The sequence below is a fragment of the Cupriavidus sp. C3SS-1 genome, assembly GCF_057073755.1.
The window spans coordinates 2,376,321-2,430,852 of sequence record NZ_CP172699.1 but is presented as its reverse complement, the minus strand read 5'-3'; the positions used below and the strand labels follow the sequence as shown (position 1 = coordinate 2,430,852).

The 54,532-nt window shown below is 66.6% G+C and carries 54 protein-coding genes (2 of these 54 only partly in view); 17 read left to right on the top strand and 37 right to left on the bottom strand.

What is annotated here, in order from left to right:
- Window positions 1-2,286: the 3' portion of an EAL domain-containing protein gene (locus ACIGJC_RS11280; RefSeq protein ID WP_483708868.1), read on the top strand. The gene continues 549 nt to the left of window position 1, outside the view; 2,286 of the gene's 2,835 nt are visible here — the last part of the coding sequence; the start codon falls outside the window, past its left edge; it ends in the stop codon at window positions 2,284-2,286.
- Here the strand turns inward: ACIGJC_RS11280 and ACIGJC_RS11275 are convergent.
- From ACIGJC_RS11275 to ACIGJC_RS11265, 3 genes are all read right to left on the bottom strand, one after another.
- Window positions 2,283-2,768, bottom strand: a complete 486-nt coding sequence (locus ACIGJC_RS11275; RefSeq protein WP_483708866.1) for a DUF3318 domain-containing protein — start codon at window positions 2,766-2,768, stop codon at window positions 2,283-2,285. The genes ACIGJC_RS11280 and ACIGJC_RS11275 overlap by 4 nt on opposite strands.
- Complete coding sequence (locus ACIGJC_RS11270) at window positions 2,765-3,145, bottom strand: phage holin family protein (RefSeq protein WP_483708865.1); 381 nt, start codon at window positions 3,143-3,145, stop codon at window positions 2,765-2,767. The genes ACIGJC_RS11275 and ACIGJC_RS11270 overlap by 4 nt, the downstream gene beginning before the upstream one ends.
- A gap of 171 nt (window positions 3,146-3,316) precedes the next feature.
- Window positions 3,317-3,643: an ElaB/YgaM/YqjD family protein gene (locus tag ACIGJC_RS11265; RefSeq protein ID WP_483711525.1), complete on the bottom strand. Its 327-nt coding sequence runs from the start codon at window positions 3,641-3,643 to the stop codon at window positions 3,317-3,319.
- Window positions 3,644-3,876: 233 nt separating this feature from the next.
- Here ACIGJC_RS11265 and ACIGJC_RS11260 point away from each other — a divergent pair, with 233 nt between their 5' ends.
- Window positions 3,877-4,515: a peroxiredoxin gene (locus tag ACIGJC_RS11260; protein WP_483708863.1), complete on the top strand. Its 639-nt coding sequence runs from the start codon at window positions 3,877-3,879 to the stop codon at window positions 4,513-4,515.
- 147 nt (window positions 4,516-4,662) lie between these two features.
- Here ACIGJC_RS11260 and ACIGJC_RS11255 read toward each other — a convergent pair whose 3' ends face one another.
- On the bottom strand, window positions 4,663-5,856 hold the full coding sequence (locus ACIGJC_RS11255; RefSeq protein WP_483708862.1) for an acyl-CoA dehydrogenase: 1,194 nt from the start codon (window positions 5,854-5,856) through the stop codon (window positions 4,663-4,665).
- Between the two features lie 218 nt (window positions 5,857-6,074).
- Between ACIGJC_RS11255 and ACIGJC_RS11250 the strand changes: the two genes are divergently transcribed.
- Window positions 6,075-6,887 carry an IclR family transcriptional regulator gene (locus ACIGJC_RS11250; protein WP_483708860.1) on the top strand — a complete coding sequence of 271 codons (813 nt, stop codon included), beginning with the start codon at window positions 6,075-6,077 and terminating at the stop codon, window positions 6,885-6,887.
- A gap of 21 nt (window positions 6,888-6,908) precedes the next feature.
- Here ACIGJC_RS11250 and kynA read toward each other — a convergent pair whose 3' ends face one another.
- From kynA to kynB, 3 genes are read right to left on the bottom strand one after another with little or no spacing between them, the layout of a single operon-like run.
- Entirely contained in the window at window positions 6,909-7,793 is an 885-nt protein-coding gene (gene kynA, locus ACIGJC_RS11245; protein ID WP_483708859.1) for a tryptophan 2,3-dioxygenase, read from the bottom strand.
- Between the two features lie 14 nt (window positions 7,794-7,807).
- A complete protein-coding gene (gene kynU, locus ACIGJC_RS11240) occupies window positions 7,808-9,064 on the bottom strand; it encodes a kynureninase (protein WP_483708858.1) in 1,257 nt (418 codons plus the stop codon).
- Between the two features lie 33 nt (window positions 9,065-9,097).
- Entirely contained in the window at window positions 9,098-9,757 is a 660-nt protein-coding gene (gene kynB / locus ACIGJC_RS11235; protein WP_483708857.1) for an arylformamidase, read from the bottom strand.
- A gap of 154 nt (window positions 9,758-9,911) precedes the next feature.
- On the opposite strand from kynB, the gene ACIGJC_RS11230 reads away from it, so the two are divergent.
- Window positions 9,912-10,400, top strand: coding sequence for an Lrp/AsnC family transcriptional regulator (locus tag ACIGJC_RS11230; RefSeq protein ID WP_483708855.1), 489 nt, complete (start codon window positions 9,912-9,914; stop codon window positions 10,398-10,400).
- 30 nt (window positions 10,401-10,430) lie between these two features.
- Here ACIGJC_RS11230 and ACIGJC_RS11225 read toward each other — a convergent pair whose 3' ends face one another.
- Window positions 10,431-10,991, bottom strand: coding sequence for a flavin reductase family protein (locus ACIGJC_RS11225; protein ID WP_483711524.1), 561 nt, complete (start codon window positions 10,989-10,991; stop codon window positions 10,431-10,433).
- 329 nt (window positions 10,992-11,320) lie between these two features.
- On the opposite strand from ACIGJC_RS11225, the gene msrA reads away from it, so the two are divergent.
- Window positions 11,321-11,863, top strand: a complete 543-nt coding sequence (gene msrA / locus ACIGJC_RS11220) for a peptide-methionine (S)-S-oxide reductase MsrA (protein ID WP_483708854.1) — start codon at window positions 11,321-11,323, stop codon at window positions 11,861-11,863.
- 21 nt (window positions 11,864-11,884) lie between these two features.
- Here the strand turns inward: msrA and ACIGJC_RS11215 are convergent, their stop codons facing one another.
- The 5 genes from ACIGJC_RS11215 to ACIGJC_RS11195 form a co-directional block, all read right to left on the bottom strand.
- Complete coding sequence (locus ACIGJC_RS11215; protein ID WP_483708853.1) at window positions 11,885-12,943, bottom strand: DUF72 domain-containing protein; 1,059 nt, start codon at window positions 12,941-12,943, stop codon at window positions 11,885-11,887.
- Window positions 12,940-14,175, bottom strand: a complete 1,236-nt coding sequence (locus ACIGJC_RS11210; protein WP_483708852.1) for a class I SAM-dependent methyltransferase — start codon at window positions 14,173-14,175, stop codon at window positions 12,940-12,942. The genes ACIGJC_RS11215 and ACIGJC_RS11210 overlap by 4 nt, the downstream gene beginning before the upstream one ends.
- Window positions 14,176-14,386: 211 nt before the next feature.
- Window positions 14,387-15,025, bottom strand: a complete 639-nt coding sequence (gene pdxH / locus ACIGJC_RS11205; protein ID WP_483708851.1) for a pyridoxamine 5'-phosphate oxidase — start codon at window positions 15,023-15,025, stop codon at window positions 14,387-14,389.
- 84 nt (window positions 15,026-15,109) lie between these two features.
- Complete coding sequence (locus tag ACIGJC_RS11200) at window positions 15,110-16,315, bottom strand: MFS transporter (protein ID WP_483708850.1); 1,206 nt, start codon at window positions 16,313-16,315, stop codon at window positions 15,110-15,112.
- 247 nt (window positions 16,316-16,562) lie between these two features.
- Complete coding sequence (locus ACIGJC_RS11195) at window positions 16,563-18,917, bottom strand: AsmA family protein (protein WP_483708848.1); 2,355 nt, start codon at window positions 18,915-18,917, stop codon at window positions 16,563-16,565.
- A gap of 173 nt (window positions 18,918-19,090) precedes the next feature.
- Here ACIGJC_RS11195 and tcdA point away from each other — a divergent pair, with 173 nt between their 5' ends.
- Window positions 19,091-19,963 carry a tRNA cyclic N6-threonylcarbamoyladenosine(37) synthase TcdA gene (gene tcdA / locus ACIGJC_RS11190; RefSeq protein WP_483708847.1) on the top strand — a complete coding sequence of 291 codons (873 nt, stop codon included), beginning with the start codon at window positions 19,091-19,093 and terminating at the stop codon, window positions 19,961-19,963.
- On the opposite strand, the gene ACIGJC_RS11185 is transcribed toward tcdA, so the two are convergent.
- Window positions 19,960-20,538 (bottom strand): P-loop nucleotide/nucleoside kinase family protein, encoded by a 579-nt coding sequence (locus ACIGJC_RS11185; protein ID WP_483708846.1) that lies wholly within the window; start codon window positions 20,536-20,538, stop codon window positions 19,960-19,962. The genes tcdA and ACIGJC_RS11185 overlap by 4 nt on opposite strands.
- A 157-nt stretch (window positions 20,539-20,695) precedes the next feature.
- Here ACIGJC_RS11185 and ACIGJC_RS11180 point away from each other — a divergent pair, with 157 nt between their 5' ends.
- On the top strand, window positions 20,696-21,139 hold the full coding sequence (locus ACIGJC_RS11180) for a bacteriohemerythrin (protein WP_483708845.1): 444 nt from the start codon (window positions 20,696-20,698) through the stop codon (window positions 21,137-21,139).
- A 2-nt stretch (window positions 21,140-21,141) separates the two neighbouring features.
- On the opposite strand, the gene ACIGJC_RS11175 is transcribed toward ACIGJC_RS11180, so the two are convergent.
- A complete protein-coding gene (locus ACIGJC_RS11175) occupies window positions 21,142-21,525 on the bottom strand; it encodes a cupin domain-containing protein (protein ID WP_483708844.1) in 384 nt (127 codons plus the stop codon).
- A 70-nt stretch (window positions 21,526-21,595) separates the two neighbouring features.
- Window positions 21,596-22,441, bottom strand: a complete 846-nt coding sequence (gene trxA / locus ACIGJC_RS11170; protein ID WP_483708842.1) for a thioredoxin — start codon at window positions 22,439-22,441, stop codon at window positions 21,596-21,598.
- Window positions 22,442-22,640: 199 nt separating this feature from the next.
- On the opposite strand from trxA, the gene ACIGJC_RS11165 reads away from it, so the two are divergent.
- Window positions 22,641-24,353: a long-chain fatty acid--CoA ligase gene (locus tag ACIGJC_RS11165; protein ID WP_483708841.1), complete on the top strand. Its 1,713-nt coding sequence runs from the start codon at window positions 22,641-22,643 to the stop codon at window positions 24,351-24,353.
- A gap of 25 nt (window positions 24,354-24,378) precedes the next feature.
- Here the strand turns inward: ACIGJC_RS11165 and ACIGJC_RS11160 are convergent, their stop codons facing one another.
- Both ACIGJC_RS11160 and ACIGJC_RS11155 read right to left on the bottom strand, forming a co-directional pair.
- Window positions 24,379-25,179, bottom strand: coding sequence for an ankyrin repeat domain-containing protein (locus ACIGJC_RS11160; protein WP_483708839.1), 801 nt, complete (start codon window positions 25,177-25,179; stop codon window positions 24,379-24,381).
- Window positions 25,180-25,195: 16 nt separating this feature from the next.
- The gene (locus tag ACIGJC_RS11155; RefSeq protein WP_483708838.1) at window positions 25,196-25,984 is read right to left on the bottom strand and encodes a gamma-glutamylcyclotransferase; all 789 of its coding nucleotides are present in this window, start codon (window positions 25,982-25,984) and stop codon (window positions 25,196-25,198) included.
- Window positions 25,985-26,209: 225 nt separating this feature from the next.
- On the opposite strand from ACIGJC_RS11155, the gene ACIGJC_RS11150 reads away from it, so the two are divergent.
- Entirely contained in the window at window positions 26,210-26,530 is a 321-nt protein-coding gene (locus ACIGJC_RS11150; RefSeq protein WP_483708836.1) for a hypothetical protein, read from the top strand.
- Between the two features lie 45 nt (window positions 26,531-26,575).
- Here the strand turns inward: ACIGJC_RS11150 and ACIGJC_RS11145 are convergent, their stop codons facing one another.
- The 7 genes from ACIGJC_RS11145 to ACIGJC_RS11115 form a co-directional block, all read right to left on the bottom strand.
- On the bottom strand, window positions 26,576-26,923 hold the full coding sequence (locus ACIGJC_RS11145; protein WP_011297011.1) for an FKBP-type peptidyl-prolyl cis-trans isomerase: 348 nt from the start codon (window positions 26,921-26,923) through the stop codon (window positions 26,576-26,578).
- A gap of 86 nt (window positions 26,924-27,009) precedes the next feature.
- The gene (locus ACIGJC_RS11140; protein WP_483708835.1) at window positions 27,010-27,558 is read right to left on the bottom strand and encodes a YaeQ family protein; all 549 of its coding nucleotides are present in this window, start codon (window positions 27,556-27,558) and stop codon (window positions 27,010-27,012) included.
- A 126-nt stretch (window positions 27,559-27,684) separates the two neighbouring features.
- On the bottom strand, window positions 27,685-27,993 hold the full coding sequence (locus ACIGJC_RS11135) for a hypothetical protein (protein WP_211948713.1): 309 nt from the start codon (window positions 27,991-27,993) through the stop codon (window positions 27,685-27,687).
- Window positions 27,994-28,103: 110 nt separating this feature from the next.
- Complete coding sequence (locus tag ACIGJC_RS11130) at window positions 28,104-28,691, bottom strand: YceI family protein (RefSeq protein ID WP_483708834.1); 588 nt, start codon at window positions 28,689-28,691, stop codon at window positions 28,104-28,106.
- A 13-nt stretch (window positions 28,692-28,704) separates the two neighbouring features.
- Window positions 28,705-29,091 (bottom strand): MAPEG family protein, encoded by a 387-nt coding sequence (locus tag ACIGJC_RS11125; protein WP_483708832.1) that lies wholly within the window; start codon window positions 29,089-29,091, stop codon window positions 28,705-28,707.
- A 63-nt stretch (window positions 29,092-29,154) separates the two neighbouring features.
- Entirely contained in the window at window positions 29,155-29,397 is a 243-nt protein-coding gene (locus ACIGJC_RS11120) for an RNA-binding S4 domain-containing protein (protein WP_483708830.1), read from the bottom strand.
- On the bottom strand, window positions 29,397-31,157 hold the full coding sequence (locus ACIGJC_RS11115) for a glutamine--tRNA ligase/YqeY domain fusion protein (RefSeq protein WP_483708829.1): 1,761 nt from the start codon (window positions 31,155-31,157) through the stop codon (window positions 29,397-29,399). Before ACIGJC_RS11115 ends, ACIGJC_RS11120 begins: the two co-directional genes overlap by 1 nt.
- Before the next feature lie 256 nt (window positions 31,158-31,413).
- Here ACIGJC_RS11115 and ACIGJC_RS11110 point away from each other — a divergent pair, with 256 nt between their 5' ends.
- Window positions 31,414-32,853 (top strand): CoA transferase, encoded by a 1,440-nt coding sequence (locus tag ACIGJC_RS11110; RefSeq protein ID WP_483708828.1) that lies wholly within the window; start codon window positions 31,414-31,416, stop codon window positions 32,851-32,853.
- Between the two features lie 25 nt (window positions 32,854-32,878).
- Here ACIGJC_RS11110 and ACIGJC_RS11105 read toward each other — a convergent pair whose 3' ends face one another.
- The 4 genes from ACIGJC_RS11105 to ACIGJC_RS11090 form a co-directional block, all read right to left on the bottom strand.
- Window positions 32,879-33,496: a pyridoxamine 5'-phosphate oxidase family protein gene (locus ACIGJC_RS11105; RefSeq protein WP_483711523.1), complete on the bottom strand. Its 618-nt coding sequence runs from the start codon at window positions 33,494-33,496 to the stop codon at window positions 32,879-32,881.
- 29 nt (window positions 33,497-33,525) lie between these two features.
- Window positions 33,526-34,386, bottom strand: coding sequence for a PhzF family phenazine biosynthesis protein (locus tag ACIGJC_RS11100; protein WP_483708827.1), 861 nt, complete (start codon window positions 34,384-34,386; stop codon window positions 33,526-33,528).
- 168 nt (window positions 34,387-34,554) lie between these two features.
- Window positions 34,555-36,180, bottom strand: a complete 1,626-nt coding sequence (gene ggt / locus ACIGJC_RS11095; RefSeq protein WP_483708826.1) for a gamma-glutamyltransferase — start codon at window positions 36,178-36,180, stop codon at window positions 34,555-34,557.
- Window positions 36,181-36,236: 56 nt separating this feature from the next.
- Window positions 36,237-37,214, bottom strand: a complete 978-nt coding sequence (locus ACIGJC_RS11090; RefSeq protein WP_483708824.1) for a Bug family tripartite tricarboxylate transporter substrate binding protein — start codon at window positions 37,212-37,214, stop codon at window positions 36,237-36,239.
- A 194-nt stretch (window positions 37,215-37,408) separates the two neighbouring features.
- Between ACIGJC_RS11090 and ACIGJC_RS11085 the strand changes: the two genes are divergently transcribed.
- Window positions 37,409-38,293, top strand: coding sequence for a LysR substrate-binding domain-containing protein (locus tag ACIGJC_RS11085; RefSeq protein WP_483708823.1), 885 nt, complete (start codon window positions 37,409-37,411; stop codon window positions 38,291-38,293).
- A 107-nt stretch (window positions 38,294-38,400) separates the two neighbouring features.
- On the opposite strand, the gene ACIGJC_RS11080 is transcribed toward ACIGJC_RS11085, so the two are convergent.
- Together ACIGJC_RS11080 and ACIGJC_RS11075 are read right to left on the bottom strand one after the other, a co-directional pair.
- Window positions 38,401-39,903 (bottom strand): tripartite tricarboxylate transporter permease, encoded by a 1,503-nt coding sequence (locus tag ACIGJC_RS11080; RefSeq protein ID WP_483708822.1) that lies wholly within the window; start codon window positions 39,901-39,903, stop codon window positions 38,401-38,403.
- A gap of 13 nt (window positions 39,904-39,916) precedes the next feature.
- A complete protein-coding gene (locus ACIGJC_RS11075) occupies window positions 39,917-40,378 on the bottom strand; it encodes a tripartite tricarboxylate transporter TctB family protein (protein ID WP_483708821.1) in 462 nt (153 codons plus the stop codon).
- A 348-nt stretch (window positions 40,379-40,726) separates the two neighbouring features.
- On the opposite strand from ACIGJC_RS11075, the gene ACIGJC_RS11070 reads away from it, so the two are divergent.
- Entirely contained in the window at window positions 40,727-42,493 is a 1,767-nt protein-coding gene (locus tag ACIGJC_RS11070) for a potassium/proton antiporter (protein WP_483708820.1), read from the top strand.
- 4 nt (window positions 42,494-42,497) lie between these two features.
- Here the strand turns inward: ACIGJC_RS11070 and ACIGJC_RS11065 are convergent, their stop codons facing one another.
- From ACIGJC_RS11065 to ACIGJC_RS11055, 3 genes are all read right to left on the bottom strand, one after another.
- Window positions 42,498-43,499, bottom strand: coding sequence for a tripartite tricarboxylate transporter substrate binding protein (locus ACIGJC_RS11065; protein ID WP_483708819.1), 1,002 nt, complete (start codon window positions 43,497-43,499; stop codon window positions 42,498-42,500).
- 38 nt (window positions 43,500-43,537) lie between these two features.
- Complete coding sequence (locus ACIGJC_RS11060) at window positions 43,538-43,993, bottom strand: DUF2214 family protein (RefSeq protein WP_483708818.1); 456 nt, start codon at window positions 43,991-43,993, stop codon at window positions 43,538-43,540.
- 146 nt (window positions 43,994-44,139) lie between these two features.
- Window positions 44,140-45,360 (bottom strand): CaiB/BaiF CoA transferase family protein, encoded by a 1,221-nt coding sequence (locus tag ACIGJC_RS11055; protein ID WP_483708817.1) that lies wholly within the window; start codon window positions 45,358-45,360, stop codon window positions 44,140-44,142.
- Between the two features lie 291 nt (window positions 45,361-45,651).
- On the opposite strand from ACIGJC_RS11055, the gene alaS reads away from it, so the two are divergent.
- Window positions 45,652-48,276, top strand: a complete 2,625-nt coding sequence (gene alaS / locus ACIGJC_RS11050) for an alanine--tRNA ligase (RefSeq protein ID WP_483708815.1) — start codon at window positions 45,652-45,654, stop codon at window positions 48,274-48,276.
- A 98-nt stretch (window positions 48,277-48,374) separates the two neighbouring features.
- Here alaS and ACIGJC_RS11045 read toward each other — a convergent pair whose 3' ends face one another.
- The 3 genes from ACIGJC_RS11045 to ACIGJC_RS11035 form a co-directional block, all read right to left on the bottom strand.
- Window positions 48,375-49,148, bottom strand: coding sequence for a slipin family protein (locus tag ACIGJC_RS11045; protein ID WP_483708814.1), 774 nt, complete (start codon window positions 49,146-49,148; stop codon window positions 48,375-48,377).
- A 2-nt stretch (window positions 49,149-49,150) separates the two neighbouring features.
- Entirely contained in the window at window positions 49,151-50,608 is a 1,458-nt protein-coding gene (locus ACIGJC_RS11040; RefSeq protein WP_483708812.1) for an NfeD family protein, read from the bottom strand.
- 93 nt (window positions 50,609-50,701) lie between these two features.
- On the bottom strand, window positions 50,702-51,595 hold the full coding sequence (locus ACIGJC_RS11035; RefSeq protein ID WP_483708811.1) for a LysR family transcriptional regulator: 894 nt from the start codon (window positions 51,593-51,595) through the stop codon (window positions 50,702-50,704).
- A gap of 144 nt (window positions 51,596-51,739) precedes the next feature.
- On the opposite strand from ACIGJC_RS11035, the gene ACIGJC_RS11030 reads away from it, so the two are divergent.
- From ACIGJC_RS11030 to ACIGJC_RS11015, 4 genes are all read left to right on the top strand, one after another.
- Window positions 51,740-52,999: a YbfB/YjiJ family MFS transporter gene (locus ACIGJC_RS11030; RefSeq protein WP_483708810.1), complete on the top strand. Its 1,260-nt coding sequence runs from the start codon at window positions 51,740-51,742 to the stop codon at window positions 52,997-52,999.
- A 91-nt stretch (window positions 53,000-53,090) separates the two neighbouring features.
- The gene (locus ACIGJC_RS11025) at window positions 53,091-53,864 is read left to right on the top strand and encodes a class II aldolase/adducin family protein (protein WP_483708809.1); all 774 of its coding nucleotides are present in this window, start codon (window positions 53,091-53,093) and stop codon (window positions 53,862-53,864) included.
- A 54-nt stretch (window positions 53,865-53,918) separates the two neighbouring features.
- Window positions 53,919-54,107 carry a 4-oxalocrotonate tautomerase gene (locus ACIGJC_RS11020; protein WP_483708808.1) on the top strand — a complete coding sequence of 63 codons (189 nt, stop codon included), beginning with the start codon at window positions 53,919-53,921 and terminating at the stop codon, window positions 54,105-54,107.
- Between the two features lie 28 nt (window positions 54,108-54,135).
- Window positions 54,136-54,532, top strand: partial view of a threonine aldolase family protein gene (locus tag ACIGJC_RS11015; protein WP_483708807.1) — the start only. 638 nt of this gene lie beyond the right edge of the window; 397 of the gene's 1,035 nt are visible here — the first part of the coding sequence; its start codon is at window positions 54,136-54,138; its stop codon lies off the right edge, out of view.

The following is a 54,532-nucleotide window of genomic DNA, read 5'->3' as shown; positions in this document are numbered from 1 at the left end:
GATGCGCGGCTGACGCCGCTGGAGTCCGCGTTCTCGCACGAGTTGGGCAAGGCATCGCGGCGCGTCACGCAAGCACTCATCGTGGGGGCCATGGTGGTGGCGGTCGCGTTGCTGCTCTGCGCCATCCTGCTGTCACACCGGCGGCTGCGCCGCGAGCGCCGCCTGCGCGAGGCGCTGGCCGGGAGCGAGGAGCGCCTGCAACTAGCCGTGGGCGGCAGCAACGACGGCCTGTGGGACTGGGATGTGCACAGCGGCCGGCTGTATTTCTCGCCGCGCTGCGCGCAGATGCTCGGCTTCGCGCCGGACGCGTTGCCGCAGGCGCGCGAGACGCTGCTGGGCCTGCTCCATCCGGCTGACGTGAATGTGCTCGACGACAAGCTCTCGGCCCATCTACGCCGTAGCGAACCTTACGATGTCGAGTTCCGCCTGCGTACGCGCGGCGATGGCTACCTGTGGGTGCGCGCGCGCGGGCGGCTGGTCCGTGGCGATAACGGGCGGGTCAGGCGCATGGCCGGTTCGCTCACCGACATCTCGGAGCAAAAGCGCTACGAGGCCCAGCTGTTCGCCGAAAAGGAGCGTGCCCAGGTTACGCTGCAGGCGATCGGCGATGCCGTGGTCACCACCGACGTCTGGGGCCGCATCGAGTCGCTGAATCCCGCGGCCGAAGCCCTGACCGGCTGGAGCGAGGCCGAGGCCTGCGGACGCCCGCTGGAACAGGTATGCGCCTTGTGCGAGGAGGGAAGCCAGGCACCGCTGCGCAAGCTGGTCGCGCTGGCGCTGCAGCAGCGCTGGCCCGGCGTGACGGCGTTGCTGACGGGCCGTGGCGGCCGCACGGTGGCCGTCAAGCCTTCGGTGGCGCTGATCCGCGACCGCGCGGCGCAGGCGAGCGGTGTCGTGGTGGTTCTGCATGACGTCAGCCAGGAGCGCGAGCATGCGGCCCGGCTGGCCCATGAGGCCAGCCATGACGCGCTGACCGGGCTGGTCAACCGGACCGAGTTCGAGCGCCGCCTGACCGCCGCCATCGCGCGATTGCGGGATGCCGGTGGCACGCACGTGCTGATGTACCTTGACCTGGACCAGTTCAAAGTCGTCAACGACACCTGCGGACATGCAGCGGGCGACGAACTGATCCGGCAGATCGCCACGATCATGCGCGGCCAGTTGCGCCAGGGCGATACACTCGCGCGCCTGGGTGGCGACGAGTTCGGCATCCTGCTGGAACGTTGCGCGGCGCCCGATGGCGAGCAGCAGGCCGAGGGCTTGCGGCGCGCGGTGGCGGGGTTTCGCTTCACGTATCGCCAGCGCACGTTTGCCGTCGGGGCCAGCATCGGGCTGGTGGCGCTGGACGCCGGCACTGCGGGCGTGGCGGAAGCGCTCAGCGCCGCCGATGCCGCCTGCTATGTGGCCAAGGAAAATGGCCGCAACCGCGTCCAGGTCTACCATCCGAGCGACAGCGTGGTACAGGCGCGGCATGGCGAGATGGAATGGGTCAGCCGGGTGCATGCGGCGCTGGCGACGGGCCGGTTCTGCCTCTACGCGCAGGACATCATCCCGCTGCGGGGCGAGTTGCGTGGCGGGCGCCATATCGAGTTGCTGCTGCGCATGGTGGACGAGCGCAACCAGCTGGTGCCGCCGATGGCATTCGTGCCAGCTTGCGAGCGCTACAACCTCATGCCGATGATCGACCGCTGGGTGGTGGAAACCGCGTTTGCCGCGCTGGCGCGCCGGCGGGCGGAACATGGCGAGTCCATTGCGCAGTGCGCGATCAACCTGTCCGCGTCGTCACTGGCCGATGTCCGGTTCCCGGCCTTTGTCCGCGAACAGGCGCAACGTGCCGGTATTGCATTGAGTGGGATCTGCTTCGAGATTACCGAGACTGCGGCGATTGCCGACCTGACGCAGGCCACGGCGTTTATCGAGCAGATGCAGCGGTTGGGGTGCGCATTTGCGCTGGACGACTTTGGCGCGGGGATGGCGTCATTCCCCTACCTGAGGCACTTGCCGGCAACGTATCTGAAGATCGATGGCAGCTTCGTGCGCGATATGCTCGAAGATCCCGTCAAGCAGGTGATGGTGGAAGTCATCCAGCGCATCGGCCAGGCCACGGGCAAGAAGACGATCGCGGAATATGTGGAGAGCGAAGCCGTCCTTGCGCGGCTGCGCGAGCTTGGCGTGGATTTCGCGCAAGGATTTCACATTGCGATGCCCAAGCCGTTCGCTTCAGGATCGCGGCAGGGCGGTGCGATGATGATCGGCCAGGGCCAGGCGGCCCTGATGCCAGGCTAACGTACGAGCGGGTCGCGGAAGCCGGTGTCCTGCGGCCCCTGGGCGCCACCGGTGTCAGGCGGGGCCACTGCCTCGCTCTTGGCCTGGCGCCACGTCTTGTAGCCCCAGTAGGCAGCGCCGGCGATGACGCCAAGCTTGGACGCCTTCCATGTCCAGCGCAGCAGTGGCGTGCGCCGCAGCAGGGGCAGGGCAAGCGTGGCGGCCGTGCTCAGCAGCGGATAGTCCTGGGCCAGGCCCAGCACCTTCACCCACGAATGGGGACGGACTGCGCGCGGCAGCCAGTTGGCGAAGCTGCCCAGGCGCCGGGCGCCGCCTTTGACCTCGTGCAGGGCCTTCAGCAGGTCATGGCGCTCGAGTTCGGCGCGGGTCAGCAGCAGCTCCTTGCGGACCTCGAGCGGCAGGCGTATTTCACGCGCGTAGCGCACGGGGCGTGGATGTTCGCGGCGGGGAGCCTTGCCGGCGTCGGATTCCGGAGTAGTCATCGGCGCAGGGTCTCCCGGTCTTTGTCGATTTCCGCCAGCGTGGCCTCGAACATGGGCGGGGCACTGCGCACCAGGTGACGGGCGGTGGCCAGGCAGCCTGCGGACAGTACCAGGTAGGTGACCACCAGCGCGACCAGGGCCTGCCAGCGGTAGGTGTCCCAGAACAGGATGGCGATCAGGGCGGTGAAGGTAACCAGCGCAATCCCGAAGAAGACAAGGCCGAAGCAGGCCAGCAGGCCGACCTTCATCAGCCGCGAGCGTTCCTCGGCAAATTCGACACTGGCCAGTTCCAGGCGCGTCTGGACCATCGCAACCAGCGAACCGAACAGGTTGCGCACGGACTCGAGCAACTTTGGTGAGGAAGGGGATTCGCTCATGCGGCTCCGGCGAGGAAGCGGCGCGGCGGCACTGGACCGGCCGCGCCTTTCAGCGTGCAAAGCCCGGTAGGCACAATCCATCATGCCCGCGCCGGGCCAACGGCATGCCCGTACGCGATGACGGGCAATGCCAGCGTTGTGGCGGCGCAGGGCGCCGCGACCGGGGCAGTCTTACTTGCGGTTAAGCAGCAGACCGATCAGCAGGCCGACGCCGGCGGCTGCGCCAACGGCGCGCCACGGATGGTCGTGCACGTAGTCATCGGTAGCGCGTGCGGCGGCCTTGCTCTTGGTAACCACGGCGTCTTGCAGGTCCTGGGCTTTTTCCTTGGCTTGCTTCAGCAGGCCCATGCCACGCTCGCGCAGTTCGGCAGCCTTTTCGCCGGTGGTCGACGCCGCTTGCTTCAGCAGTTCTTCGGCGTCGGACAGAACGGTCTTGACATCGCTCATCAGTTTCTCCTGTTTGCGGGCGGTTGGTTCGGTTTGTGCGGTTTCTGACATTTTGCCTTCTTGCGAGAGTAACGGCACGCGTTGTCTGTTACTTAGCATATGTGGCGGGTACCTGTGGTTTCAAGACCACGACGGCGATAAGGGCAAAATCGCGTCATATTTGCGGCGCCCGCCCTCGGCACCGCGCTATATGACTTGGAGTGATTTTGTAGTGACTTTATATTCGTTTGGGTTCGATCGCAATCCGGATACTCTGGTTCCACGCATTTTTCAGGAGACAAAGCATGGCATTGCGCCTGGGCGATCTCGCCCCCGACTTCGAGCAGGATTCCAGTGAAGGCCGTATCCGTTTCCATGACTGGCTCGGCGAAAGCTGGGGAGTGCTGTTCTCGCATCCGGCGGACTACACGCCGGTGTGCACCACGGAACTGGGCCTGACCGCAAAGCTCCGGGACGAATTCGCGCGCCGTGGCGTGAAGGCCATTGCATTGTCGGTGGACGGTGTCGAGTCCCATAAAGGATGGATTCAGGACATCAACGAGACGCAATCCACCACGGTCAACTTCCCGATCCTGGCCGATGGCGACCGCAAGGTGTCCCAGCTTTACGACATGATCCACCCGAACGCGAACGAGACCCTGACGGTGCGCTCGCTGTTCATCATCGACCCGAAAAAGAAGGTACGCCTGATCATCACGTATCCGGCGAGCACAGGGCGCAATTTCAACGAGATCCTGCGCGTCATCGATTCGCTGCAGCTCACGGACGACCACAGTGTGGCCACGCCCGGCAACTGGCAGGACGGCGATGACGTGGTGATCGTCCCGTCGCTGAAGGACGAGGCGGTGATCCGCGAGAAATTCCCGAAAGGCTACAAGGCCGTGCGGCCCTATCTGCGGCTCACGCCGCAACCGAACAAATGAACCCGGCCCCGCTTGAGGCGGGGCCGCGGTTCAGGACAGGTGTTTTATCGACGGGGGCAGCCTCGTCGTCTCCTTGGTAGTGTGTTTCGCCCGGCCTCGCAGCCGGGCTTTTTTATTATGGAGTGCCTGTCGGGCGTGAGGCTTCGATCAGAAGAAGGCCTGCAGGCCGGTCTGGGCACGGCCCAGGATCAGCGCATGGATGTCGTGCGTGCCTTCGTAGGTGTTGACCACTTCCAGGTTCACCACGTGGCGGATCACGCCGAACTCGTCCGAGATGCCATTGCCGCCGAGCATGTCGCGCGCCACGCGGGCGATATCGAGCGACTTGCCGCACGAGTTGCGCTTCATGATCGAAGTGATCTCGACCGCCGCGGTGCCTTCGTCCTTCATGCGGCCCAGGCGCAGGCAGCCTTGCAGGCCCAGCGTGATCTCGGTCTGCATGTCGGCCAGCTTCTTCTGCACCAGCTGGGTCTGCGCCAGCGGGCGGCCGAACTGCTTGCGGTCCAGCGTGTACTGGCGCGCGGTATGCCAGCAGAATTCCGCGGCGCCCAGTGCGCCCCAGGCGATGCCGTAGCGCGCCGAGTTCAGGCAGGTGAACGGACCCTTCAGGCCCTTCACGCCCGGCATGAGGTTCTCTTCCGGCACGAAGACCTGGTCGAGCACGATTTCGCCGGTGATCGAGGTACGCAGGCCGACCTTGCCGTGGATGGCCGGGGCGCTCAGGCCCTTCCAGCCCTTTTCCAGGATGAAGCCGCGGATGTCTTCCTTGCCGTCTTCACCCATCAGCTTGGCCCAGACCACGAACACGTCGGCGATGGGCGAGTTGGTGATCCACATCTTGGCGCCGCTCAGCTCGTAGCCGCCGTCGACCTTCTTGGCGCGGGTGACCATCGAGCCCGGGTCGGAGCCGTGGTTCGGTTCGGTCAGGCCGAAGCAGCCGATCCATTCGCCGGTGGCCAGCTTGGGCAGGTACTTCTGCTTCTGGGCTTCGCTGCCGAATTCATAGATTGGCACCATCACCAGCGACGACTGCACGCTCATCATCGAGCGGTAGCCCGAATCCACGCGCTCGACTTCGCGCGCGACCAGGCCGTAGCTGACGTAGTTCAGGCCCGGGCCGCCGTATTGCTCGGGGATGGTCGGGCCGAGCAGGCCCAGTTCGCCCATCTCGCGGAAGATTTCCACGTCGGTCTTTTCATTGCGGAACGACTGCAGGACGCGCGGCATCAGCTTGTCCTGGCAATACGAGGCCGCGGCGTCGCGGATCATGCGCTCGTCGGCGGTCAGTTGCTGGTCCAGCAGCAGGGGATCGGCCCAGTGGAATTCGGCGTTGGCAGCCATGCAGGTCTCCTTCGGTAGAGCAGGGCACCGCTGCCAGGCGCTGTGTGGCGCGCCCGTCCCAGCGGTAATCCGGGGAATCGGTGGAATTTTCAGGTTCCGCATTGCGGAACTGTGTTCCGTTCGATTAGTATATCGCAATGCGTTCGCCATGCAAGCGGCTGGAACACCAGCGTGTTCGATTGTCGCGCGTGGCGCCGGACCTCCAACAGGAGCCAGCCTTGAGCAGCCTTTCTCCCGACATCCCGCCCGCTGTGTCCGCCCCGGCGGCGCGCGACAGCGATCCCAATTTCGTCACCGCACTGGCGCGCGGCCTGGAACTGCTGCGCTGCTTCCGCACTGGCGAAGCCATGCTGGGCAACCAGGATTTCGTGCGCCGCACCGGCTTCCCCAAGGCTACGGTGAGCCGGCTGGCCGGTACGCTGGTCCAGCTCGGCTACCTGCGCTATGACGAAAGCCTGGGCAAGTACGCGCTCGATGCGGGCGTGCTGGCGCTGGGCTATGCCTACCTGTCGGCGTCGGACGTGGTGATGCTGGCGCGTCCGCACATGCTGGCATTTGCGCAGTCGTATGGGGTGTCCGTGTCGCTCGGCAAGCGCGAGCGCATGGAGGTGATCTACCTGGAGTCGATCCGCAATGATGCCGGCGTGATGCTGGGGCTGGGCGTGGGGTCTCGGCTCTCGCTGGTCTCCAGCTCGATGGGGCGCGCGTATCTGTCGGCGCTGCCGGCGGGTCGGCGGGAAAGGGTGCTGGCGGAGTTCAGCCAGGCCTTTCCCGAGCAGTGGAAGCTGCAGGAGGCGCCTACGCGCGCGGCGCTGGAGGAAGCGGAGCGCCGCGGCTATTCGTCATCGTTCCGCGACTGGCATCCGGCCATCCATGCCTGTGCGGTGGCTTTCCGGCCGGTGGGGGAGAAGGAGCTGCATATGCTGAGCTGCAGCGCGTCCTACGGAACCGTGGAGGAGTCTGTTTTCCACGCGACCCTGGCGCCCGCATTGAAGGCGCTGGCCGCGCGGCTGTCGGACCCGGCCGGTTGAAGCGGGGGTCCGCGGATCGTTTCAGAGGTCCGTGCGCAGCTTCCACAGTTCCGGGAACAGCACCACGTCGAGCATCTTGCGCAGGTAGCTCACGCCCTCGGTGCCGCCGGTGCCGCGCTTGAAGCCGATCACGCGCTCGACCGTGGTCACATGGCGGAAGCGCCATTGGCGGAAAGAGTCCTCCAGGTCGACAAACTTCTCGCCGAGTTCGTACAGTTCCCAGTGCGCGTTCGGATTGCGGTAGACCTCGAGCCACGCCGCCTCGATCGAAGCGTTGTAGGCAGTCGGCCGGCTCCAGTCGCGCTCGACGCAGTCGGCGTCGATGGCAAAGCCGCGGCGTGCCATCAGGCGGATCGCTTCATCGTACAGCGAAGGCGTCTTCAGCGCCGTCTCCACCAACGCCAGGTGTTCAGCGCGGTGCGCATGCGGACGCAGCATGGCCGCGTTCTTGTTGCCCAGGATGAATTCGATCTCGCGATACTGGTACGACTGGAAGCCTGACGACATGCCCAGGTAGGGCCGCATCGCCGAGTACTCCGGCGGCGTCATGGTGGCCAGCACGTTCCACGCCTGCACCAGCTGGTCCATGATGCGCGACACGCGCGTCAGCATCTTGAAGGCCGGCGGCAGCGTGTCTTCCCGCACCGAGGCACGCGCCGCGCGCAGCTCATGCAGCATCAGCTTCATCCACAGCTCGGTGGTCTGGTGCTGCACGATGAAGAGCATCTCGTTGTGGTCCGGCGAGAGCGGATGCTGCGCGCTCAGGATCTGGTCCAGGCCGAGATAGTCGCCGTAGCTCATGTCCTTGGCGAAGTCCATCTGCGCGCCATGCCATCGGTCGCCTTGCTTGTCCTGGGCGTCCCGCCCTGCGGTGCCCGACATCGGGCATCCCTTGAATTCGCTCATGGTTGGCTCCGCTTTCAGGTCACCGCGCCGCGCGCATGGAAGCGCGCATCGCGGTAGGTTTCGGTATCGAGGACGTCGCGCAGCGTTTCCACCGCGTCCCACACCTCGGTAAAGCTCGTGTACAGCGGCGTGAAGCCGAAGCGGATGATGCGCGGCTCGCGGTAGTCGCCGATCACGCCGCGCTCGATCAGCGCCTGCATCACGGCATAGCCTTCCGGATGTTCGAAGCTGACCTGGCTGCCGCGGCGTGCATGCTCGCGCGGCGTGACCAGCGTCAGCGGATGGCGGCGGCAGCGCGCTTCCACCAGTGCGATAAACAGGTCGGTCAACTGCAGCGACTTGGTGCGCAGGGCGGACATATCGGTCTGCGCGAAGATGTCCAGGCCGCATTCGACCATGGCCATCGACGTGATCGGCTGCGTGCCGCACAGGAAGCGGCGCACGCCGTCGACGGGGCGGTATTGAGGATCCATCGCGAACGGCGCGGCATGGCCCCACCAGCCCGACAGCGGCTGCCAGAAGGCATCGCGCAGCGCGGGTGCGACCCAGACGAAGGCCGGCGAGCCCGGGCCGCCGTTGAGGTACTTGTAGGTGCAGCCGATCGCGTAGTCGGCCTTCGACGCGTTCAGCGCCACCGGCACGGCGCCGGCCGAATGGCACAGGTCCCACACCGTCACCGCGCCGCGCGCATGGGCCAGCTCGGTGAAGGCCGCCATGTCGAGCATCTCGCCGGTCTTGTAGTTGACGTGCGTGAGCATCAGCACGGCGGTGTCGGCGCCGACGGCCGCTTCGATCTCGGCCGGCGAATTCACCAGGCGCAGCGAATAGCCGTCCTGCAGCAGGTCGGCCAGGCCCTGGGCGATGTACAGGTCGGTCGGGAAATTGCTCGCTTCGGACACGATCACCTTGCGCGACGGATCGCGTGCGGCCTGCACGCGCAGCGCGGCGGCCAGCACCTTGAACAGGTTGATCGAGGTGGTGTCGGTGACGACCACTTCGTTCTCGCCGGCGCCGACAAGCGGCGCCACCATATTGCCCAGCCGCTGCGGCAGCTCGAACCAGCCGGCGGTGTTCCAGCTGCGGATCAGGCCGGTGCCCCATTCCTCGCTGACGACTTCGGCGGCGCGCGCGGCGGCGGCACGCGGACGTGCGCCCAGCGAATTGCCATCGAGATAGATCACGCCATCAGGCAGCGCGAACTGGTCGCGCAGGGCGCGCAGGGGGTCTTGCTGGTCGAGCAACAGGCATTGCTCGCGGGTGAGTGCGGTCATGTCGGCGTGGGGCAAGGGATTGCGGAAAGGTGTTTAGTCAAGGCTGCGCAGCACCGCGCGCACCGGGCTGGCGTCGAGCCCGGCAAAGCGCAACGGCAGCGCGATCAGTTCGTAGTCGCCTTCGGCGACGGCATCGAGCACCAGACCTTCCAGGATGGCGAGCCCGTGGCGGCGCACGGCACGGTGCGCGTCCATGGTCTTGGATTCCTGCGGGTCCAGCGACGGCGTGTCGATGCCGATCAGCTGCACGCCGTGCGCGGCAAGTAGTGCGATGGTTTCCGGCGCGACGGCGCAGAAGCCGGCGTCCCATTGTTCAAGCGGAGCGCGCGCGTAGGTGCGCAGCAGCACGCGTGGCGGCAGGGCGTCCAGCGCGTGCTCCAAGTGGTGCGGCGCGACCACCGGCGTGGCGCCCACGCAGTGAATCACGCGGCAGCGTCCGAGGTAGGGCGTCAGCCCTACGGCCCCGATGGGCGCGCCATCCGCGGCATAGTGCAGCGGCGCATCCGCATGCGCGCCGGTGTGCGGAGACAACGTGATGCGGCCCACGTTCACGGGGCAGTGTTCATCCATCTGCCAGGCGGCTTCCTGCTGGAACGGCGTGTCGCCCGGCCAGACAGGCGTGGCGGGCGAAAGCGGTGGGCTGATGTCCCACAGCCTGCGGCTGTCGGCGGGCGGGGCGGGGCGGTTGGTCATGTCTGCACGGCTGCCGCTGCGCGGTGCCTGTGTCGTCGTCGATGACGGCATGATAGTCAAAAAAACCGGCAAGAGGCTTGCGAAATCCACGGTAGAATCCGCGTGATTTCGCATAAAATTCGATTTAATTCAGAAATAACGCTGGAATATTCGAATGAATCTCGATCCCATCGATCTGCGCATTCTCGAGTGCCTTCAGGAGCACGGCCGCATCAGCAACCAGGACCTGGCCGACCGCGTGGCGCTATCGCCGTCGGCGTGCCTGCGGCGCGTGCGCTTGCTGGAAGAATCGGGGGTGATCGGCGGCTACCGGGCCTGGTTCGATGCCGAGCGGCTGGGACTGGAACTGGAAGCGATCGTGCAGGTCTCGATGCGGCACGACGTGGAAGGCTGGCATGACACCTTCATCGCGGCCGTGCAGGCGTGGCCCGAAGTGCTGTCGGCCTACATCATCACCGGCGACAGCAATTACATCCTGCGCGTGCAGGCGCGCAACCTGAAGCACTACTCGGATTTCATCGTGAACCGGCTGTACCGCACGCCCGGTGTGATGGATATCCGCTCCAACATCGTGCTGCAACGGATCAAGACCGACAGTTCGCCGCTGGCCGTGCTGAAGTCCGCGGATACTGCGGGAACCTGAGCGGGCAGCGCCAGGGCGGCGCCGCTGCCGTCAGTCTTCGAGGGGCGAGGTGGTCGAAAAGGCGCCGTTCTGGAACACCAGCGGCGGTTCGTGGCTGCCGAGCACGCCGCAGCGCTCGACTTCGCCGACGAAGATGATGTGGTCGCCTTCGTCATAGCGGCTGCGATTGTGGCATTCGAACCACGCGAGGGCATTGCCAAGGATCGGCAGGCCATTCTCCGACAGCCGGTAATCAACGCCCGCGAAGCGGTCGCCCTTGAGCGTGGAGAAGCGTTTGCACAGGTCGAGCTGCGAGGCTGACAGCACGTTGACGATGTAGTGCGAGCCGTCGCGGAACATTGGCAGGCTGTTGGCGCGCGTGGCCATGCTCCACAGCACCAGCGGTGGATCCATCGACACGGAATTGAAGGAACTGGCCGTGATGCCGATGAACGGCGGCGCCCCGGCGGCCACGGATGCGGCGCTTGCGCGCGTCGTGATGACCGTCACGCCGGTCGCGAACTGCGACAGCGTGCGGCGGAAATGGATCGAATCGAAATCCGGCGATGCGGCCTGGCCGGTCTCCCGCGGCGGGGCTTCAGGCATGCCCATCGCAAGGGCTCCACTGGCGGTCATGATGATTCATAGTTGGGGTCGCGGCGACAGGGACAAGATCCGCCCGGCTGTGCGCTGGCGTCGGTGTGGCAGGCAACGTTGGCGGCAAGGAATTTAGGGGCTGCGCCTCGATGTCGCGCTGCGCAACGATGTGCCCTATCGTTGGCAGATTCTTGAGAATTGTAGCGGGTTTGGCCATACGCTGCGTCGCGAGGGCCGCAATACGGTTCGCCCGCTACGGAGAAGCCGCAGGCAGATTGCCTTATCTGCGCTTATGCTTAAGACCGTCAGGTCGACAAACGCATGGATCCCGGGGGGCGGCGAACATGGAACACGAACTGGAGACGGCGACGCTGGGTGGAGGGTGTTTCTGGTGCCTTGAGGCGGTGTACCAGCTAGTGAACGGCGTGCGCGCCGTGGAGTCCGGCTATACCGGCGGGCATGTCAGCCATCCGACCTATCAGCAGGTCAGCGAGGGCGATACCGGTCATGCCGAAGTCGTTCGGGTGACCTTCGACCCCGCCGTCATCAACTTCCGCGAGATCATCGAGATCTTCTTCGCGATCCACGATCCGACCACTATCAACCGGCAGGGCAACGACGTGGGGCCGCAGTACCGCTCCGTCATCTTCACGCACTCCGAGGCGCAGCGTGCCGTGGCCGAGTACGTCATGCGGGAACTGGTCGCCAACAAGACCTTCGACGCACCCATCGTGACGCAGATTGAGCCGGAACAGCCTTACTGGCGTGCCGAGGCCAGCCACCAGAATTATTTCCAGGACCATCCGAGCCAGGGGTACTGCGCCTTTGTCATCTCGCCGAAGCTGGCAAAGTTCCGCGAGCGCTTCGCGGACAAGCTGCGCCGCTAGTTCGTTTAGCGGCTGGCGGCTTCACAGGCGCTCAGCGATCGCCTCGGCCAGCCGCGCGCATGTCAGGGGCGCCGAGCCCTCCGCCTTGTTGCTGATGATGACGGTCGCGCTCTGGCCGGCACGCAGGGTCCGCACGACCAGGTCCGCGATGGCCTCGCGCGTTTCGGGGTCTTCATCCACCAGGCGATTGAACGGCGAATAGATCGATTCAGCGACTTCGTACGGGCGGCCGGCATGCAGCATCCAGCGCAGCACAAGCGGGCCGGGCGCGTCGGCATCCATCAAGGCTTGCGCCGAGGCCTGGCGATGCACGGGCGGGAGCCGGTCGCGCGCCGACAGGCAAAAACGCACGCCATGCCGGCGCAGCAGCTTGATGTAGCGCGGCGTCAGCAGGACCGGGTCGCGCATCTCCACCGCATAGCAGGCATGCGGCGTGATGGAGGGATCCAGCCGCGGCAACGCGCCAAGGAAGCTGTCGAGCCGTTCGAGGAAAGCCGCGCCGTCATTGGCCAGGCTGCCCAGCGGCGAAAGCTGGAACAACAGCGGGCCGCACCTGGCACCTAATCCGGTGGTGGCTGGCGTGATGAAATCACGGATGGCGATTTCGGCGTCCAGGAAGGCGGCATTGGCCAGCCGGCCGACACCGTCCGACCCGCGCAGCCACGCATCGCACACGCTGGCGGGCGCCTTCACCAGGAAGCGAAAGGACTCGGGAACCTGCGCGGCGTAGGACAGGTAGTCCGCCAGCGGGATCGGGCCGTAGAAGCCGCGGTCGATGCCGGCTGCGCGCAGCAGCGGATGTTTCGAGTACGCGGCCAGGCCCTTGCGCGAGAGCAGGCTGTCGCCGTACTCGCCGTCATAGACCAACCCGTTCCAGCCGTTGTAGGACCACGACGAGGTGCCGAGATAGAGATTGGAGGGGAGCTGTTTTCCGAGTGCATCGAGCGCGGGATCGGGCCGTGCCGGCAGGACGGATTTGCCGCGGGAGGGCTTGCTTGCGGTGTCCGCGTCACCGCCGTCGGCGGCGCGCGGGGGCGGCGAAACTGGCGGAAGCAGCTCGCCGAACAGGTCTTCAGTCAATCGTTCAGGCCAATCGGATGGTCATAGATATAGCGGCGCGACCACGGTATCGCGGACGAGGCCTCGCCCGCCTTGTGGCACACGACCTGGTAGATCGACATCTGGTCCGCATCGAAGGCGTGCGCGCAGCCAGCCAGGTAGACGCGCCAGATACGGTACTTTTTCTCGCCCACCATGTCGCGGATGGCGCCGGAATGGGCTTCGAAGTTCTCGGCCCAGTGCCGCAGCGTCTGCGCATAATGGCGGCGCAGCAGCTCCACGTCAAATGCTTCGAGGCCGCCTTCCTGCATGGTCTTCAGCACCAGCCCGATATGCGGCAGCTCTCCCTGCGGAAATACGTAGCGGTCCATGAACTCGGACCCGTCCATCGGCGCATCGCTGGGATCGGGCACCGTGATGCCGTGGTTCATGGCGACGCCGTGGTCGGCCAGCAACTCGCGCATGCGACCGAAATAAGCGGGCAGGTTCTTCTTGCCCACGTGCTCGAACATGCCGACGCTGGTGATGCGATCGAACGTGCCCGTGATATCCCGATAGTCCTGCAGGCGGATCTCGATCCTGTCGGACAGGCCTGCCGCCTTGACGCGCGCGGTAGCCAGGTCGAACTGGTTCTGCGACAGCGTGATGCCGACGCATTGCGCGCCGAACTTCTGCGCGGCGCGTAGCACGAGCGCACCCCAGCCGCAGCCGATATCCAGCAGCGTCTGCCCCGGTTGCAGGCGGATCTTGGTCAGGATGTGATCGATTTTCTTGCGCTGCGCCGTGGCAAGATCTTCATTGCCGTGTTCAAAGTACGCACAGGAATAGACCATGTTCGGGTCCAGCCACTGGCTGTAGAACTCGTTGGACACGTCGTAGTGGTACTGGATCGCGTTCTTGTCTTCCTGCTTGGTGTGCGTGAAATGATGCGCCACCTTGGCCAGCGCGCCGCCGGCGCGCCGCTTGGCCGCCGCCGAGAAGCGGTAGCCGACGTCGATGATGTCGGTGAGCTTGCCGTCCAGGTCGATCTTCTCCTGGACATAGGCTTCGCCCAGGTTGTCCAGGCTGGGTGTGAGCAGCAGGGGCAGGGCACCTGCCTCGCGCACCGTCAGCGTCACGTCGGGCTTGTCGTAGCGACCCAGCGGATATTCGCTGCCATTCCACAGGCGTAGCTTGACGGGCAGGTTGGCGTGCTCGCGCAGATCGGCGATCCAGCTGTCCAGTTGCTTGTCGAGTGCTTGCTTGAAGAACATGCGCGTTACCTCCTGTCGTTGCGGCACACGTTGCGGAACGAAGGCGCAGAGCGATAACAAGCAGGGTCGTCTTTGCCCGGCGCAGCCCGGTCGCGGTAACGGGCGTGTTCAAGGCCGCCGCGTGAGCATGGCGCTACGCGGTGCCTGACACACTCCCAAAGCGACGCTTATCCCACTTTAGGACAATTCGCCGAAATGTGCTGTGCACCCATCAGGGAGACAGCCGCACGATCTTCCAGCCGTCGGCAGCGTCCAGCCGGTACGCGATGCGGTCATGCAAGCGCGACGGCCGGCCCTGCCAGAATTCGAGCGCGGTTGGAACCAGGCGGTAGCCGCCCCAGTGTGCCGGGCGGGGCGGGTTCTCGCCAAACTTGGCGCGGTACTCGGATTCGCGCTGCTCCAGCACATCGCGTCCAGGCACCTCCCGGCTTTGCTCGGAGGCCCAGGCGCCAAGCCGCGAGCCCAGCGGCCGCGAGGCGTAGTACGCGTCGCTCTCGTCGTCCTCGACCTTTTCCACGCGCCCTTCCACGCGCACCTGGCGCTCAAGCTGCACCCAATGGAACAGCAGCGCGGCGCGCGGGTTGGCGGCGAGGTCAAGCCCTTTGCGGCTCTCGTAGTTGGTAAAGAAGGTAAAGCCCTTATCGTCCATGCCTTTGAGAAGCACGATGCGTGCCGAAGGCTGGCCGTCGGCGCCGACGGTGGCCAGCGTCATCGCATTGGGCTCGGGGAGCTTGGCGGTCACGGCCTCGTCGAACCAGCGTTTGAACTGGGCCATCGGGTCGGCCGCCACTTCCGATTCGTTCAGGGAGCCCAGGACATAGGTACGGCGGAGGTCAGCGAGTTGAGTCATGTCGCATTCGGTTGGAATCAGCCGGAAAGCCGGTTGATTTCAGTATAGCGAATGCGCTGCAAGCCGCATTTGTGTGCCGGCAAATCAATGCGACGGCGGCGCAAGTTTCGCTGGCGCGGGGCGTGACTGCCGCCGTGAATAGAGGCCCGCCATGCCCATGGCGCCCGCCATGGACAGGAAGATGGGCAGCATGCCCAGCGCCGTGCCGACCACGCCGAACGTGAGCGGCCATACCACCTGGCTGGTGTTGAGCACCGCCGAGCGCAATCCCAGCGCCTCGCCGGCACGGCCGCTGGGCGAGGCCGTGTGAAGGATGTTCATGACATTGGGCTGGGCACTGCCCAGGGCCAGGCCAAGGATGAAGGCCAGGCCGCACATCATCCAGAAGTGGGCGACGAACGGGTAGGCCAGGTAGGCCGATGCGCCCACCATCAGCGCGATACGGATGATCTTCCACTCCGACAGGCGGCGCGACACCATCGGCATGGCCACGCGAATCGCGAACGTGGCGATGGCGAACGCGCCCAGCACCCAGCCGATCGCCGATGGCGACAGGCCGATGCGCGAGCCCTGGATCGGAATCAGGAACGCGTGCAGGTCCCAGGCGGCCGACAGGACCGCGCTGGCGACAAAGACGGCGCGAAGTTCGGGATGCTGCAGCAGGTCCAGCGTGGAGCGGCGGCTGCCATCTTCGATGGCGATGCGACCGGCGTTGCCACCCTGCGCGGGCAGGCGTGGGCGCACCCATTGCAGTCCGGCCTGTCCGGCCAGCGCGACCGCGACCAGCACCAGGAACGCAGGCCGGAATCCCGCATGCTCGATCACGTAACCCATCACCACCGGACCGAGCGTGCCCGACACCGACATGCCGAGCGCGTGCAGCGTGTAGTTGCGCAGGCGCGTGCCATTGGTGGAAACCTGGCCGATCAGCAACTGCATCGCCACCTGGACGAGCATGAAACCCACGCCGATCAGCGCGCAGGAAACGTAGAGCGCGGCAATCTCCTGCCATACCGCCGGCAGCAGCGTGCCCGCCACGACCATCAGCGAGCCCGCCATCATCGGCTTGCGCGGACCGATCTCGTCAATGCGCTTGCCGGCACGGATCGCGAGCAGCATGGGCAGCAGCGCGTAGAGCGACATCAGCAAGCCCAGCGTCACGGTCGACGCCTTCAGGGAAATGGCAAACAGGGACACCACCACGCGGCTGGCATTGAACGCCACGTGGTTGCACACCGTCAGTGCGATCAGCCAGCTGATCGGCGGGACGGCGGCATGGGGCAGCGTCATGGGGCGGGCGGCGAATTCGGCTTTTTGTTGCCGGTTGCAGCAAGCAACAAAAAACAAGGGCGGCCATGGGCCGCACCTTCGGAAGGGCGCCGTCGCCGGCACCCGGAGTGTGCCATTTGTTTGATACATCTTGTAAATGGCCGTTTAATTATGCGCCCACTGTGGGCGTGGCACAACGCAGAATCGACCTGTACCGAAAATTCACGCCAGGATTGTTGTGAATTTGCAGCGATGAAGGCCGAGTGCGTCAACCGCCCTTGTAGAGCTCGGTGTCGTTGGCGGGGCGGTTGACCGGCGGCGCCGCAGGTTGGCGCGCCGGTGACCGGGCTCCGTCGGCGGCTTGCTGGGCCGGCGGGGTGGTAGCCGACTGCGCCTGCTCAGCCTGCTTGGCTTGCCCCTTCGCGCTGTCTGGCTGCCCCGGCTTGCGCAGTTCCGCGGCCACGGCACTGGCCGCGTTGGGCGCCTTCGGGTCGCGGTAGGTCTTGCCCGGCGGCGGTGCGCTCGGCCGATCGTGCAGTTCCGCCAGCAGGCGGCCGCATTGGTTTTCCTTCGAGGACGACAGGTCCACCAATGGCACCACGGCTGTAGCCACGGGCGCAGCGAGCGCCAGGGCCAGCGCACCGCCGGCCCGCAGCGCGAGTATGCCGATGTCCGGGCTGACGCGCGGCTTCTTCAGCGTACCGCCGACATAGAGCGGCGAGCGCAGCGAGAAGATTCGCATACCCTTCGAGTCAGGGTGGATCGTCATCGCCAGCTTTTCACTGTTCAGGTCGATTGCGCCGACGGCATTGATTTCGGCGTCCTGCGTATCGAGCGTGAACGTGCGCGCGCGCGCGATGCCGTTGGTGAAGGCGAAATCGCCGACGCCGCAGTTGATCTGCACGGGTTTGTCGCCGAACAGCTTCGAGATGATGACGCTCCCCACGTTAAGGCCCATCGCTTCCAGCAGGAACTTGCTCACCGTGCCGTTTTCCACCAGCAGCTTGGCTTCGCCGTTGGAGGATGCCAGCAGCGCACCCACCGAATTCCCGGCTGCCGACAGCTTGGCGCTGCCGTTCATTTCGCCGATGCTGGCGCGCATCGACTGCACCGTCGGGAACAGTTGCTTGAGCTTGAGATGACGCGCGCGCATGTCGATCTTCGCGCCCATCGGCTCGCGCTTGCCGTCGAGCTGGATGGTGGACACGAGGTTGCCGCCGGCCACGCCAAAGTTGAGCGGGTCGAGCAGCAGCACGGCATCCGTGAGCTTCACGTGCGTCACCAGGTCGGTAATCGGCAGACGTTCATCGCGGATGATCCGCTTGCCGGTGAAGTGCACGTCGGCATCGATGGCGTCCCAGCGCTCGGTGCGGAAGGGAGCCACCGGCAGGGCCTTGTCGGCTGGCTGCCGCACGTTGCTGTCCGGCGCCGCCTTGCCCGGCTTGGCGTTGGCACCGATCAGCGGCGCCAGGTCGGCGAAGCGCAGCTCGTTGGAGACCAGCTTGCCCTCCAGCAGCGGCCGCGGCGCGCGTTGCGTGTAGGTCAGCGTGCCGCTCAGGTCGCTGCCGCCGACACGGCCGGTAAAGCCGCGGTACGCATAGACCGAGGCACCCTTGTGGATCGTCCCCACCAGGCGGCCGCGCGTTTCGTACGGCGGCGTGGACGGGAGCACGATGCCTGTCAGCGCGTACAGCTTGGCCATGCTGTCGCCCTGCAACTGCAGGTGGACATCGAGCGCAGCGAGATGCGCTGGATCGGTCAGCGTGCCTTCGACGACAGCCCGGGTCGCGCCGACGCGCACATCGGCCAGCAGCGGGAACGGTACGTTGATATTGCGCAGGCTCAGCACGTTGCCGGCTTTTCCGCTGGCATTGATGGTGGCTTCGTTATAGCGGCCCGTAGCCTTCCAGCGCAGGCCATAGCGCTGGTTGCCGGCTACGGCATTGGCCGGTGGACCGGACGCGGAAGGGACGCTTGCGGCCGATGGTGCAGGTCTGCCGGCCGGCGCGGAGGCGCTCGGCACGACCAGATCGCCGTCGCGCGCCTTGTCGTACACCGCTTCATTGCCAATGGTGTCGACCGTCGCCTGCAGGTCGATTTTCTGCGCCTGGTCGGACAGCGCCAGGTTGCCGCGAGAGAGCACGACTTCACCGATATCCAGGTGCCAGGAAGAAGGTTTTTTCTTGGGGCCGGTATCAAAGGTCCAGTTGTTGCGGTTGTCGGCCAGCCGTTCGAGCCATACCGCCGGGCTGTCGATGACGATGGTCGGCACCGCGATCTCGTGGGACAGCAGCGGCAATGGGCGCAGCACGAAGATCAGCTCGCGTACGGTCGCGATGTTCGGCGACTGGGTCCAGTCCGGGTTCCCGACGGTGATGTCGCGCGCCGACAGCCGGGGCCACGGGACAAACGTATGCCAGCCGGTCTCGCCTTCGGCCGAGCGCCAGGTGACGGTGAGGTCGCCGTTGATCGCGAACGGGCGACCAATGGCGTCCGATACCCGCTCGTTCAGCCAGGGCTTGAAGCGATTCCAGTCGAAGGTCAGGATCAGGACGAGTAGCAGGGCAATCAGCAGGATCGGCGTCAGCGCTGCCCAGAGAATGACCTTGCGGCGCACCGGCATGGGTAGTCTCCTGTGGGAGGGCGCCCGGCAACGGCAACCTGTGCGGCGGACGGGCCACTACGTCTATTGTATAGTTGCGCGCTTCGCTTACCTGTCGGGGGATGGCTGACACGGTGGCGTGCGCGCCATGCCACGCCAGCATGCTTTTCCACCCGCGTTGCCTGACCGCCAGCATGAACGACGCTGTCTCCCCCTCCCGCCAGCCCGGATTGCCCGAGCCGCTGATCCACGAAAGCACGGCCGATGACGATTACCACCGGCGCTTCGGTGGCGTGGCCCGGCTCTACGGCGCTGCTGGTCTGGCGCGGCTGGAAGCCGCCAGTGTCTGCGTGGTGGGCATCGGCGGCGTCGGCAGCTGGGCCGCCGAAGCGCTGGCGCGCAATGCGGTCGGGCGCATCACGCTGATCGACCTGGACCATATCGCGCTGTCCAATACCAACCGGCAGATCCACGCGCTTGGCGATGCCTACGGGCGTGCCAAGGTCGAGGCCATGGCCGAACGCATCCTGGCAATCAATCCGCGCTGCCGCGTCACGCAGGTCGATGACTTCGTCACGATCGACAACGTGGCCGGGCTGCTGGGCAGCGGCCATGACTACGTGATCGACGCCATCGACGCCGTGCGCGTCAAGACCGCCATGCTGGGCTGGGCGCGCCGCGAGGGCGTGCCCGTCATCACCTGCGGCGGAGCGGGCGGACAGTTCGACCCGACGCGCGTGCGCATCGACGACCTCGCCCGCACGATCCAGGATCCGCTACTGGCCAAGGTGCGCGGGAACCTGCGCAGGGACTGGGGCTTTCCACGCGACCCGAAGAAGAAGTTCGGCATTGCCGCGGTCTATTCGGACGAGCCGCTGCAATATCCCGAACCCGAGCAGCAGGCGTGCGAGATCGACGAAGCGCCGCCGGCAACGGCCGTGGCGCCGGCCTCGGGTCCGCAGGGGCTGGCCTGCGCGGGCTTTGGCTCCTCGGTGGCCGTGACCGCGGTGTTCGGCTTCGTGGCGGCGTCGGCCGTGATCGGCGCTATCGCCAGAGGCGGCGTCTAAGCGCTCAATGCGCGCAGCAGTGCGTCCGTTTCCGCCTCGCCGGGCGCGAGGTTGTTGAAGTAGACGAGTTCGGGGTATTCCGCCGGCGCGGGCATAAAGCGGCGCGTGCGGTACGCATCCCAGTGCGCCAGCTTGTAGGCGTCATTGGGGTTGCCGCGGCGGACGATGCGGTCGTGCGCCTCGTCTTCCGGCAAGTGGACCCACACGATGTGGACGGCGGTTCCGGCCGGTACCTTGAGCCAGGCCGGATCATGAAGCTGGTGGGCTTTCACCTCGCGCGACAACGGGCCGATCACCAGCACGCTGATGCCAAGGGCCAGGTTTTCGCGCGCGGTGTCGAGCAGCCCCTGGTATTCCGGGTCGCGCAGGTTTTCCAGGTAAGCCGGGCTGTCCCGGTCATTCGGGTCGCCGGTGATGGCGGCCATGGCCGCTGCGCTGTAGCGGCCGTACAGCGTGTCCTTGTCGAGCAGGCAGAACGGCTCGCCGGTGGCCTGCATCAGCGGGCCGATCAGGCGATGCGCCAGGGTGGTCTTGCCGGTGCCGGCATGGCCGCAGAAGAAGATCAGTCGTGGCATCTGGGAAGTCTCGGCTCGGAGGGCCGCGGGGGCGGCGCAACGGGAAGCATAACCTCCCGCGCGTTCGGGGAGGATTTGCGCAACATCAGATGCCGCGGGACTGAATTCGGTATCCTTTCCGTTTCTTTTCGTGCCGCCCGCCGTGCCAGCCCCATCCATGGATACCAAAGACCAGCTTTCCACAGACGGCCTGCCCGCCCACCTCATGCTGGGCGAACCGGTCACCGATGCCACCCATGCGGAATTCGTGCAGTTGCTGGATGCCGTCGCGCGCGCGGACGACGCCGGTTTCCTGCCGGCCATGGACGAATGGATCGAGCACACGCGGCATCATTTCGCCCAGGAAGAAACCTGGATGGAGGCCATGGACTTCGGCCCGCGGCATTGCCATGCCGGCGAACACAAGCAGGTCCTGGCCGTGGCCCAGGCCGTGCGCGACAAAGTCGTCAGCGACGGGGAACTGGATCTTGGCCGCCGCCTGGTGGCCGAGCTGTCCGGCTGGTTCGACCACCACGTCAAGTCGATGGACACCATGATGGTCGAGCACATGCGCGAAAACGGCTTCACGCTGATCGAGGCACCGGCCGGCCAGCCGGCCTGAATTCATGCGGGGCGCGCCGCCTCGCGGTCGATCACGACGAAATACTTGCGCACCGGTTCGAGCACTTCGAACAGGCCGGTGAAACCGGCGGGAATCACGCAGGCATCGCCGGGGCCGAACTCGCTGGCCGCGCCGGCATCGTCGCTGATGCGAATGCGCCCGCTGATCACGTGGAAGAATTCGTCCTTGCCGGCCGGAAAGGCAATGCGCCAGGATCCCGGCTCGCACGCCCACATGCCACAATCGAAATCGCCATGCCGGGCGCTGTAGTGCGTCCAGGTGGTACGGTCGGGGTTGCCCGCGACCAGGCGGTCAGGGCGAGGGCGGTCGTGGCTCGGCGCGGGCGCGGCGGCTTGGAAATCGATCAGGCGCACGGAGGCAGTCATGGCGGGTTTGGCGGGCGCAATGCCGGAAATCAGGGCCGCCAGTTTACCGCGCCACGTCGTCCAGAGGCCGTCAGTTGAGCGAGGTGCTCAGTTGCCGGCGCCAGCGCGACACCACGTCGGGCTGGTCGGCCAGCATGTCGAATACCGAGATCATGGTCTTGCGGCCGATATCGTCCTCGAAGCCGCGGTCAGCGCGCACGATTGCCAGCAACTGCTCTAGCGCCGGTTCGTACTGCTGCCGCGCGATCAGCAGCCGTGCCAGGTCAAGGCGGCCGGAAAGGTCATGCGGGTCGGCCGCGACGCGGTTCGTCAAGGTCTGCTCGTCGGGCAGGTCGGCCACGCCCTTCATGGCGTCCACGCGCGTGCGCAGGGCGGTGTAGGCGTCGTCCTGCGAAGCTTGCGCGGACAACTTGCCGAATTCGGCTTCCGCCTCGGCAAGCGCATTGCCGTCGAGCAGGAAGCTGATATATGCGAAGCGCGCCGCATCGGAACCGGGGTCCAGCGCCAGCGCTGCCGTGAAGGCATCACCGGCAGCTTGCCGGTCGCCCGCCGCGGCCAGGTTCCGGGCCTCGTCCAGTGCCAGTAGCGCGGGGTTTGGCGTGAGGCGCGACAGGAACTCGCGCAGGCCCGATTCCGGCAGCACGCCGGTGAACTGGTCGACCGCCTGCCCGTCGGCGAAGGCCACCACGTGCGGAATGCTGCGCACGCCGAAATGCCCGGCCAACTCCTGGTTTTCGTCCACATTCACCTTGACCAGCTTCCACTGGCCGTCGGCTTCCGCTTCGAGCTTTTCCAGCATCGGGCCCAGCGTGCGGCAGGGGCCGCACCACGGCGCCCAGAAATCCACGAGAACCGGCGCGTGGCGCGAGGCCTCGATCACTTCCGGTTCAAAATTCTGCAAGGTGACGTCGCTCATGGCTGCGGGGCCTGTCGGGCAGGCGTGGAGTTCTGTAATACAGCGATTGTGAGGGCAAGGGCGCCAAATGCAACCGCGCCAGCCCGACATCAGGAGCGTGATTGGGGAAAGCCATTGATTGAAAATAGAACGATCGTTCGGTTATAGTCGATGACACCCTTACAAACAGGTCGCCAAAGACCGTCCAGGAGACTCTTCGATGCAGACCCTTGCTCGCCCGCATTTCCAGTTCTGGCCCAAGCGCGTGCCAACCGCGATCGTGCTGCCGGAGACGTCGCTCTGGTACAACCTGGAGGTTTCCGCACGCCGCTATGCGGACAAGGCGGCCATTCGCTACTTCGGCAAGACTGTCACGTTCCGCGAACTGGAGGCGCAGGCCACCGCGCTGGCGGGCTGGCTGCAGCAGAAGGCCGGCGTGAAGAAGGGCGACCGCGTGCTGCTGTACATGCAGAACTGCCCGCAGTTCCTCATCAGTTACTACGCGATCCTGCGCGCGGACGCCGTGGTGGTGCCAGTCAACCCGATGAACCGGGCCGAAGAGTTCAAGCACTACGTCACGGACGCCGGTGCGCGCGTGGCCATCTGCACTGCCGACCTGGGCGCCGGTGTCGAGCAGGCCCAGTCCGAGCTGGCGCCGGCCGACCGGCTGCAGCATTTGCTGGTGTCGCAGTATGCGGACGCCTTGCCGGCGACCCACGAGCATCCCGAAGACGCCCCGGCCGCCTGGCTGACGACGCAGCATCCGCTGCCGGCCGGCGCCACGCCGTGGGCCGAAGCGCTTGGCGCAGGCTTGCAGCCGGGTCCGCATACGGCCGGCCCCGACGACATGGCGGTGATGCCCTATACCTCCGGCACCACCGGCTTCCCGAAGGGCTGCATCCACACGCATCGTTCGGTCATGCACAACATCATCGGCGGCTCGACGTGGTCGGGGAGTGGCGCGGAATCGGTGATCCTGTCGGTGCTGCCGCTGTTCCACGTGACGGGCATGCAGTACGGCATGAACGGCCCGATCTACAGCGGCGCCACGGTCGTGATGCTGCCGCGCTGGGACCGCGAGGTGGCCGGGCGCCTGATCTCGCGCTACCAGGTCACGCACTGGACCAACATCCCGACGATGGTGATCGACTTCCTGGCCAGCCCCAACCTGCCGGAGTTCGACCTGTCCAGCCTGCGCTACATCGGCGGCGGCGGCGCTGCCATGCCGCAGGCCATTGCCGAGCGGCTGCGCGACCAGTTCGGGCTGAACTACCTGGAAGGCTATGGCCTGTCGGAGACCATGGCGCCGACGCACAGCAATCCGGCGGATCGCCCCAAGCTGCAATGCCTGGGCGTGCCGACCTTCAATACCGATGCCCGCATCGTCGATCCGGTCACGCTCGAGGAACTGCCGCCCAACGAAGTCGGCGAGATCATCGTGTCGGGCCCGCAGGTGTTCAAGGGCTACTGGGGCAAGGAAGATGCCACGCGCGACGCCTTCATCCAGTTCGACGGCAGGACCTTCTTTCGCACCGGCGACCTCGGTCGCATGGACGAAGAGGGCTACTACTTCATCACCGACCGCCTCAAGCGCATGATCAATGCCTCCGGCTTCAAGGTGTGGCCGGCCGAGGTGGAAAACCTGCTGTACAAGCATCCGGCGGTGCAGGAGGCCTGCATCATCGGCACGCGCGACGCGTATCGCGGCGAGACCGTGAAGGCGGTGGTGGTGCTGCGCGCGCAGGCCAAAGGCAAGACCACGGCCGAGGACATTGTCGAGTGGGCCAAGGAAAACATGGCGGCCTACAAGTACCCGCGCGTGGTCGAGTTCGTCGATGCCTTGCCCAAGTCCGGCACGGGCAAGGTGATGTGGCGCCAGCTGCAGGAAACCGAGAACGCGCGCACGGCCGACACGCAGACGCCGGCCGCCTGAGGCGGCGGAACAGAGCGCGCCGCGGTCAGTGACCGCGTGCGCGCATGAGGATCTTGACCATCGACTTGTAGCCGCGCTCGCGCGCATGGCGCGTGGGCGACACGCCTTCGCGGTCCGCCAGGTTGGCGTCGGCACCGGCGTCGATCAGCAACTGCACGATTTCTTCATAGCGCGCGCTGCCATCGCCGAGGATCACGGCCTCGAGCAGGGCCGTCCAGCCAAGCTGGTTGACGTGGTCCACGGCAATGCCTTTCTGCAGCAGCAGCTTCACCACCTCGACATTGCCGTGCTGGCAGGCGGCGATCAGCGCGGTGCCATCGTAGCGGTCCGTACTGGCGAGGTCCGCGCCATGCGACAGCGAGAGCCGCACCACCTCGACCTGGCCCGTGGCGGCCGCCAGCAGGAACGGGCTGTTCGATTCGGCGTCCTTGCGATTGACGTCGGCGCCGGCCAGAGTCAGCGTCCTTGCCACGTCGCCGCGCCGGTTGTAGACCGCCGCCAGCAGCGCGCTGCGACCCCGTTCGTCGACAGCCTGCGCCGAGGCGCCGGCTGCCAGCAGGCGGTTGACGAGTTCCAGATCGCCGCCGGTCGCGGCGGTGATCAGGTTGCGGTCCAGTGCGGTGATCCCTTCCGAGCGATTCGGGACGTGTGCGCCGTTGCTGTGTGGGCCGCGTGACGAGCCCGCTTCCTCCGAACTGCGGGCGGGGCGTGCCGCCAGCGTCTGGCCACCCTGGCCGGCCAGCAGGGCGCCACAGCTCAGCAGGCCCATCAGTCCCAGCATTTCGGCAAGCGCGTGGCGGCGGGTGCGGACAAAGGGGCGCGTCATGGCGTTCGCTCCTGGGTCAGACGGTCTCGTGCGGGCTTGCCGGCGCGGGCAGCGGCGCCTCTTCGCCACCAGACTGCGACGGACGGGCCGACCCGCCATGACCGCGTTGCGCATCGGCGGCATCATGGTCCTGCAGCTGGCGCCACAGCCGGCCAAGGTAGGGGTCGTCGACGCCATGGGTGGCCAGGCCCAGCAGCGTTTGCTGCAGATACTCGCGCGCCGGGCCGTAGAGGCCGACGGCGTGACGCAGCCGCTCCACCACGCTGGCGTCGGGCAGGCGCCCGGCATAACCTTCGTGGTCGCGGTTCATGACGAAGGCCAGCGCACGCTGCTCGGGACCATCGGAACCGGCGCCCGGGCCGGTGCGGATGCGCAGCCAGCGCGGATGGTAGGCGCCTGTCAGCATCTCGCGGCGCCACAACAGGCGGAATTCCTGCTCCACCACGTGGCTCGGAATACGGAACACCATGCCATGGCAGCAGCCGCCGCGGTCGAGGCCAAGCACCAGCCCCGGGTTATCCCAGGTGCCGCGGTTGATACGGGAGTAAAGATAGAAGCCGCGATGGTATCCATGCACGGTGGCGCGCTGGCGATCGGTATGCACCACCATCGGGTTCCAGATCAGCGAGCCGTAGCCGAAGACCCAGACATCGCCATGGAGGGCGCAGTCGTCGGGGCGGCTGGCCAGTGCCTCGTGCAGGGAACGCTCGAAGGCTTCCACGGGCAACAGGGCGGACGCGACCGGCGTGCTGCACAGCGAGGTGCGCAGCCGATCCGTTTCGAGGTCCTGTCGGGTGATGGCCATGTTGCCAGCATAATGCAAAGTCGGCCGACGGGCGGGGCCAGGAAGCGGCACGAGCGCCATATCGGGTCGATGGCAGGCAAGGGTGTGGGCGCCAGGCAACGCTCGATCCGCAACGGCCGCCTTGTTCTCGATCAGGCCAGCTCGTGTTGAGGCCGGTTCGGACTGGCTTAGCCTGCCGCCTAGTCTCTACAATGGCGGCATCATCCCGACCTTGGAGAACCGGCAATGGCGCGTACGCTTACGGTGGTGTTCGGCAACGGCAAGGAGTTCGAATTCTCGATCAGCCAGGCGGAGCTGGCGGCCGTCGGGGAAGAGGCGGCGTGGCGCTGGTTCGACAAGGAGTACACCGAGCTGGACTGCCAGGCGTCGAGCCCGGTCGGCAAGGTGCTCGTGATCGACAAGATCCTGAACGTGGCCAAGTTTTCAGGGGAATCGCGCTTTGCCGGCGATACCGCGTGGGCGCAGGACTATGCCCGCCACGCGGCGCGCCTGCTGGACCGCGACAAGGTCCGGGTCGATGTCGGCAATGCCGCCATCGGTTTCTGAGGCCATTCACAAGCGAAGCGGGCAGCGCCCGCTTCGCGGCCGGTGTCAGACGCCCAGCAGTTCCACTTCGAACAGCAGCGTGGCGTTGGGCGGAATCACGCCGCCGGCGCCGCGCGCGCCATAGCCAAGGTCGGCCGGGATCACCAGGCGGCGCACGCCGCCAACCTTCATGCCCTGCACGCCTTCATCCCAGCCGCGGATGACATGGCCGGCGCCCAGCGGGAACACGAACGGATCGTTGCGGTCCTTGCTCGAATCGAACTTGCGGCCGGCCTGGCCGTTTTCGTACAGCCAGCCGGTGTAGTGCACGGTCACGTGCTTGCCGGCAACGGCTTCGGCGCCGGAGCCGACGGTGGTGTCTTCGTACTGCAGGCCAGACGGGGTGGTTTGCATGGTGTGATTCCTTGCGGTTGGTGCAAAAAAAATGCGGTTGGAGCGGGGGAGCGGGCAGGCCGGTGCGCTGTGCGTCCCGGGCCTGCTCAGCTTGCGGCGCGCTGGAGCACGTCCAGCGTCAGTTGCACATTGCGGTCATCGTCGCTGACCCAGATTTCGCCGTCCTGGATCGTCACGGACAGGCGCATGGCACGTTGGGCCAGCGCGGCCAGCGCGTCGACCGCGTCAGTCGGCACATTGTAGATCGTCACATTGCGCAGCTTGCCCGCCTTGCCGGCCATGCCCTTCCACCACTCGCGCGCGCTGGCGCCGTTGTAGGCATAGACCGTGACGCGGTCAGAGCGGGCCGCCGCGCGCTTCAGGCGCGATTCGTCGGGCTGGCCGAGCTCCACCCAGTGCTCGATCTCGCCGGTCAGCTTGCGGTCCCACAGGTCGGGTTCGTCGGGTTCGTCCAGGCCGCGCGTAAAGGCGAGGGTCTCGCTCGCTTCGCAGGCAAAGGCCAGCAGGCGCACCATCATGCGCGCGTCGTTTTCGGACGGGTGCTGGGCGATGGTCAGCGTATGGCTGCCGTAGTACGGCCGGTCCATGTCGGACACCGACAGTTCGGCTTTGAAAATGGTGGATTTGAGCGCCATGGAGAAAGGGATACGGCACGCGTCGTGCGACGCGAAAGGCCGCATCATACGTGAATCGGGCGGCCGGCCATATGTCCGGGCCCGACTCCGGCGCGGGCGGGCTGGCGCCTGGCCAGCCGGCGGGTGTCAGCGTTTGCGGTAGTCGCTGAGGTAGAAGCGCAGCAGCGCCGACATCAGCACCGTGGTCAGGAAGGCCGCCGCGACCACCATGGCGTTCCCGGCAGGGCTGTCGAGCTGGCCGGCCAGCGTGAGGCGGAACAGCCAGGTTCCGACCGTCATGGCCAGGAACGGCAGCAGCAGCGCGCCGCGGCCGTAGGTGCGCACTGCCCAGAGCGGGAAGCGCCGCAGGAATTCGAGGGGGATGGCGCACAGCAGGCAGGCGCCGGACGCCGCCAGCGCGGCGGCCACGATGTCGCCCGAGTGGATATCGATCATTGTCTGTCTCGCGTCGCCGGCACGCAGGATGCGACGCGCGGCAGGCAATTGTAGGGAAGCCAACCGCCGATTCTACAAAAAAATCCCGGCGTAAAGGTGATCGGATGCCGTCACGGCGCAGCCGAATCCGCGGGCGACGCCTCGACGGAGATCTGCAGGCTTACGTTATCGCCCACTTCCGGCAGGAAGCGCGTCATGCCGAAGGTGCTGCGCACCACGGTGGCGTGGAAGTCGCCGCCGCAAACCTTGCGGCGGATGCCGAACAGCGAGATTTCGCCGCAGCTGAAGCGATCGACCTCCAGCCTGAGCGGCCGCGTCGTGCCGAGCAGGTTGAGTTCGCCTTCGACTGCTACAAGCTTGCCATTCTCGACGACGAAGCGGTCGGCCCGCAGCCGCGCCACCGGGGAATTGGCGGCATCCAGGAACTGTGGCGAACGAAGCACGCCGTCGAGGCTGCGGTTGCCGCTGTCGACCGAAGCCGTTTCCACGGTGAAGTCGATGCCCCCGGCGCCCGTGGCGGGGTCATAGACGATCCGCCCGTCGATCTTGCCGAACCGCCCGCGCACCGTGGTGCGGTCGAAGTGGTTGGCGGCGAAGTAGACGCTCGTATGCGTCGGGTCGACGGTGTAGGCGACCGGGGCAGCGACAGTCGCCCCGCTCAGGGCGGCCAACAGCCACGCAAGGCAACGCGTGCGCATGGCGGGGCGTTCCTTAGTTATGCACGAAGACGGGCAACAGGAAGATGCCGACCACCGACAGGAAGCCGATGGTCCAGCACAGCGTGCGCAGCGTGGCGCGATCGGTCAGGTAGCACACGGTGTACAGCACGCGCGCAACGATGAAGACCATCGCCAGTTCGTCGATGCGAGCCTGGGGCGCCTGCAGATGGGTGGCTACCAGCACTGCCGCGGCAAAGAAGGGGAACGCTTCGAAATGGTTGCGGTGCGCCAGGTCGGCGCGGCGCGCGCGGCCGCTCTGGCGCTCCAGCCAGCCGCGCGGGTCGTGGTTGTCAAAGGCCTTGCCGCCGGCCTTGGCAACAGCCACCGTCACGACAGGCAAAATGCCCGCCACGAGGACACACCAGAATGCGATCGGCATGGTTCCGTCCTTCCGTGAAGCTGCATTCCTGGCAGCGGCGGCGCCGCTGCCGACCGCCAGCCGTCAGGCCGCGACCACCCGGATGTCGATACCGGGCAGGCTGACAACCTGGCCGGCGCGAATCTTCGCAGTCTTGCGCGATTCGGGCTCTCCGTCCACCGACACTTCACCGGCGGCGACCAGCGCCTTGCCGGCGCCGCCGCTGTCGCACACACCCGCCAGCTTGAGCAGGTCGTTGAGCGCAATGAACTCGCGATCGAGCGGGAACGTGATGACCTGCACCTGGGATTTGCCTGCCTTTGCCATCACTTGCCCCAGCTGTCCTTCAGCCCGACGATGCGGTTGAAGACCGGCTTGCCCGGCTGCGAATCGACGCGGTCGGCGACGAAGTAGCCATGGCGCTCGAACTGGAAGCGGTCTTCCGGCGCGGCGTCGCGCAGGCTCGGCTCGAGGTAGGCGGTGATGACCTGCTTCGAGTCCGGGTTCAGCGCTTCCAGGAAGTTCTTGCCGCCGGCATCCGGGTTCGGGTCGTTGAATAGGCGGTCGTACAGGCGCACTTCGCATTCATAGGCCGCTGCGGCGCTGACCCAGTGGATCACGCCCTTGACCTTGACGCTGTCCGCGCCCGGCGTGCCGCTCTTGGTGTCGGGCAGGTAATTGGCATGCACCGCCACGACGTTGCCGTCGGCGTCCTTGTCCACGCCGGTGCACTCGATCACGTAGCCGTACTTCAGGCGCACCTTGTTGCCCGGGAACAGGCGGAAAAAGCCCTTCGGCGGGGTCTCGTTGAAGTCCTCGCGCTCGATCCACAGCTCGCGCGAGATCGGGAACACGCGCTTGCCCAGCTCCGGCTTCTTCGGATGCACGGGCGCCGAGCATTCCTCGGTCTGGCCATCGGGGTAGTTGTCCAGGATCAGCTTGAGCGGGTCGAGCACGGCCACGCCGCGCGCGGCGCGTCCGTCCAGGTCGTCGCGCACCGAGCCCTCGAGCGTGCTCATGTCAATCCAGCTATCGGCCTTGGCCACGCCGACGCGGTCGCAGAACAGCTGGATCGACTCCGGCGTATAGCCGCGGCGGCGGATGCCGACGATGGTCGGCATGCGCGGATCGTCCCAGCCCTCCACGCGCTGCTCGTCCACGAGCTGCTTGAGCTTGCGCTTGCTGGTGATGGCGTAGGTGAGGTTCAGGCGCGCGAACTCATACTGGTGCGGCAGCGGATCGCTGAACACGCCGCAATCGCGCAGGTGTTCCAGTACCCAGTCGTACAGCGGGCGGTTGTTCTCGAACTCGAGCGTGCACAGCGAATGCGAGATGTTCTCGATCGCATCGGAAATGCAGTGCGTGAAGTCGTACATCGGATAGATGCACCACTTGTCGCCGGTACGGTGGTGGTGCGCATGGCGGATGCGGTACAGCACCGGATCACGCATGACGATGTTGGGCGCGCTCATGTCGATCTTCGCGCGCAGCACATGCTCGCCGTCCTTGTACTTGCCGTCGCGCATGTCGCGGAACAGCTGCAGGTTTTCCTCGACGCTGCGGTCGCGGAACGGCGAAGGCTTGCCCAGTTCGGAGAAGTTGCCGCGGTTGGCGGCAATCTGCTCGGCGCTCTGGCTGTCGATGTAGGCCGCGCCGCGCTCGATCAGCTTCTCGGCGAACGTGTAGAGCTGGTCGAAGTAGTCGCTTGCGTAGTGCAGGTGCGGCTGGCCGCCCGGGGTCCTGTTGTCCCAGGAGAAGCCCAGCCAGTGCACCGCGTCGATGATCGAGTCGACGTATTCGGTGTCTTCCTTGACCGGGTTGGTGTCATCGAAGCGTAGGTGGCAGCGGCCGCCGTAGTCGCGCGCCAGGCCGAAGTTCAGGCAGATGCTCTTGGCGTGGCCGATATGCAGGTAGCCGTTCGGCTCCGGCGGGAAGCGGGTGATGACGGTCGGCAGCGGCTCGCCCTGGCTGTCCTGGCGGCCGGCATAGGTGCCGGCGGCGAGGTCGTGGTCGATGATGCTCCGCAGGAAGTTGGAAGCTGCGGGCGAGGCGGGCGTGCTGTCGGTAGGCTTGTTGTCGTGGCTCATGGTGGCGCCGTGTGGCGGCTGGATGGACCGCTCGGTCTTCAGTGTTGCGTGGCGGATTGCCAATTTCGTGATTTTACCGTGCCAACGGCGCCACCCGGCGCGAGCATGGCGGAATTGTGCTCGCTTTTTGTGTACGACGCTGCCCCGGGCAGTCCGCCAGGGCAGCCGAAAGTGACGTCCGGGGGTAGCATGTAGGCCGGACGTTCACCGGCCGGCTGCCCTCGCGCCAGCCGCCATCTTTCCGGGGTTTGCCGCCATGACTGCCAGTCTCGATACCGCTTCCGTTCCCGCCGCGCCCGCCAACGTCGCCGCCGGCTTGTGGCAAGACGCCGGCCTGCCCGCCGACGCGCTGGGCCATCTTGCCCTGACGGGCGTCGATCCGGTGCTCCCGTCCAGCTTTGCCGTCGGCACGGCGGCGCAGGCCAGCCTGGCAGCTTCGGCACTGGCCGCCGCGGCGCTATGGCAGCAGCGCACCGGACGCTGGCAGCAGGTGGCCGTGGACATGCGCCACGCCATCACAGAGTTCCGCAGCGAGCGCTACTTGCGCGTCGACGGCGGCGCGGCGCCCGAATTGTGGGACAAGATCGCCGGCGTCTACCGCTGCGGCGATGGCCGCTGGGTCCGCCTGCATACCAATTTCCCGCACCACCGCGACGGCGTGCTGCGCCTGCTCGGCTGCGCCCATGACAAGGCCGCCGTGCAGGCGGCGCTGGGCAAGTGGGAAGCCGAGGCATTCGAAGCCACGGCCTCCGACGCCGGCCTCGTGGTCGCCGCCATGCGCAGCTTCGATGAGTGGGACCGGCACCCCCAGGCCGAGGCGTTGCGCGGGCTGCCACCGGTCACGCTGGAGCGGATCGGCGAAGCGCCGCCGCAATCGCTGCCCGCGCCGCCGGCGGCCGAAGGGCGGCCGCTTTCCGGAGTCCGGGTCCTGGATTTCACGCGGATCATCGCGGGTCCGGTAGCCGGACGCACGCTGGCGGCACATGGCGCCGACGTGCTGCTGGTCACGGCGGCACACCTGCCGTCGATTGCGCCGCTGGTCATCGATACCGGCCGCGGCAAGCGCAACTGCGAGCTCGACCTGCGCGATCCCGACGACAAGCGCACGCTGCACAAGCTGCTGCACGGCGCCGACGTCATGATCCAGGGATACCGGCCCGGCGGGCTCGCCGACCTCGGCGTAGGCCCTGAGGCCGCGGTTCGCGCGCGGCCTGGCCTGGTCTATGCGTCGCTGAGTGCCTATGGCCATGTCGGCCCGTGGTCGGGCAAGCGGGGATTCGATTCGCTGGTGCAGACGGCCACAGGCTTCAACCATGCCGAAGCGCAGGCTGCCGGGGAGGATGCGCCACACCCGCTGCCGGCCCAGGTGCTGGACCACGCAGCCGGCTACCTGCTGGCGTTCGGCGCCATGGCGGCGCTGCACCGCCGCGCCACGGAAGGCGGCAGCTGGCACGTTCGGGTTTCGCTGGCGCAGGTCGGGCAGTGGTTACGCAGCCTTGGCCGTGTGCCGGCAGGGCTGCAGGCACCGGAGCAGAAAATCGATGATGTGGCCGATCTGCTGGAAGTTCTGCCATCAGGCTTTGGCATGCTGACCGTGGTGCGCCACGCAGCGCAGTTGTCCGAGACGCCAGCCCGTTGGACCCTGCCATCGGAGCCGCTCGGCACCCACGTGGCCGAGTGGCTGCCGCGCGCCTGACGCTGCATCAGGCGCCGGTCTGTTCCTAGTAAAGCGTAGTGCGCAACCGCTCGGGCAGTTCGCGGTCATAGGCTTTCCCGTCGATCGCGTTGCGGCTCAGCGCGGCCAGAATTTCGCCATTGCTGGGCAGCGTGCTGCGCGCACGCCGGGAACCGGCGTCCCACACCTTCGAACGCAGCAGCGCGCGGGCGCACTGGAAGAACACGGCCTGCACGTGGATGACCAGTACCGAGACGGGAGGCTTGCCATCGACCGCGCACCTGGCAAGCAGGTCCGGATCGACCGATATCCGCGCCGTCCCGTTGACACGCAGGGTCTCGTCGATGCCCGGGATCACGAACAGCAATCCCACGCGCGGGTCGGCGACGATATTGCGCAGGCTGTCGATGCGGTTGTTGCCGCGCCGGTCGGGCATCAGCAGCGTGCGTTCGTCCAGCACCTGCACGAAGCCGGGCGTGTCGCCGCGCGGCGAGCACTCGGCGGCGTCCTTGCCGACCGTCGAAAGCAGGCACAGCGGCGCTGCTTCGACAAAGGCGCGGTAATACGGATGCAGGTAATCGACTTCCTTGGCAAGCGATGGCGCAGCTGGCTGCGCATACAGCGCTTCGAGTTCGGCGAGCGTGGCGATGGTGTGCGGATCCATGGGGGCGATCATGAGAGAGCAGGCTCGCGTTACAGCGTGACGGTGCCGCGGCCGATTTCGATCACGCGGCCGCCGACACGGATTGCGCCCGCGGCGGTAACGGCCAGCCGCAGCGTACAGGGGCGGTCGACAGCGGCGCCCTGATCAATTTCGTACTCGGCCGGCAGCACGTGCGCATTGGCCAGCAGCCAGCCGCCAAGATTGGCGCATGCGGAACCGGTACCCGGATCTTCCGCCACCCCGCCACCTTGCTTGCTGAAGAAATACCGCGCGAGCACGCGGCCCGGTCGGGTCGGATCAAAGGCGAACACATAGGCGGTCTTGCGGCCCAGGCTGCTTTGCGGCCATTGCTCCAGCCGCGCGGTGTCCGGCCGCGCCCGCTGCACTGCATCCGTGCTGCGGACCGCAACCAGCAACTGGTCCGCACCGGTATCGACCCACATCGGCGCGGTCAGCAGGTCGCGCGCTTCCAGTCCCAGCAGTGCCGCCATTTCCGCATCGGTGAGGTCCACGGCGGCGGTCCTGGGCGCTCCGGCGTGCGGGGCCGTGAAAGTCCAGACATCGCCGCTTGCCTCGACGGGCACGACGCCAGCCTTGAACTCGAGCGTCAGCCGGTCGCCGCTGGCGACCAGGTCGCGCACGACATGCGCGGTGCCGAGCGTCGGATGCCCCGCAAAGCGCATTTCATAGCCGGGCGTGAAGATCCGCACCTGCGCATGCGCCTGTTCCGAAGGCAGGATGAAGGTGGTTTCCGACAGGTTGAACTGCAGCGCCAGCGCCTGCATGGTGGCGTCGTCCATGCCGCGGGCATCCTCGAAGACGCATAGCGGGTTGCCGCCGAACGTGGATTCGGCGAAGACGTTGAGCAGGCGAAACGCGTAAGTCGTCATGATGGTCTCGGCAGGGAAGTGCACCACAGTGTAGCCGCCCGATATCGTGGTGCCATGGACAGTTGCGCTGCCGGCCGGCGGGCCAGTTCGCATATGCGAAACGCGTCCAACAAAAAGGGCGCTGCCCGTATCCGGAAGCGCCCTTCGTGCTGTGGCGGGGGACGGCGGTCAGTAGCCGACGGCCTGTCCATCGCGCCGGCTGTCGCTGGCGGCGACATAGCCATGCTCGGCGTCTTCCGACAGGCGCCAGATGAACTGGCCCGAGCCAAAGTCCATGTACGGATCGTCCACCGACTTGAGCTGGTGGCCGCGTGCCTTCAGGCCTTCGACGGTGGCCGGGTCCATGGTGCTTTCCACGTCCAGCGTGAAGTCGCGGTTGACCTTCCAGCGCGGCGCGCAGCAGGCCGCTTGCGGCTGCTGCTTGTAGTCGAGCATGCGGACCACCGTCTGCAGGTGGCCTTGCGGCTGCATGTCGCCGCCCATCACGCCGAAGCTCATCACCGGCTGGCCGTCGCGAGTCAGGAATGCCGGGATGATGGTGTGGAACGGCCGCTTGCCGCCCGCGACCACGTTGGCGGACTTCGGATCCATCGAGAAGCCCACGCCACGGTTCTGCAGGCTGATGCCGGTGCCCGGCACCACCACGCCCGAGCCGAAGCCCATGTAGTTCGACTGGATGAAAGAGATCATCATGCCGTTCTCGTCGGCCGCGGTCAGGTAGATGGTGCCGCCAACCTTGGGCATGCCGAAATCGAAGTGCGTGGCGCGCTGCATGTCGATCAGCTTCGCGCGCGACTTCAGGTAGGCGTCATCGAGCATCTGCTCGGGCGTGACCTCCATGCTGCGCGGGTCGGCCACGTAGCGGTAGAGGTCGGCGAACGCCAGCTTCATCGCTTCGATCTGCAGGTGCTGCGAATCGACCGAATCCACCGGCAGGGCGCTCAGGTCGAACTGGTCGAGGATGCCCAGCGCGATCAGCGCCGCGATGCCCTGGCCGTTCGGCGGGATCTCGTGCAACTCGTAGCCGCGATAGGACTTGCTGATCGGCTTGACCCAGTCGGGCCGGTAATTGCGCAGGTCGTCCAGCGTCATCGCGCCGCCGCACTGCTTGCTGAAGGCGGCGATCTTTTCGGCGATCTCGCCTTCGTAGTACGAGCGGCCACGCGTCTCGCCGATCTTGCGCAGCGTCTCGGCGGCGGCCTTCATGGTGAACTTCTCACCGACCTGCGGCGCGCGGCCGTTGGGCATGAAGGTCTCGGCAAAGCCCGGCTGGTCCTTGAGTTCCGGCACCGCGGCGGCCCATTTGTGCGCCACCACGGGCGGCATCGCGTAGCCACGTTCAGCGATCTCGATGGCAGGTTCCATCAGGTCGGCGAACGGCAGCTTGCCGAAGCGCTCGTGCAACGCGGCCCAGCCCGCGACCACGCCGGGAACCGTGACCGAGTCCCACCCGCGGATCGGGCGGTTCGCCAGTCCGTTGGCATCGGTGCCGTACTTGCTCTTGAAATACTCTGGGTTCCAAGCGGCCGGCGCGACGCCGGACGAGTTCAGGCCGTGCAGTTCCTTGCCGTCCCACAGAATGGCGAAGGCATCGCTGCCCAGGCCGCAGGACACGGGCTCGACGATGGTGATCGCCGCCGCGGCGGCGATGGCCGCATCCACGGCATTACCGCCCTTGAGCAGCATGCGCAGGCCCGCCTGCGCAGCGAGCGGATGCGAAGTCGACACCACGTTGCGCGCGAACAGCGGAATGCGCACGGAGGGGTAGGGGTTGGTCCAGTTGAAGTTCTGCATGGTCTTGTCCGTTGTCTCGTGGCCGCCGGCCAGGCGGGGCCGGCCGCGGCATCACGTCATTCTGCCGTGATCTTGCGATCCTTGATGAGCTTGCCCCAGCGGGCGCTGTCCTTCTTCACCATCGCCGCGAACTGCGCCGGCGTGCCGCCGACGGGCTCGGCGCCGAGCTTGGCCAGGCGGTCCTTCACGTCCTGCGACTGGATGGCCTTGTTGAATTCGGCATTGAGCCGGTTGACCATGTCGGCCGGCATGCCCTTGGGGCCGTAGATGCCGAACCAGGTATCGGATTCAAAGCCGGGCAGGCCCGATTCGCTGGCCGTCGGGATCTCCGGTGCCAGCGGCGAACGCTTCAGGCTGGTCACGGCCAGCGCCTTCAGCTTGCCGTCCTTCACGTGGGGCAGGCCGGACACGATGCTGTCAAACAGCACCTGCACCTTGCCCGAGATCAGGTCCGGTACAGCCAGCGCCGTGCCACGGTAGGGGATGTGGGTGATGAAGACGCCGGCCTGGGCCTTGAACGCCTCGGCGGTCAGGTGCACGACGGTGCCGTTGCCGCTGGACGCGTAGTTCAGTTCGCCCGGGTGCTTCTTTGCGTAGTCGATCAGCTCGCGCACGTTCTTCACAGGCAAGCTGTTGGGCACCACCAGCACATTGGTGGCAATCGCGACCTGGCCGACCGGCGTGAAGTCGGATTCGGTGTTGTAGGGCAGGTGGGTGTTGATGTACGGGCCGATCGAATGCGTGCTGGTCGTGGCGATCAGCAGCGTGTAGCCGTCAGGGGACGCCTTCGCCGCCATGTCCGAGCCGATGGCACCGCCCGCGCCGGGCCGGTTGTCCACCACGATCTGCTGGCCGATGTTGGCACCAACCTTTTGCGCGATCGCGCGCGCGAGCAGGTCGGTGGCGCCGCTGGCCGGGAACGGCACGATCAGGCGGATCGGCTTGCTGGGGTAGTTGTCGGCCAGGGCCGGCGTGGCGGCCAGGCAAAGGCCAGAGGCAAGGCAGAAGCCGAGCAGGCGCAGCCAGGATTTCATTCGGTTCTCCGGAATCGGGCGAATCAGGTCGGCGGAACAACGTCAGGGCCGGCAGACCGGATGCGCGCAGCATCAGGTTGCCTGCGCATTATTATTCCGCGCCCGATATCACAAAGAAAGCTAATATTTCTTTTCCTTGACACAAGTTTTCCTTGTGATTCGCGCCTGTCCAATGGCGCTTTGCCGGTTTCCCGATGAGCACGATCCGATTCCTGCGTACCTTTGTTGCCGTGGCCGAACATGGTTCCTTCGCCGCCGCCGCCGGCCATGTCGCGCTCACGCAGGCCGCTGTAAGCCTGCAGATGAGATCGCTGGAAACCGAGCTGCGCCGCGAGCTGTTCGACCGCAGCGGTCGCGTCGCCGTCCTCAATGCCGACGGACGCGAGCTGTTGCCGCGCGCGCGGCACCTGCTCGCCCTGTATGACGAGATGCGCCTGCCGCAGACCCAGCCAGAGGCCATGGCCGGCGCGGTGGCGGTGGGGGCGGTGGTGTCGGTGATGGGTGGCCTGTCGCATGTCGTGGCGCGCATGAAGCGGGCCTATCCGGCGCTGGAAGTCAGGCTGGTCGGGGCCAAGTCCATCGAGCTCGCGGCGATGGTCGAGTCGGGCGAGCTCGATGCCGCCATCCTGGTCGAAGGCGCCGCGCGGATACCCGGCACGCTGCGCTGGACGCCGCTCTACGATGAACCGCTGGTTGCCGTTGCAGCACAGGGCAGTGCCGGGGAGGACGTGCGCGAAGCGCTGGCGGCCAATCCCTACCTGCGTTTCGACCGCAGCCAGCGCACCGGCATGCTGGTCGATCGCGCGCTGCGGCGCGCACACCTGCGGGTCAACGAATTCCTCGAACTGAATTCGATCGAGGCACTCGTCGAACTCGTGAGGCAAGAGGTGGGCGTGACCGTGGTGCCGCTGCTGCAGCGCGCACGCTGGCGCGATGATGCTGCGCTGCGGATCTTGCCGCTGCTGGTCAATGACGAGCCCGTCATGCGGACCATCGGCATGCTGGAGCGGCGCGATCATGGCCGGGGCCATGTGACCAGCGCGGTCAGGACGGCCTGCTCCGAGTTGTTTGGCGGCTGAGCGGCAAAGCGGTGGCGACGGACGTCGACGCTCAATGAAAAAAGGGGCGTCTCGCGACGCCCCTGGCATTGCACTGCATTGCCGGCCAATGGCTGGCGGTCTTCTTTCTATTCTTCCTGGAACGCTTCCTCGCGCTTGGCCTTGATCGACGGCGAGGCCACGATCAGCACCAGCACCGCGGCGGCGATCAGCAGGCCCATCGACAGCGGACGGGTCACGAACACGCTGAAGTCACCACGCGACAGCAGCAGCGAGCGGCGGAAGTTCTCTTCCATCATCGGCCCCAGCACGAAGCCGAGCAGCAGCGGCGCCGGTTCGCACTTGAGCTTGATGAACAGGTAGCCGATCACGCCGAAGGCCGCGGTCTGGAACACGTCGAAGGTGGTGTTCTGGACCGAGTACACGCCGATGCAGCAGAACGTCAGGATGGCCGGGTACAGGTAGCGGTAGGGCACCTTCAGCAGCTTCACCCAGATGCCGATCAGCGGCAGGTTCAGCACGATCAGCATGAAGTTGCCGATCCACATCGAGGCGATCAGGCCCCAGAACAGCGCCGGGTTGCTCGACATCACCTGCGGACCAGGCTGGATGTTGTGGATGGTCATCGCACCGACCATCAGCGCCATCACGGCATTGGGCGGAATGCCCAGCGTCAGCAGCGGAATGAACGAGGTTTGTGCCGCGGCGTTGTTGGCCGATTCCGGACCTGCCACGCCTTCGATGGCGCCCTTGCCGAACTCGTGCGAGTACTTCGAGGTCTTCTTCTCCAGCGAGTACGCCGCAAACGAAGCCAGCGCCGCACCGCCGCCCGGCAGGATGCCCAGCGCCGAGCCTAGCATCGTGCCGCGCAGCACGGCCGGGATCATGCGCTTGAAATCGTCCTTGTTCGGGAACAGGTTGGTGATGTGGTCCGTGAAGGTTTCGCGGTTTTCCTTCTGCTCCAGGTTCGCGATGATTTCCGCGAAGCCGAACACGCCCATGGCCACCGACACGAAGTTGAGGCCGTCGGTCAGTTCCGGCACGTCGAACGAGAAGCGCGCGGCGCCCGAGTTCACGTCGGTGCCGACCAGGCCCAGCAGCAGGCCCAGCACGATCATCGAGATCGCCTTGACCAGCGAACCCGAAGCCAGCACCACGGCGCCGATCAGGCCCAGCACCATCAGCGAGAAGTACTCGGCGGGGCCGAACTTGAACGCCAGTTCCGACAGCGGCGCGGCAAACGCGGCCAGGATCAGCGTGGCCACGCAGCCGGCGAAGAACGAGCCCAGGCCCGCTGTGGCCAGCGCGACCCCCGCTCGCCCTCGTCTGGCCATCTGGTAGCCGTCGATGGTGGTTACCACCGACGACGATTCACCGGGCAGGTTCACCAGGATGGCGGTGGTCGAACCGCCGTACTGGGCGCCGTAGTAAATACCGGCCAGCATGATCAGCGCGGCCACCGGCGGCAGGGTGTAGGTCACCGGCAGCAGCATGGCGATGGTGGCCAGCGGCCCCAGGCCCGGCAGCACGCCGATCAGCGTACCCAGCACGCAGCCCAGGAAGGCGTAGGCCAGGTTCTGGAAGGAGAGGGCGGTAGCAAAGCCCAGTCCCAGGTTAGAGAGCAGTTCCATGTTGGCGGTCTCCTTAGCTAGCCAGGAAGGCCGGCCACACCGGCATCTGCAGGTTGATGCCGTACACGAACGCGCCCAGGCTGATCACCACCAGGATGATCGAGTTGAGCACGGCGCCCTTCCAGCTGAATTCATGGCTGGCCATCGACGACACCAGCACCAGCGCCAGCACCGACAGCACCATGCCCAGCGGCTTGAGCATCAGGCCGAACAGCACGACAGCACCCAGGATCCACAACAGCGACTTGATATCCCAGCGGGCCAGGTGGTCCTCTTCCGCCTTGGCGGACAACGACCCCCACAGCACCAGCGCGCCCAGCAGGGCGAGCACGACGCCGAGCCAGAATGGGAAATATCCCGGGCCCATCTTGGCGGCGGTTCCCATGGAATAGCCGCGTGCGACCCAGGAAAAGCCGAATCCGACCAGGATGAACATCAGGCCGGAGGCAAAGTCCTTTTGGCTACGTATGCGCAAAATGATTCTCCTCGATAAGACTGCTTGAAATCTGCCGGGAGCCGGTGGTGCGGTGCAATACAGCTGGCGCACTGCCGGCCCTTCTCTCGGGCAGGGTGCAAGGTAAGGGTGCGACCTTTCAGCTACCTTTCAGATGTCTGCAATATTGGTCATGCTGAGGGTATCTCCTAATGAGATCGCGCTTAAAAGCGGCAAAGCGAGACTGGAGGCGGGCTGGCGGGTGATCGGACAAGAGTCCGCGCGCAGGCTTGCAAGGTGCTGCGCTATCATCAGACAGGCTCCGCCCGGCTCGGTCGGGTGGCTGTAACGACACTCGCTGTAAGGTACCGAAAGGTAGAAAGGCACCGCTTGGAAAGTGTTGACCACGTCATCCTGATTGGCGCCGTCGTGATGTCGCTGGGCATCGTGGTGGGTGCCTTCTCCGCACGCGCCGGCGTGCCGTTCCTGCTCGTGTTCCTGGCGGTGGGCATGCTGGCCGGGGTCGACGGCCCTGGCGGAATCCGCTTCTCCAATACCTGGCTCAGCTTCCTGGTCGGCAACCTCGCGCTGGCCGTGATCCTGCTCGACGGCGGGCTGCGTACCGGCTACGCGACCTTCCGCGTAGCCCTGCGGCCCTCGCTGGCGCTGGCTACCGTGGGCGTGCTGATGACGGCCGGGCTGGTCGGCCTGTTCGCGGCGTGGATCCTGGAAATCGACTGGAAGCTCGGCCTGCTGCTGGGCGCCATCGTCGGCTCCACCGACGCCGCCGCCGTGTTTTCGACGCTGCACAGCAGCGGCATCCGCCTGAAGGACCGCGTCGCGAGCGTGCTGGAGATCGAATCGGGCATTAACGACCCGATGGCGATCTTCCTGACGCTGACGCTGATGGAGTGGATTGCGGCGCCCAACGGACTGACGCCGGTGGCGCTGGCGATGCGGCTGGGCGTGCAGTTTGGCGTTGGCGCCGTGTTGGGGCTCGGACTTGGCTACTGCCTCGCCCATGTGCTTGAGCGCATCGAGGTCGCGGAAGGCCTGCACGCCATTCTGATCTGCTCCGGCGGCGCGATGATCTTTGCCATCACGCAGACCTTGGGCGGCAGTGGCTTCCTGGCGGTGTACCTGGCCGGCATGCTGGTCGGCAACCGCGAACGCGCCGTGACGTCCGACACCATGCGCGCGATGGACGGTATGGCCTGGCTGGCCCAGTCGGCCATGTTCCTGCTGCTCGGCTTGCTGGTGGCGCCGCACCGGATCTGGGAGATCGCGCTGCCCGCGATAGCTGTGGCGGCCTTCCTGATGCTGGTGGCCCGGCCGGCGTCCGTGTTCCTGGCCTTGCTGCCGTTCCGGCTGAACGTGGGCGAGAAGGGCTTTATCGCCTGGATGGGCCTGCGCGGCGCGGTGCCCATCGTGCTGTCGCTGTTTCCCTTGCTGCGCGGCTTGCCGGAGTCCGGCCTGATCTTCCGCGTGGCGTTTGCCGTGGTGCTGGCCAGCCTGCTGCTGCAAGGCACGACCGTGAAGCCGGCCGCACGCCTGGCCCGGGTGCTGCGTCCGGGGTTTCCGGAGCCGCTGGCGCGCTCGCGCCTGCGTGGGGTCCATGGGCCGACACTGGAGGTCATGCAGTTCCGCGTCAGCATCAACGCGCCGGTCGAGAACGTCCGGGCCGACCAGCTGGAGTTGCCGCCCAGGTGCCGGCTGTTGACGGTCGCCCGCGACGACGCGCTCGCGCCGCTCGACCAGACCGTGCTGCGCGCCGGCGACACGGTGGCGGTGATGGCGCCCGCCACGGTGCTGCCGCGGCTCGCGGCGCTGTTCCAGGCGCCTGGCCCGGCGCCGGCGTGGGAGCAGGTGACGCACGATTTCCTGCTCTCCGGCGACGCGTTCCTGCGCGATGTGGTGCGCCTTTACGGCGAACGGGAGCTGACGGCCGCCGAGTCGCCGCTGACGCTCGGCGATGCCATGCAGGCCAGCTTCGACTCGCCTCCCGTCGAGGGCGACAGCGTCGTGATCGCCGGCCTGCACCTGACAGCGGCGCGCATGGAAGGGCCGCGCATCATCCAGGTCGGCCTGCTGCTGCCCCGCACCGAAGGCGCGACGGGCATCCGGCGCTGGGGCATCCGCCGCAAGCGCCAGGCTTAACTGCTCAATCGACCTTCGCGCCCGACACGCGCACGATCTGCGCGTACTTCTTCAGCTCGCGCTGCACCAGCGCGCCGAACTGTTCCGGCGTGGTGGGCGCAGGCTGCGCGCCGATCCGGGCCAGGCGCGCCTTCATATCGTCGGTCTTCAGGATGGCGACGATGTCGTGGTTGAGGCGGTCGACAATCTCGCGCGGGGTGTTGGCCGGCGCGAACACGCCGAACCACGTGGAGATATCAAAACCTTCGAGCCCCAGGCCCTTCCCGGCTTCCGCGATGGTCGGCAGTTCCGGGAACGCCGCCGCGCGGCTGGCGGTGGTCACCGCGAACGCCCTGAGCTTGCCGGCCTTGATATTGGCCGAGGCCGAGGCCAGGTTGTCGAAGATCAGGTCGGTCTGCCCCGACAGCACCGACAGCTGCGCGGGCGATGCGCCGTTGTACGGGATATGGACCATGCTGACCTTCGCCATGCTCTTGAACAACTCGCCCGAAAGGTGGCCGGCGCTGCCGTTGCCGCCGGACGCGTAGTCCAGCTTGCCGGGGTGCTTGCGCGCGTACTCGACCAGCTCGCGCACATTGTTGATATGCAGCTCCGCGGCCTTGCCCGGATGCATCACCAGCACATTGGGCACGTCCGCCACCAGCGTGACCGGCGCGAAATCCTTCACCGGGTCATAGGGCATCTTGCTGAACAGCGTCGGGTTGATGGCGTGCGTGGCCACCGCGCCCATGACGATGGTGTAGCCGTCGGCCGGCTGCTTGGCGACGTAGTCCGCGCCAAGATTGCCGCCGGCGCCCGGCTTGTTCTCGACCACGACCGGCTGCCCGAGGCTGTCGCGCAGCTTCTCGCCGATGGCGCGCGCCACCGTGTCGAGCGGGCCGCCGGCCGGGTAGGGCACCACGAACTTGACCGGCTTGGTCGGATAGGCGGCCGGGGTGGCTGCGATGGCGGCTGCGGCCGGCAGCATGGCCGCGACGACAGTGGCGGCGAGCAGTTTCTTCAGCATGACGATTTCAGGGGACACGAAAACAGGTTTGCAGCGCCTTACCTGGCCCCGATGCCGCGCGCCATCATCACGGCGCACAGGGGCAGCAGGATCACCAGGTGGGCTTCGATCATGACCCAGCGGCGGGCCTTCTTGATCTCGGATGGCGATGGAACGAAATCGGGCAGCTTGCGGCTCTGCTTGCGCCAGCGAGCGATCGCGAACGTCGGCGGCAGCGAGCACAGCGCGATGATGACGAACACCGTCACCTTGGCGTGGAACCACGGGTTGTGCAGGTAAAAGTCGGCGCCCTTGGCGCCGTAGAACAGGCGCAACAGGCCGGTCGCCAGCACCGCAAGCGCGGACGCGAAATACACGCCATCGTAGATCGACAGCCGGCGCACCGTGGCTGGCGTGATATCGGGGCGCAGCACCACAGCCTCGGCGGCCATCAGCGTGATCAGCAGGAAGATGGCCAGGAAGTGGAAGAAGGCCAGCAGGGCATCGGTCAGCATGGAGTCTCCGGGTGGGTCCACCGACGTGAACAGTCGGGGCCCCAGACCCGCTGGGGCATCGGGCGCAGGCAGTGCCGGCCGCGCGGAACAGCTTCGGGGGACGACTGATCAACAACTGCTTGCGCCGGTTCCGGCGCAAGTGGCTCTTATACCACGCCCTTGGCGCGCAGGACCGCGATCTGTTCGGCGCTATAGCCGAGCGACTCGGTCAGCACCGTGTCGGTGTGCTCGCCGAGCAGCGGTGGATGGCGCAGCGCCTCGGGCGGCGTGACGCTCATCTTGATGGGGCTGCCCACCAGCTTGACCTCGCCGGCGCTCGGGTGGGGCAGGTCCACGCGCAGGCCGCGCGCCTTGACCTGCTCGTCCTCGAACACTTCGTCGAGCGAGTTGATCGGCCCGCATGGCACGCCGGCCGCTTCCAGGTCGCTGATCCACTGCGCGCGGGTGCGCGTGCGGACCATCTCGGCCAGGATCGGCACCAGCACGTCGCGGTTGGCCACGCGCTGCGGGTTGGTGGCAAAGCGCGGATCGTCTGCCAGTTCCGGCTGGCCGCCGTCGTTGACGAACTTGCGGAACTGCCCGTCGTTGCCGACCGCGACGATCAGCCAGCCGTCGGCCGCCTGGAAAGTCTGGTAGGGCACGATGTTCGGGTGCGCATTACCCCAGCGGCGCGGCGCCTGGCCACTGGCCAGGTAGTTGGTGTTCATGTTGGCGAGCATCGCCACCTGCACGTCGAGCAGGGCCATGTCGATGTACTGGCCTTCGCCCGTGCGCTCGCGGTGCGCCAGCGCGGCCAGCACGGCGATGGTGGCGTACTGGCCGGTCATCAGGTCGGAAATGGCCACGCCGGCCTTCTGCGGACCGCCGCCCGGCAGGTCGTCGCGCTCGCCGGTCAGGCTCATGAAACCGCCCATGCCCTGGATGATGAAGTCGTAGCCGGGCCGGGCCGCATACGGGCCGCTCTGGCCAAAGCCGGTTACCGAGCAGTAGATGATGTCCGGCTTGACCGCCTTCAGCGATTCGTAGTCCAGGCCGTATTTCTTCAGCTGTCCGACCTTGTAGTTCTCGAGCACCACATCGCTCTGGGCGGCCAGTTCGCGCACCAGCTTCTGGCCTTCGGGCGACGAGATGTCGCACGTCACGGAGCGCTTGTTGCGGTTGGCGGCCAGGTAGTAGGCGGCTTCCGCGGTGTCGCTGCCGTCCTCGGCCTTGAGCCACGGCGGTCCCCAGGTGCGGGTGTCGTCGCCGGCGCCGGGCCGCTCGATCTTGATGACGTCAGCGCCGAAATCGGCAAGGTTCTGGGCGCACCACGGCCCGGCAAGGACACGGGTCAGGTCGAGAACGCGAAGATGGCTTAAGGCTCCCATGGCAGTGAGGGCACTCCGGATGCAGGGTGTAAAGGGGGATTGCCGGACCGGCGGCATGGCCGGCGCAGGCAGCCTGCAATGTACCACCGGGGTCCGCGCGGGCGCGTTCTAGGGTGCCTTATGCGACGCTTAACTCCACCGGAAATGGGCGATAGCCGGCCGGCTCGGGGTCGCTCTGTCCTGCTCGGCGGCCATGTCCTTTTGCAGCTGGCTTGCCCGTATAATCAACGGTTTGCAAATCCAACACTGATTCGTCGCGCCCTGCACGCCGCGGGCAGCGTCCGCCATCCCATGAAAGTCTCCGACATTCGCAGCAAGTTCCTGCAGTACTTCGAATCGAAGGGCCATACCGTGGTCCGCTCGTCCAGCCTGGTGCCGGCGAACGACCCGACGCTGCTGTTCACCAATTCCGGCATGGTGCAGTTCAAGGACGTGTTCCTCGGCACCGACAAGCGCCCGTACAGCCGCGCCACCTCGGCGCAGCGTTCGGTGCGTGCCGGCGGCAAGCACAATGACCTCGAGAACGTGGGCTACACCGCCCGCCACCATACGTTCTTCGAGATGCTGGGCAACTTCTCGTTCGGCGACTACTTCAAGCGCGAAGCCATCCAGTACGCGTGGGAACTGCTGACCAAGGTCTACCAGCTGCCGGCGGAAAAGCTGTGGGTGACGGTCTACGCCGAGGATGACGAGGCCTACGACATCTGGGCCAAGGAAGTCGGCGTGCCGGCCGAGCGCATCGTGCGCATCGGTGACAACAAGGGCGCGCGCTACGCCTCGGACAACTTCTGGCAGATGGCCGACACCGGCCCGTGCGGCCCATGCTCGGAAATCTTCTTCGACCACGGCCCGGACGTGTGGGGCGGCCCGCCGGGATCGCCCGAGGAAGACGGCGACCGCTACATCGAGGTGTGGAACCTGGTGTTCATGCAGTTCAACCGCGACGAGCAGGGCACCATGACGCCGCTGCCCAAGCCGTGCGTGGACACCGGCATGGGCCTGGAGCGCATTGCCGCGGTGCTGCAGCATGTGCACAGCAACTACGAGATCGACCTGTTCCAGGCGCTCATCAAGGCCGCCGGTCGTGAAACGCATTGCGACAACCTGAACCAGAACTCGCTGAAGGTCATCGCCGACCATATCCGCGCGTGCTCGTTCCTGATCGTCGACGGCGTGATTCCCGGCAACGAAGGCCGCGGCTACGTGCTGCGCCGTATCGTGCGCCGCGCCATCCGCCACGGCTACAAGCTGGGCCAGAAGACCCCGTTCTTCCACAAGCTGGTGGCCGACCTGGTCGCGCAGATGGGCCAGGCCTATCCGGAACTGGCGGAAGCCCAGGGCCGCGTGACCGAAGTGCTGAAGGCCGAGGAAGAGCGCTTCTTCGAGACCATCGAGAACGGCATGTCGATCCTCGATGCCGCGCTGGCCGAGCTGAAGCTCAAGGGCGGCAAGACGCTCGACGGCGAACTGGCATTCAAGCTGCACGACACCTTCGGCTTCCCGCTGGACCTGACGCAGGACGTCTGCCGCGAGCAGGAAATCGCCGTGGACGAGGCCGCGTTCGACGCCGCCATGAATCGCCAGCGCGAGCAGGCTCGCGCCGCCGGCAAGTTCAAAATGGCGGCAGGCCTGGAGTACTCGGGCGACAAGACCGTGTTCCACGGCTACGAGACGCTGGAACTGCCGCAGGCCAAGGTCATCGCGCTGTATGTGGACGGCGCCGCGGTCGACGCCATGCAACCGGGCCAGACCGGCGTGGTGGTGCTCGACAACACGCCGTTCTACGCGGAATCCGGCGGTCAGGCGGGCGACCAAGGCGTGCTGAAGGCCGGCAATGCCGTGTTCGCCGTCGCTGACACGACCAAGATCCAGGCTGAAGTGTTCGGCCATCAGGGCACGCTGGAAGGCGGCGCGCTGAAGGTGGGCGACGCCGTGCAGCCGCAGGTGGATGCACTGCGCCGCGCGCGCACCGTGCGCAACCACTCGGCCACGCACCTGATGCACAAGGCGCTGCGCGAAGTGCTGGGCAGCCACGTGCAGCAGAAGGGCTCGCTGGTCGATGCCGACAAGACCCGCTTCGACTTTTCGCACAACGCGCCGATGACGGACGAGCAGATCCGCCGCGTCGAAGAGATCGTCAACGCCGAGATCCTTAGCAACCAGGACACGCATGCCGAAGTCATGCCGTTCGATGACGCGGTCAAGAGTGGCGCCATGGCGTTGTTCGGCGAGAAGTACGCCGATGACGTGCGCGTGCTGTCGATCGGTACTTCAAAGGAACTGTGCGGCGGCACCCACGTGCACCGTACCGGCGACATCGGCCTGTTCAAGATCGTGGTGGAAGGGGGTGTGGCCGCCGGCATCCGCCGCGTGGAAGCGATCACCGGCGACAACGCGCTGCATTACCTGCAGAAGCTCGACGCCAAGCTGAACGAAGCCGCCGCCGCGCTGAAGGCCCAGCCTTCGGAACTGGTGCCGCGCATCGGCCAGGTGCAGGAACAGGTCCGCGCGCTGGAGAAGGAGCTGGAGCGCCTGAAGAGCAAGCTGGCTTCCTCGCAGGGCGATGAGCTGGCCGCGCAGGCGGTCGACGTGAAGGGCCTCAAGGTGCTGGCCGCCCAGCTCGACGGCGCTGACGTGAAGACGTTGCGCGAGACCATGGACAAGCTCAAGGACAAGCTGCAGAGCGCGGCCATTGTGCTGGCGGCGGTGGCCGATGGCAAGGTCAGCCTGATCGCTGGTGTCACGGCCGATGCCACGGGCAAGGTGAAGGCGGGCGAGCTGGTCAACTTTGTCGCGCAGCAGGTCGGCGGCAAGGGCGGTGGTCGTCCTGATATGGCGCAGGCTGGTGGTACCGATCCGGCCAATCTGCCGCAGGCGCTGTCCGGCGTGGCGGAGTGGGTGTCGGCGAAGGTTTGAGGGTTTCCCGACTTTGACAAAAGGGCGCTTCGGCGCCTTTTTGTCGCTTTTGGAACTGGCCTGCGGCACGCCTCCCGCACCACGAGCCCGGGTTTGAGCTAGCCCCGCCCCTCGGAATCCGCCGCCGTCTTGCCCATCAACGCCGACAACAAATCCATCGGCAGCGGAAACACAATGGTCGAACTCTTGTCCCCCGCAATCTGCGTCAGCGTCTGCAGATACCGCAACTGCATGGCCTGAGGCTGGCGTGACAGCATCCGGGCAGCCTCCAGCAATTTCTCCGAAGCCTGCAGCTCGCCTTCCGCATGGATCACCTTGGCGCGCCGCTCGCGCTCGGCCTCGGCCTGACGTGCAATCGCGCGGATCATGGTTTCGTTCAGGTCGACGTGCTTGATCTCGACGTTGGACACCTTGATGCCCCAGCCGTCCGTCTGCGCATCCAGCGCCTGCTGGATGTCGAGATTGAGCTTCTCTCGCTCGGCCAGCATTTCATCCAGCTCATGCTTGCCCAGCACCGAGCGCAGCGTGGTCTGCGCAAGCTGGCTGGTGGCCTCGAGGAAGTTTGCCACCTGGATGATGGCGCGCTCGGGATCCACCACGCGGAAGTAGACCACCGCGTTGACCTTCACTGAAACGTTGTCGCGCGAAATCACATCCTGCGGGGGCACGTCCATCACCACGGTGCGCAGGTCCACCCTGACCATCTGCTGCACGGCCGGAATCAGCAGTACCAGTCCCGGACCCTTGACCCGCCAGAAGCGCCCGAGCATGAACACCACGCCGCGCTCATATTCGCGCAGCACGCGGAACGCCATGATCACCAGCAATGCCAGCAGGAAGATCACACCGCCGAAGCTGAATCCGTAGGCCATGGTCAGGCTCCCTTGTCTGGCACCGGTTGGTTGGGCGGCGCAACGCGCGGCGGGGCGTTGCCAGCTGCGACCACCTCGAGCAGCAGGCCGTGCCGTGCGGTGACGAGCACCGGCGTGCCGCGCGCCAGCGGCCTCGCGCTGCGCACCCGCCAGTTCTCGCCGCGCACCTGGGCCCAACCTTCCTCATGCAGGTCGTCGAGCACTTCGCCGCGGCTGCCCACCAGGGTATCGGCGCCGCTGACCACGGGCCGCCGGCGCGCGCGCAGCAGCATGGCCGACATGCCGAGCAGGAACAGGGCCGATATGGCCGACAGCGTGGCGATCAGGGCGATCGGCACGCCGAATCCAGGAACCTCGGTGTCGATCAGCATGACGGCGCCAAAGGCAAACGCGACGATGCCGCCCACGCCCAGCGTGCCGAACGAGGGCAGGAACAACTCGGCCACCATGCAGCCGATGCCCAGCGCGATCAGCCCCAGCCCCGCATAGTTGACCGGCAGCATATGCAGGGCGAACGCCGCGACCAGCAGGCAGATGGCGCCGGCCACGCCGGGCACGACCATGCCGGGTGTCGAGAATTCGAAGATCAGGCCGTAGATGCCGATCATCATCAGGATCAGCGCCACGCTGGGGTCGGTGATCACGGCCAGGAAGCGGCTGCGCCAGTCGGGTTCAAGCGTGACGATCGTGGCGTGGCTGGTCTGCAGCGCGCGCTCGGCGCCTGCCGCTGTCACGCGCTTGCCGTTTACCTGGCGGAGCAGATCGGGCAGGTCCGTGGCCACCATGTCCGCCACGTGCTGCGCCACGGCTTCGTTCGCGGACAGGCTGACGGCTTCGCGCACCGCGCGCTCGGCCCATTCGGCATTGCGGCCGCGCAATTGCGCGAGGCCGCGGATGTAGGCCGAGGCATCGTGCATCTGCTTGCGAGTCATGGTGTCCTGTGCCGCGGGCTCGCTGGCGGGCGACGAGGCCGGCGAGGGGGTGGGGAGCGCCTCCGGCTTCTGTGGGCCGCCGATGCCGATCTGCACGGGGCTGGCCGCGCCCAGATTGGTGCCGGGCGCCATCGCCGCGATATGGCTGGCGTACAGGATGTAGGTGCCGGCGCTCGCGGCACGCGCACCACCGGGAAAGACATAGCTGGCCACCGGCACGGGCGAGGCCAGGATCGCCTGGATGATCTCGCGCATCGACAGGTCGAGCCCGCCGGGCGTGTCCATTTCCAGCACGACAAGCTGGGCGTTGCCCTGGCGCGCGCGTTCCATGCCGCGCATCACGAAGCCCGCGCTGGCCGGGCCGATGGCGCCCTTGAGCGGAATGACATACACGGGACCGGCACCTGCGCCGGCCGTGGCCGGGACAGGGCCGGGCGGCGCCGCTGCCAGCACCGCGAGCGCGAAGCCGGCCAGGAGCAATCCGATATAAAGCCATGGGTGCGCGAGGCGCGCAATGGCGAATCTCATCGCAAAGGGCGTGGCACAGGGGGTGCCATGGTGGCGCCACATTCAGTGTAGGCGACCGGGCACATCCTGCACGCCTGCGCCGGGCCCGTTGAATCAGGCCGCAGCGGGCAGGGGTGGGTTGCTGGCCGGTGCGCCAGGCACCGGCAGGGCCTGGACGAGCGCGTCGAGCGCCGCGCTGGCCATGGCCGGATGCCAGGCCAGCAACGTGCGCACGCGGCCAGCGTCGCCCAGCCCGTGCACGCTGATGGCGGGCAGGTCTCGATACAGGCCAAGCACCGAGCGCGGCACGATGGCGGCGCCGATGCCCGCCGCCGCGCAGGCGACGATGGTGTGGTAGGACCCGAGTTCCAGCACGCGAGGCGGCGCGCCGCCGCCCGCCGCGTGCCAGGCTTCGAGCCGCGCGCGGTAATTGCAGCCCGGCTCGAACCCAAGCAGCGTGGCGGTTTCCAGGTCGGCGGCGCTGCGGATCGGGCGGTGGCCGGCGCGCGCGATCACGACAAGCTCCTCCTCGAAAGCGGGCCGCGATGCCAGCGCAGGGTTGTCGAGCGGCTCGGCCACGAAGGCGCAGTCGGCGTCGAACCGCTCCAGTGCCTCGAACGCCTGGCGGGTCGTGAGCGTGACCAGCTCGAGCCGGACCTCCGGCCAGGCCTGGTGATAGGCGGCCAGTATGGCTGGCAGCCGGCTGGCGGCGGTGCTTTCCATCGACGCGATGCGCAGTCGTCCGTGCGGGCGCGACGGCAGCACCGCGTGGCGCGCCTCTTCGGCCAGGCGCAGCATGCGGCAGGCGTAGTCGAACAGCGTCTGCCCGGCCGGCGTGAGTACCATGCGCTTGCCGTCGCGCAGGAACAGCTCGACCCCGAGCGATTCCTCCAACTGGCGAATGCGCGTGGTGACGTTGGATTGCACGCGGTGCAGGCGTTCGGCGGCGCGCGTGACGCCGCCTGCCTCCACCACCGTGCGGAAGATTTCAAGCGTGGCGAGGTCCATGGCGGCTCCGATGGGGGTCTCTCCAGTCATCTCAAATGAAGATGAGCGGCATCTAAATAATTCATTTTTGAAGATGATCGTCAAGGCGTAGCATAGGTGAATCCAGGCGGGTTTGCCACCGGCCGCGACACAGGGAACGACGACATGCCCCATGCGAATATCAAGCTGAGCCCGACACCGGCGACCGGCGCCGAGGCGCACCGGGTGCGGCGCGAGCCGGGAGCCTGGGCAATTGCGCTGGCCGGGCTGGCCGCGCTGGCCGTGGTCATGGGAATCGGCCGCTTCGCCTTCACGCCGCTGCTGCCGATGATGCTGCGCGACGGCACGGTCACCCTGCATGAGGGCGGCTGGCTGGCCACGCTGAACTACATCGGCTATTTCGTGGGCGCCGCGGTCTGCCTGTTCATCCGGCCCGATCCGGCGCGCATGGTCCGGCTCGGGCTGGTGGCCACGGTCTTGCTGACACTCGGCATGGCACTGCCGGGCGGCATGCCGGCGTGGTCGCTGTGGCGCGCGGCCGCGGGCGTAGCGAGTGCGCTGGTCATGGTCTACACCGCGGGCTGGTGCATGCAGCGGCTCGCGGAACTAGGGCAGCCGGCGCTGGGCGGGCTGATCTTCTGCGGGCCGGGCCTCGGCATCGTGGTCACGGGCGTCTCGGTGTTTGCCATGGTCGGCGCCGGCTGGCATGCGGTGGCGGGGTGGATCGCCTTCACGGTGATGGCCGCCGTGCTGGTGCTGGCGGTATGGCGCATCTTCACCCCCGGCGACGGTGCGCCGCATGCTGACGCCACGCGCCCGGAAACCCATCCTGCCCATGGCGCGCGGCTCGGCGGCGAGGCCTGGGCGCTGACGCTGGCCTATGGCCTGGCCGGATTCGGCTACATCATCACCGCGACCTTCCTGCCCGTGATCGCGCGGCAGGCAATGCCCGGCTCGGTGTGGGCCGACCTGTTCTGGCCGGTCTTCGGGGCTGGTGTGTCGATCGGCGCGTTCCTGGCCACGCGCGTCGGCATGGCACACGATAACCGCCGCCTGCTTGCGTGGTCCTACGCCATGCAGGCGCTGGGCGTCGCGATCGCCGTGGTGTTCCCGACGGTTGCCGGATTTGCCGTCAGCAGCCTGCTCGCGGGCCTGCCATTCACCGCGCTGGTGTCGTTTGCGATGCGCGAGGCGCGCCGTTTGTGGGGGCCGCAGGCGCCCCGCCTGATGGGCCTGATGACCGCGTCCTACGGACTTGGGCAGATCGCCGGGCCGCCGCTGGCGACAGCGCTGGTGGCGCGATCGGGCGGCTTTGCCAGCTCGCTCGCCTGCGCCTCGGCCGCCTTGCTGGCCGGTGCCGTGGTGTTCGTCTGGATGTGCCGCGCATGGCCGATGCAGGCGCCGCGGCAGACTGCGCTACAGTAACGCCTTCGCCGCCCTTTTGCGGATTCCCAGATTCACCAAGCCGGGACCACACCGGCACCACGAACACCGGGCGGCGCTGGAGCGACCCCCCATGTCTTTTTCATTGCAGCCGGCGCGTGCCGCCGGCGCACCCAGTCCCACCACGCCAGAAGAGCAGCGCGTCCGTGTAGACCTGGCCGCCGCCTATCGGCTGTCGGCCCTGCAGGGCTGGGATGACCTGATCTACACGCACATTTCGGCCACGGTGCCCGGTGAGCCGGATCACTTCCTGATCAATCCGTTCGGCTTCGCCTTCGAGGAGATCCGCGCCTCGGACCTCGTCAAGATCAATGGCCGCGGCGAGGTGGTCGGCGAAACGTTGCATCCGGTCAACGTGACCGGCTTCGCGCTGCACGGCGCCGTTCATGTGGCGCGTGCGGACGCCATGTGCGTCATGCACCTGCACAACACCGCTGGCATTGCCGTCTCCGCGCAGGCGGAGGGGCTGCTGCCGTTGTCCCAGCATGCCATGCGCTTCCATGGCCGCATTGCGTACCACGACTACGAGGGGCTCGCGTTCTCGCCGGCGGAGGGTTCGCGGCTGACGGCATCGCTGGGCCAGCAGCAGGCCATGCTGCTGCGTAATCACGGCACACTGACCGTCGGCCGCACCGTCGCCGAAGCCTATGTGCTGATGGCGACGCTGATCAAGGCCTGCGAGATCCAGATCGGTGCACAGGCTGGCGGCCGGCTGGTGCGGCCTGCGCCTGGCGTGGCCGACAAGGCGTCCGAACAGCTCTACGACAACGGAGCCATCGAAGGCATGCTGGAGTGGCCGGCGCTGCTGCGCAAACTCGATAGAATCGATCCCTCATATCGGGACTGATCGTCCCTGTTCACCCGATCCCACTACACGCAAAGACAACACAAGGAGCCATCCATGCCGACTTTCCACGTAGAGATGTTTGAAGGCCGCACCGTCGAGCAGAAACGCAAATTCGTCGAGGCCGTGACGCGCGTCACCTGCGAGACGCTGGGCTGCACCGCTTCGGCGGTCGACATCATCATCACCGACGTCAAGCGCGAGAACTGGGCCACCGGCGGCGAGCTGTGGTCCGACAAGCCGTAATCCTCGATACGCCATAGCCCAGATGACCATGCAGCATTTCGCCTCGGACAACTACGCCGGCTTTTGCCCGGAATCCCTGAAGTATTTCCTGGAGGCCAACGGCACCGGCCATGAACAGGCCTACGGCGACGACTCCTGGACGCAAAAAGTCTGCGACCGGATCCGCGACCTGTTCCAGACCGATTGCGAAGTGTTCTTCGTCTTCAACGGCACCGCGGCCAATTCGCTGGCGTTGTCGGCGCTGTGCCAGTCGTACCATTCGGTCATCTGCCACGAGCTGGCGCATATCGAGACCGACGAGTGCGGCGGGCCGGAGTTCTTCTCCAACGGCTCGAAGCTGCTGACCGCGCCGGGCGAGAACGGCAAGCTCACGGCCGATGCGGTCGAGGCGCTGGTTACGCGGCGCTCGGACATCCACTACCCGA

What these genes read in the sequence shown, in the direction of transcription:
- ACIGJC_RS11275 (WP_483708866.1), bottom strand. Translation starts at nt 2,768, where the DNA reads ATGACTACTCCGGAATCCGACGCCGGCAAGGCTCCCCGCCGCGAACAT.
- ACIGJC_RS11270 (WP_483708865.1), bottom strand. Translation starts at nt 3,145, where the DNA reads ATGAGCGAATCCCCTTCCTCACCAAAGTTGCTCGAGTCCGTGCGCAAC.
- ACIGJC_RS11265 (WP_483711525.1), bottom strand. Translation starts at nt 3,643, where the DNA reads ATGTCAGAAACCGCACAAACCGAACCAACCGCCCGCAAACAGGAGAAA.
- ACIGJC_RS11260 (WP_483708863.1), top strand. Translation starts at nt 3,877, where the DNA reads ATGGCATTGCGCCTGGGCGATCTCGCCCCCGACTTCGAGCAGGATTCC.
- ACIGJC_RS11255 (WP_483708862.1), bottom strand. Translation starts at nt 5,856, where the DNA reads ATGGCTGCCAACGCCGAATTCCACTGGGCCGATCCCCTGCTGCTGGAC.
- kynA (WP_483708859.1), bottom strand. Translation starts at nt 7,793, where the DNA reads ATGAGCGAATTCAAGGGATGCCCGATGTCGGGCACCGCAGGGCGGGAC.
- kynU (WP_483708858.1), bottom strand. Translation starts at nt 9,064, where the DNA reads ATGACCGCACTCACCCGCGAGCAATGCCTGTTGCTCGACCAGCAAGAC.
- kynB (WP_483708857.1), bottom strand. Translation starts at nt 9,757, where the DNA reads ATGACCAACCGCCCCGCCCCGCCCGCCGACAGCCGCAGGCTGTGGGAC.
- ACIGJC_RS11230 (WP_483708855.1), top strand. Translation starts at nt 9,912, where the DNA reads ATGAATCTCGATCCCATCGATCTGCGCATTCTCGAGTGCCTTCAGGAG.
- ACIGJC_RS11225 (WP_483711524.1), bottom strand. Translation starts at nt 10,991, where the DNA reads ATGGGCATGCCTGAAGCCCCGCCGCGGGAGACCGGCCAGGCCGCATCG.
- msrA (WP_483708854.1), top strand. Translation starts at nt 11,321, where the DNA reads ATGGAACACGAACTGGAGACGGCGACGCTGGGTGGAGGGTGTTTCTGG.
- ACIGJC_RS11210 (WP_483708852.1), bottom strand. Translation starts at nt 14,175, where the DNA reads ATGTTCTTCAAGCAAGCACTCGACAAGCAACTGGACAGCTGGATCGCC.
- pdxH (WP_483708851.1), bottom strand. Translation starts at nt 15,025, where the DNA reads ATGACTCAACTCGCTGACCTCCGCCGTACCTATGTCCTGGGCTCCCTG.
- ACIGJC_RS11200 (WP_483708850.1), bottom strand. Translation starts at nt 16,315, where the DNA reads ATGACGCTGCCCCATGCCGCCGTCCCGCCGATCAGCTGGCTGATCGCA.
- ACIGJC_RS11195 (WP_483708848.1), bottom strand. Translation starts at nt 18,917, where the DNA reads ATGCCGGTGCGCCGCAAGGTCATTCTCTGGGCAGCGCTGACGCCGATC.
- tcdA (WP_483708847.1), top strand. Translation starts at nt 19,091, where the DNA reads ATGAACGACGCTGTCTCCCCCTCCCGCCAGCCCGGATTGCCCGAGCCG.
- ACIGJC_RS11185 (WP_483708846.1), bottom strand. Translation starts at nt 20,538, where the DNA reads ATGCCACGACTGATCTTCTTCTGCGGCCATGCCGGCACCGGCAAGACC.
- ACIGJC_RS11180 (WP_483708845.1), top strand. Translation starts at nt 20,696, where the DNA reads ATGGATACCAAAGACCAGCTTTCCACAGACGGCCTGCCCGCCCACCTC.
- ACIGJC_RS11175 (WP_483708844.1), bottom strand. Translation starts at nt 21,525, where the DNA reads ATGACTGCCTCCGTGCGCCTGATCGATTTCCAAGCCGCCGCGCCCGCG.
- trxA (WP_483708842.1), bottom strand. Translation starts at nt 22,441, where the DNA reads ATGAGCGACGTCACCTTGCAGAATTTTGAACCGGAAGTGATCGAGGCC.
- ACIGJC_RS11165 (WP_483708841.1), top strand. Translation starts at nt 22,641, where the DNA reads ATGCAGACCCTTGCTCGCCCGCATTTCCAGTTCTGGCCCAAGCGCGTG.
- ACIGJC_RS11160 (WP_483708839.1), bottom strand. Translation starts at nt 25,179, where the DNA reads ATGACGCGCCCCTTTGTCCGCACCCGCCGCCACGCGCTTGCCGAAATG.
- ACIGJC_RS11155 (WP_483708838.1), bottom strand. Translation starts at nt 25,984, where the DNA reads ATGGCCATCACCCGACAGGACCTCGAAACGGATCGGCTGCGCACCTCG.
- ACIGJC_RS11150 (WP_483708836.1), top strand. Translation starts at nt 26,210, where the DNA reads ATGGCGCGTACGCTTACGGTGGTGTTCGGCAACGGCAAGGAGTTCGAA.
- ACIGJC_RS11145 (WP_011297011.1), bottom strand. Translation starts at nt 26,923, where the DNA reads ATGCAAACCACCCCGTCTGGCCTGCAGTACGAAGACACCACCGTCGGC.
- ACIGJC_RS11140 (WP_483708835.1), bottom strand. Translation starts at nt 27,558, where the DNA reads ATGGCGCTCAAATCCACCATTTTCAAAGCCGAACTGTCGGTGTCCGAC.
- ACIGJC_RS11135 (WP_211948713.1), bottom strand. Translation starts at nt 27,993, where the DNA reads ATGATCGATATCCACTCGGGCGACATCGTGGCCGCCGCGCTGGCGGCG.
- ACIGJC_RS11130 (WP_483708834.1), bottom strand. Translation starts at nt 28,691, where the DNA reads ATGCGCACGCGTTGCCTTGCGTGGCTGTTGGCCGCCCTGAGCGGGGCG.
- ACIGJC_RS11125 (WP_483708832.1), bottom strand. Translation starts at nt 29,091, where the DNA reads ATGCCGATCGCATTCTGGTGTGTCCTCGTGGCGGGCATTTTGCCTGTC.
- ACIGJC_RS11120 (WP_483708830.1), bottom strand. Translation starts at nt 29,397, where the DNA reads ATGGCAAAGGCAGGCAAATCCCAGGTGCAGGTCATCACGTTCCCGCTC.
- ACIGJC_RS11115 (WP_483708829.1), bottom strand. Translation starts at nt 31,157, where the DNA reads ATGAGCCACGACAACAAGCCTACCGACAGCACGCCCGCCTCGCCCGCA.
- ACIGJC_RS11110 (WP_483708828.1), top strand. Translation starts at nt 31,414, where the DNA reads ATGACTGCCAGTCTCGATACCGCTTCCGTTCCCGCCGCGCCCGCCAAC.
- ACIGJC_RS11105 (WP_483711523.1), bottom strand. Translation starts at nt 33,496, where the DNA reads ATGGATCCGCACACCATCGCCACGCTCGCCGAACTCGAAGCGCTGTAT.
- ACIGJC_RS11100 (WP_483708827.1), bottom strand. Translation starts at nt 34,386, where the DNA reads ATGACGACTTACGCGTTTCGCCTGCTCAACGTCTTCGCCGAATCCACG.
- ggt (WP_483708826.1), bottom strand. Translation starts at nt 36,180, where the DNA reads ATGCAGAACTTCAACTGGACCAACCCCTACCCCTCCGTGCGCATTCCG.
- ACIGJC_RS11090 (WP_483708824.1), bottom strand. Translation starts at nt 37,214, where the DNA reads ATGAAATCCTGGCTGCGCCTGCTCGGCTTCTGCCTTGCCTCTGGCCTT.
- ACIGJC_RS11085 (WP_483708823.1), top strand. Translation starts at nt 37,409, where the DNA reads ATGAGCACGATCCGATTCCTGCGTACCTTTGTTGCCGTGGCCGAACAT.
- ACIGJC_RS11080 (WP_483708822.1), bottom strand. Translation starts at nt 39,903, where the DNA reads ATGGAACTGCTCTCTAACCTGGGACTGGGCTTTGCTACCGCCCTCTCC.
- ACIGJC_RS11065 (WP_483708819.1), bottom strand. Translation starts at nt 43,499, where the DNA reads ATGCTGAAGAAACTGCTCGCCGCCACTGTCGTCGCGGCCATGCTGCCG.
- ACIGJC_RS11060 (WP_483708818.1), bottom strand. Translation starts at nt 43,993, where the DNA reads ATGCTGACCGATGCCCTGCTGGCCTTCTTCCACTTCCTGGCCATCTTC.
- ACIGJC_RS11055 (WP_483708817.1), bottom strand. Translation starts at nt 45,360, where the DNA reads ATGGGAGCCTTAAGCCATCTTCGCGTTCTCGACCTGACCCGTGTCCTT.
- alaS (WP_483708815.1), top strand. Translation starts at nt 45,652, where the DNA reads ATGAAAGTCTCCGACATTCGCAGCAAGTTCCTGCAGTACTTCGAATCG.
- ACIGJC_RS11045 (WP_483708814.1), bottom strand. Translation starts at nt 49,148, where the DNA reads ATGGCCTACGGATTCAGCTTCGGCGGTGTGATCTTCCTGCTGGCATTG.
- ACIGJC_RS11040 (WP_483708812.1), bottom strand. Translation starts at nt 50,608, where the DNA reads ATGAGATTCGCCATTGCGCGCCTCGCGCACCCATGGCTTTATATCGGA.
- ACIGJC_RS11035 (WP_483708811.1), bottom strand. Translation starts at nt 51,595, where the DNA reads ATGGACCTCGCCACGCTTGAAATCTTCCGCACGGTGGTGGAGGCAGGC.
- ACIGJC_RS11030 (WP_483708810.1), top strand. Translation starts at nt 51,740, where the DNA reads ATGCCCCATGCGAATATCAAGCTGAGCCCGACACCGGCGACCGGCGCC.
- ACIGJC_RS11025 (WP_483708809.1), top strand. Translation starts at nt 53,091, where the DNA reads ATGTCTTTTTCATTGCAGCCGGCGCGTGCCGCCGGCGCACCCAGTCCC.
- ACIGJC_RS11020 (WP_483708808.1), top strand. Translation starts at nt 53,919, where the DNA reads ATGCCGACTTTCCACGTAGAGATGTTTGAAGGCCGCACCGTCGAGCAG.